This is a genomic window from Pseudomonas baetica, assembly GCF_051216495.1.
GTDB classification, from domain to species: domain Bacteria; phylum Pseudomonadota; class Gammaproteobacteria; order Pseudomonadales; family Pseudomonadaceae; genus Aquipseudomonas; species Aquipseudomonas baetica_B.
Genome location: NZ_JBPKAM010000006.1, coordinates 57,468 through 106,006, shown reverse-complemented (window position 1 = coordinate 106,006; position 48,539 = coordinate 57,468). Strand labels below are relative to the sequence as shown.

The following is a 48,539-nucleotide window of genomic DNA, read 5'->3' as shown; positions in this document are numbered from 1 at the left end:
ATGGCAAACAGCCAAAAAACAGGGAAAACAGGACACCCCTTTCTCCCCCCCCCCCCCCCCCCCACAGTTTGATATGCCGTGATCCGGGAATCAGGACTCCTGCAACAACTCAGCCGGCAAGGCGCCGGCGGTTTTGATGGTTTTGGTAACGATGTAGGTGAAGTAGCGCTCGATGCCCAGGTCATCGAGCAGGAGTTGGTCGATGAAACGCTGGTAGTGGTCGATGTCCGGTGCCTGGATCATCGCCATGTAATCGACGCCACCGCCGGTGGCGTAACAGAAGGCCACTTGTGGCGCGTCATTCATCCGCTGTTCGAAGCGCCGCATATCCTGGGCGGTGTGCCGGGCCAGGGTGATTTCCACCAGCACCTGCTGGCTCTTGAACACTGCCCCCCAATCGATCTGCGCCCGGTAGCCCTTGATCAAGCCGAGGCTTTCGAGTTTGCGAACGCGCTCCCATGCCGGGGTCACCGACAGATTGATCGCCTCGGCCAGGCTCGACTTGGTGATACGCCCGTCTTCAGCGAGGATCCGCAGGATTTTCAGGTCATAGCGATCGAGTTTATGCATGGGCCGAGAAGCTCCTGAAATAGGGGAAAACCTGTGGGAGCGAGCCTGCTCGCGAAAGCGGTGCATCTGGCTCCATCGATGTTGACTGATACACCCTCTTCGCGAGCAGGCTCGCTCCCACAGGAGAGCTTTGTGTTACTGCAAAACGTCGGCGATCACCGCAAGGGTATCGCCGCACCGCACTAATCCCGGAAAGTGCCGCGCCGCCAGCAGGCCGCCGCGCGCCGCGCGATACTCCACCGGGGCGACACCGCTGCGGGTCGTATCGTAGACCCGGGCGATCACTTCGCCCTTGTCCACGGTGTCGCCCAGATCGCGGCACATTTCCAGCAAACCGTCATGCTCACTGGCAATGAAGCAATCACCGTCGGGCATGTCTAGCATGACCGACGGCGCTGTCTGTACCTCACCCTGGAGAATCCCGGCATGCACCAGCAGGTTGCGCACGCCCCGCTCGGCAATCGCCACACTGCGCGCGGTGGACGAGCCGCCACCGCCCAACTCAGTGGTGACGAATACCTTGCCCTGGGACTCGGCAGCGGTGTCATACATCGCCCCGGCATCCAGCTCCAGCATGCGCATACTGTACGGCGCATTGAACGCGCGCATGCCAGCTTCGCAACGCGCCTGCTGCTGCTTGTCCGGCAGCACATGGCAAGCCGCGAACGGCAGAAAGTCCAGGGTGCGCCCGCCGGAATGGATATCCAGCACGATGTCGGCCAGTGGCAGCAAGGTGCGGGTGAAATAGTCGGCGATCTTCTCTGTCACCGTGCCGTCGGGTTTTCCAGGAAAACTACGGTTGAGGTTGCCCTTGTCGATGGGCGACGTGCGCCGACCGGCATGGAACGCAGGCGTGTTCATGAACGGCACGATGATGACCCGCCCGCTAACCTCGGCGGCCGTCAGGCCCTGGGCCAGTTTGCTCAGGGCCACCGGTCCCTCGTATTCGTCACCGTGGTTACCGCCGGTGAGGAGCGCGGTCGGGCCTTCTCCCCGCGCAATGACCGTGACAGGAATCATCACCGCGCCCCAGGCGGAATCGTCCCGGGAATACGGCAGCTTGAGAAAACCGTGCTGCACGCCTTCACGATTTAAATCCACCGTGGCGCTGATCGGGTTAGCAGGCAGATCGCTCATGGTTCAATCCTTCACGAACAGTTGGCGTGGCACGTTGCACAGCGTTTCCACGCCGTTGTCGGTGATCAAAATGCTTTCGGTGATTTCCAGCCCCCAATCGTCCATCCACAGGCCCGGCATGAAGTGGAACGTCATGCCCGGTTGCAACACACTGGTGTCGCCGGGACGCAGGCTCATGGTGCGCTCGCCCCAGTCCGGCGGATAACTGATCCCGATCGGGTAGCCGCAACGACTGTCCTTGTGAATGCCGAACTTCTCCAGCACCTTGAAAAACGCCACGGCAATATCACCGGTGGTGTTGCCAGGCCTGGCCGCTTCCAGTCCGGCCTCGATGCCTTCGACCACGGCTTTTTCGCCATCGAGAAAATGCTGTGGCGGTTTGCCCAGATAGACTGTGCGCGACAACGGGCAGTGATAGCGCTTGTAGCAACCGGCGATCTCGAAGAAGGTGCCGGCGCCCTTTTCGAACGGCGTATCGTCCCAGGTCAGGTGTGGCGCGCTGGCATCGGCACCGGTGGGCAGCAACGGCACGATGGCCGGATAATCGCCGCCATGGCCGTCGGCCCCCAGAATGCCGCTGCTGTAGATCTCGGCCACCAGCTCGTTTTTGCGCATGCCCGGTTCGATCCGTTCGAGAATCCGCCCGTGCATGTTTTCCACGATACGTGCGGCGATGCGCATGTAGGCGATTTCCTGCGGTGACTTGACCGCCCGCTGCCAGTTCACCAGCCCGACCGCGTCGATCAGCCGGGCCTTTGGCAGGTTTTTCTGCAGCGACAAATAGGCGGCGGCGCTGAAGTAATAGTTATCCATCTCCACGCCGATGGTCAGTGCGTCCCAGCCCCTGGCACCGATCACTTCCCGCGACAGGTAATCCATGGGATGACGTTCCCGGGACTGCACGTAGATGTCCGGGTAGCCAACGATGTTCTCCTGCTGCATGAACACCGTGCGCTTGGCACCGTTGGCGTCCTGGCCGCGACCGAACCAGATTGGTTCGCCATCCAGGGCTAGCAGCACGCATTGGTGAACGTAAAACGACCAACCGTCGTAACCGGTCAGCCAGGCCATGTTCGACGGATCGGTGACCAGCAGCAACTCGATGCCCTGGGCCTGCATGGCCACTCGCACCTTGGCCAGGCGCTGGGCGTATTCCTCTCGCGTAAACGGAAGATTGACGACTATCTGAGACATGCACATGCCCTCTCTGAGATGAAGCCGGATAAATGACGCGCGGATGAAAAAAATCGGTTAGCTGGCGAACTGAAAACCCTTGCCGGCCGAACGCGCACGCTCGAACGCGAGATTGGCCATGGCTGTGTCCTGGGCACCGGTCCCTGTGAGGTCGCACAGGGTGACCTGCGTAGCGTCCGTGCGACCGGGTCGCTGACCGGCCAATACCTGGCCCAGTTCGGCGAAATTCGACTCGTCGCGAACGACGCCGGCCACGAGGGCGTGATGCAACTCGCCGAGGATACGGGTCTGGCTCAGGCGATCCGCCACGTAGCGGTCGACCTGCGCCAGCGCCTGTGGGGAAATTTCGTTCTTGTGCTCGGCGTCCGAGCCCATGGCGGTGATGTGCAGGCCGGGGTGCAAATGGCGCACATCGATCAGGGGCTCACGACTGGGCGTGCAAGTGATGGCGATATCGACTTCGGCCATGGCCTCATCGATGCTGTCGCAGGGTTTGACGGCAAGACCGCTATCGCGCGCCAGTTCCACACTAAAGGCTTGAGCCTTGGCCGAGTCCCGTGCCCAGACCCGCACGCTGTCGATCGGCCGCACCAGGCGCAGGGCCTGCAACTGCAGTGCTGCCTGCTCACCGGCGCCGATCAGCGCCACGCTGCGGCTGTCGGATCGTGACAATGCCCGTGCCGCCACGGCCCCGGCGGCCGCCGTACGCACCGCCGTCAGGTAGCCATTATCCAAGAGCAAGGCATCGAGCAGACCGGTGCGCGCCGACAGCAGCATCATCATGCCGTTGAGGCTGGGCAGACCGAGTTTAGGATTGTCGAAAAAACCCGGGCTGACCTTGATCGCAAAGCGCGCAAGGCCTGGCAGGTAGGCGGTCTTCACGTCCACTTCGCCGTTGTGCTCAGGAATGTCCAGGCGCAGGATCGGCGGCATCGCCACGGCAGCGGTGGCCAGCAATACGAAGGCTTGCTGGATGGCTTCGATGCTGGGCAAATCCAGCGCCACACAGGCGCGCAGATCAGCTTCGCTCAACAAGGTGATTTCACTCATTAACGCGGCGCTCCTTTGGGTCGTTATTGTCGGGTTTCACGCATCAAGGCCGGTCAGCACACGCAGATGCTGATCGATGTCGACGTTGCGCCCGCTGACCACCACCACAATCGGGCCACGAGGCTCGATCAAGCCATCGAGCAGCGCGGCGATCCCCACGGCGGCCGCGCCTTCCAGGACCTGGCGTTCTTCGCGGTAGGCATGACGGATGGCGTTGGCGATGGAGGCTTCGCTGAGCAGGTGCAAGTGATCGCAGGTGTCGCGGGTCATGCTGAAGGTGTAACGGTTATCCAGGCCGATACCACCGCCGAGGGAGTCGGCAAGGGTCGACAGCTCTTCGACTTCCACTGGGTGGCCCGCGGCGAGGCTGGCGTGCATTGCCGCGCCACGCTGCATGCTGATGCCGTGCGTGACGATGCGCGGGTTGACCGTTTTCAGCGCCAGTGCCACACCGGCAAACAGACCGCCACCGGACAACGGCACCAGCACCTGGGCGACGTCCGGCTGTTGTTCAAGGATCTCCAATCCCAGCGTGCCCTGCCCGGCAATGATTGCCGGGTGATCGAACGGCGGAAGCAGGACCGCGCCCTGCTCAACGGCAATCCGCTCGGCTTCGCGCTGGGCGTCATCCTGGGATTGGCCAACGATGCACACTTGAGCGCCAAGGTCGCGAATCGCCTGCACCTTGTTTCCCGGGACCAACTGCGACAGACAGATCGTCGCCTTCACGCCTTGTCGGGAAGCGGCATACGCCAGCGCCCGCCCATGATTGCCAGTGGACGCTGCGACGACACCCAAGGCCTTTTGTTCGGCGGTGAGTTGCGCCACGGCATTGCTCGCACCGCGCAACTTGAAGCTGCCGGTGATCTGCTGGGATTCGAGCTTGAGGTAGACAGGCACGCCCAACAATCGGGACAGACTGGACGATTGTTCCATGGGCGTGCGCCGCACCAGCCGTTCGATACGCTGGCGGGCGAGGTAGACATCGTTGAGCTGAAGCACTGTCATGACCGCATCCCGATGAGGTATTGGGCGCAGTCTAAGAGGACAGGATTGTCACTCTGAATGTACTAGGGCAATTTAGTCGACAATTTTTTCGACGTCTTTTTCTCCGCTCAAAAGTCGTGGATTTGCGGGTACTGGCTGAAGATTTCGCGCATGCCGATCAAGGCCTCGCGCATTTCATCATCGCTGCATTCGGCCCCGACACACACACGCACCGCCCGTGGCTTGGGCGTACCGCGGACAGTGAACGGGTCGGGGGATGTCACCGCGATGTGTTTGTGGCGCAACGTGCGCACCAGGCCGTCAACTTCCCAATGGGCCGGAATGCCGATCCAGGCGTTGAGCGAATGAGGATGCTGCGCCAGCACGTACTCCTCCAGATACTCAGTGACCATCGCCTGTCGCCCGGCTAACAATTGGCGTTGCAAACCCACCAACGCATCGGCGCGCCCGTCACGAATCCAGCGTGCGGCAATTTCCGAAACCATGGGCGTGGCCATCCAGCTGTTGACCCGCAAAATGCTTTCGGTACGCAGCGCCAGACGCTTGGGTACCACCAGATACCCCACTCGCAAACCGGTGAGCACCGACTTGGTCATGCTGGTGCAATAGAACGAAAGCTCCGGCAGGTAATGGCTGATCGGCGGTGCGCGGTGCTCGTCGAGCAGGGGACCGTACACGTCGTCTTCGATGATGTGTACGCCAAAACGCCGGGCGATTTCGGCAATCTCCCGCCGTCGGCTGTCCGGCATTAGGCTGGTGGTCGGGTTGTTCAGGTTCGGTGTGCAGACCAGCGCCGTGATGCGCTCGTTGCTGCACATGTCTTCAAAATGTTCCGGGTCAATGCCATAGCGATCCATCTCCAGCCCCTTGAGGGTAAAACCCAGGACCTGGGAGTTGCCGATAACGCCGTGGTCGGTGAGCCCCTCACAAAGCACCACATCATCGGGGCCGGCCAGTGATGCCAGGGCGAGGAAGATGCCGTGGGCAGCTCCATTGGTAATCAGGATATCGTCGCGCTCGACTTTCAACCCCTGGCGCCTGATCCAGTGCATCGCTGCTTCACGGTGAGTTTCGAAACCGGCAATCGGGCGGAAGGCGTGAATCCACGGTTGATCCTCTTCGATGCTCAACTCGCGGCAGGTGTCCCGCCAGAACTGGTCGTGCTCGCGGGTGTGCAGGATCCGCGTGATGGAAAAATCCACCAGCGCCCGTTCAGGGCTATCGAGAATGTAAGTGGCTACGCGGTCACTCATGCGCCGCGAGACAAAACTGCCGCGCCCCACTTCGCAACGCACCAGCCCCTGGCGCTCCAGCTCCTTATAAGCATTGGTGACGGTTTGCACACTGATACCCATGGCATCGGCGACATTGCGTTGCGGTGGCAGGCGCTGGTCGTTGGCCAACACACCCTGCTCGATGTCGTCGGCGATTGCCTGGACGAGGATCTTGTATTTCGATTCGCCGCTGCGGGCGATTTCCAGTGCTGCTTTCCACTTGTCCATCGGCGTCGAACCCGCGTGTTTGCCAGTGCCGACAGCATCCCGCGAGAACTGGCGCAAATCAATTGTCCTAGTGCAATGCAATGTAGTGCAGGGCTTTTGTATGCTCGGTCCAAGGTCGATGTACAGGCGACAGAACTCGCCGCCAACAACAACCAATCGATCTGTACTTGAACTGTATCTGCACGCCTGGGTTCAACAGGTATCAGCGCTCGTACGCTTTGCTCTTGTCACACTGCCTCCTAACACAGAGCCGTCAACGACGGGTCCACAAGAAACAGGAGATTTTATCGATGAGCAATTCCCTTCTCCGCAGTTCACATGCTTTACGTCATCTGTTCGTGGCTTGCGCGATATTCGGCCTGACCGCCGGCGCCCACGCCGCCACGACGCTGGAAACCATCACGAAAAACAGCAATATCCGTATCGGTTACGCCAACGAAACCCCGTTTGCCTTTACCGAAACCGACGGTCGCGTGACCGGTGAATCGCCGGAAATCGCCAAAGTCATTTTCGCCAAAATGGGCATCAAGCAAGTCGACGGCATTTTGACCGAGTGGGGCTCGTTGATCCCGGGCTTGCGCGCCGGGCGTTTTGATGTCATCGCCGCCGGCATGTACATCACCCCCGAACGCTGCAAGCAGGTGATCTTCACCGATCCACAGTACCAACTGCCCGACGCCCTCCTCACCGCCAAAGGCAACCCGAAAAATCTTCACAGCTATGAAGACATCGCCAAAAACCCGGATGTGAAACTGGCGATCATGGCCGGTACGGTCAACCTGAAATACGCACGGGATTCGGGCGTGAAAGATGCGCAGATCCTTCAGGTGCCGGACACCACCGCCCAGTTGCAAGCCGTGCGCGCCGGTCGCGCCGATGCCGCCGTGGGCACTCAGCTGACCATGAAAGGCCTGGCCGCCAAGGGCGGCGAGAAGGTCGAAGCGGTCACCGAATTCAAGGACGACCCGTCGCATACCGGCTACGGTGCCCTTGCCTTCCGCCCGGAAGATAAGGATTTGCGCGATGCGGTCAACGCCGAACTGAAAAAGTGGCTGGGCTCCGAAGAGCACCTCAAGACGGTCGCCCCGTTCGGCTTCGACAAATCCAACGTGACAAGCAAAACGGCTGCCGAGCTCTGCGCTCAATAGTCGAAGCAGGCATGGCGCTTTGGCGCGATGCCTATTTCCCTGCTTAAACCGGATGTTGAACCGTGCAGGTGTGAACAATGGGTGAATTACTTCCGCTATTGATACAAGGCGCCTGGGTCACGCTCCAGGTGACCTTCTTCGGCTCGCTGCTGGCGATTGTCGCGGCGATACTCGCAGCCCTCGGGCGCATGTCGCACTGGCGGCTGCTGAGCTGGTTCTCGGTCGCCTACATCGAAGTGTTTCGCGGCACCTCGTTGCTGGTGCAACTGTTCTGGCTGTTTTTCGTACTACCGCTGCCGCCGTTCAATCTGGAACTGAGCCCCTATGCCGTAGCGATTGTCGGGCTCGGACTGCACATCGGCGCGTACGGCGCTGAAGTGATGCGCGGTGCGATCAGCTCCGTGGCCAAGGGTCAGTACGAAGCGGCGACGGCACTCAACTTCAGCGGCTACAAGCGTTTTCGCCGGATCATCCTGCCCCAGGCGCTGTTGGCAGCCATTCCACCTGGCACGAATCTGCTGATCGAGCTGTTGAAAAATACCTCGCTGGTATCGCTGATTACCTTGTCCGACTTGAGTTTTCGAGCCCGGCAACTGGATCAGGCTACGTTCCAAACCCTGGAAATTTTCAGCCTGGCGCTGGTGATGTATTTCATCCTGGCCCAGACGATCAACCTCGGCATGCGAAGCATTGAGCGTCGCCTGGCGCGCGGCCGGATGCGTGGAGGCCTGTCATGACCCTGTTCGACTGGACATATGCCTGGCAGATCCTCCCCGATCTGCTGCGCGCCTCGCTCAACACCGTGGGCATTACCCTGATCGGTTTTCTGATCGCCATCGTGCTGGGACTATTTCTCGCCATTGGCCGTCGCAGCCGCCATTACTGGCTGTCGTGGCCGATCGCCGGAACGATCGAGTTCATCCGCAGCACGCCGCTGCTGATCCAGGTGTACTTCCTCTACTACGTACTGCCCAACTACGGGGTGAGCATGACCGCCATGCAAGTGGGGATCGTCGGGATCGGCGTGCACTACGCCTGCTACATCGCCGAGGTCTACCGCGGCGGGCTGGACGCTGTGCCACGGGCGCAGTGGGAAGCCGTCACCGCGCTGAACATCGCGCCGTACAGTGCCTACCGCAACATCATCCTGCCCCAGGCCCTGCGGCCGATCCTGCCACCGCTGGGCAACTATCTGGTGGCAATGCTCAAGGACACGCCGGTGCTGTCGGCCATTACCGTGGTGGAAATCATGCAACAGGCCAAGAACATCGGCTCCGAGAATTTCCGCTACCTGGAGCCGATCACCATGGTCGGTCTGTTTTTCCTCGCCCTGAGCATCGCCCTGGCTTATCTGGTACGGCGCCTCGAATTGCGCCTGGAGCTACGCTAATGACTTCTCCACTCTCGACTTCCAACGACCTTTCCCGGCGCGGCAACCTGACTCCGCTGCATCCGCAGGAGGCCACGGCCATGCATCAACCGAAAGCGCTCAAGCCGATCGTCAGTTTCCAGGACGTTACCAAAAGCTATGGCAATTTCACGGTGCTCGATCACTTGAATCTGGATGTCACGCCGGGCGAGAAAGTCGCGATCATCGGACCCAGCGGCTCGGGGAAATCCACGTTGTTGCGGGTGCTGATGACGCTCGAAGGCATCGATGACGGCGTGATCCGAATCGAAGACGATCTGCTGACCCATATGCCCAATCGCAACGGCGTGCTGGTGCCGGCCAATGACCGGCATATCCGTCGCGTGCGCGGCAAGATCGGCATGGTGTTCCAGAGTTTCAACCTGTTTCCGCACATGACCGCCTTGCAAAACGTCATTGAGGCGCCGGTGCAGGTGCTGGGCATGAAGCCCGCAGAAGCCCGCGAGCGTGCGGCAGAACTGCTGGAGCTGGTCGGACTGGGCAGCAAGCTGGGGCATTACCCTTCGCAGTTGTCCGGTGGTCAGCAGCAACGGGTGGCGATTGCCCGGGCCTTGGCGATGCGACCCAAAGTCATGCTGTTCGACGAAGTGACCTCGGCGCTCGACCCGGAACTATGCGGCGAAGTGCTTAATGTCATCCGCAAGCTCGGTGCCGAGCATAACCTGACGATGCTGATGGTGACGCACCAGATGGGCTTTGCCCGGGAGTTCGCCGATCGGGTGTGCTTCTTCTACAAGGGGCAGATCCACGAACAAGGTACCCCGGCGCAGATCTTCGAGCATCCACAACAGGAGCGTACCTGTGCGTTTCTCAGTGCGGTGAAAGAGGCCAATTAAAGGAGTGATGAATGCCTTGTGGCGAGGGGGTATTCCCCTCGCCACAAGGCCAGTACAGGCCAAACAAAAAAATGCCCGATCTTCAAATCGGGCATTTTTCATTGGGGCAGCCGTTATGGGTATTGCTGAACGTTGCCTTACTGCTGAACACCATACTCCTGGCCTGGAATCGCCTTAAGGTTGACCTCGACACGACGGTTCTGTGCGCGACCATTAACATCAGCGTTGCTGGCAACCGGGCTATCCGGACCAGCACCGCGAGCGCTCAGATTGGCACCGCTAACGCCTTGCGAGGTCAGGTAAGTTGCAACACTCTCGGCCCGACGCTGGGACAGGTCCATGTTGTGCTGACGGCTACCAGTGCTGTCGGTGTAGCCGACGATCTCGATCTGGTTCTGGTTGAACTCTTTCAGCGAACCCGCCAGGTTATTCAGCGGTTGGTAGAAGCTGGAAGCGATATTCGCCGAATCGGTGGCAAACGTGATGTTGCCCGGCATGATCAGCTTGATCTGGTCGCCCTGGCGCTGCACTTCAACACCAGTGTTGGCCATGCTGGCACGCAGCTTTTTCTCCTGCTGATCCGCGTAATAGCCGTAACCGGCGGCGGAAGCACCGACCACTGCAGCACCGATCAGCGCACCCTTGCCACGGTTATCGTGGTTGATGGCAGCGCCGGCCAGCGCACCGGCCAGCGCGCCGAGACCACCGTATTTCGCGGTCTTGCTCATGCCTTGCGAGCCGCCCTCAGCCTGTCCCTGACTTCCGTCATAAGGGTTAGGCGATGCACAACCGGACAACAGCGCCACGGCAGTAGCAACAATAATCAAACGACGGGTGGTGAACATGAAGAGCTCCTACTTTTTACATTCTGTGGTGCAACGCACGTAAGCATCGTACCTTTGCGGGTGTTGGATCGTTTCGGCTGGCGAAAATTCCACTTGTTACAAATCACGCACGAACAAAGGGATTTTCACGCATTTCATCCCCCAGGCGTGTGTCGGGACCATGCCCGGCCACCACCGTCGCCTCCTCATCGAGGGTATACAGGCGCTGTTTGATCGAACGCACGATAGTCGCTTGATCGCCTCCCCACAAATCCGTGCGCCCTACCCCGCGACGAAACAGGGTGTCACCGGCGATCAACAACCTGGCCTCTGAAAACCAGAAGCTCATGGAACCTGGCGTATGCCCCGGCGTGTGCAACGCCACACCGCAACCGCAAGCCAGCTCTTCATCGTCGGCCAGCCAGCGATCCGGCGACGGCACCGGCGTATAGGGAACACCGAACATCTGGCACTGCATCTCCAGATTATCCCAAAGGAATTGATCTTCTTTGTGCAGGTGCAAGGTGGCGCCGGTTTTTTCCTTCAACTGACCGGATGCCAGAAAGTGGTCGAGGTGCGCATGGGTGTGAATGATGCTGACCACCTTCAGGCCCAGAGCATCGAGACGTGCAAGGATCTGCTCATGATTGCCGCCCGGATCGACCACAATCGCCTTTTTGGTGATCGGATCGCCGATGATCGTGCAGTTGCACTGCAACGGGCCGACGGGGAAGGTTTCACGAATAAGGGCGGGTTTCTGGGACATCAGGGCCTGCTCGATAAAGGAGAACGAGCGATTTTCGCACAATTGAGTATCCCGTTATTTGCCCGGATATGTAACGTGAAGATTTCCTTAACCTAACACCCCTAATTCCTTCGCCCGTGCCACCGCCTGCGTACGCCTTTCGACCCCTAGCTTGCTGTTGATATGACTGGCGTGGGTTTTAACGGTGTGCAGGGAGATGAACAACTGATCACTTATTTCCTGATTCGAGCAGCCTTGGGCAATCAGGCGCAGGACGGCCAACTCACGTGAACTGAGTTGCTCGGTAGCGGGAACAGGCTCCAGCGCCAGCCGCGGCGATTGTACCGGGAGCTTTTCTGCAAGGTCCTGAGACACAGTCGTCTGCGCACCGCTTTGCAGCTGGCCGCGAAGCCAATCCGGATGCTCGGCCAACAACCCTTCAAACGGTTGCAGCACGCCGCCGGCAGCGGCATCCAGCGCCTGGCTCAGGGCCTTGCGAGCTTCGGGTTCGCGCCCGTTGCCCAACAACAACGAGACCTTTTGCGTCAGTGCCATCGCACTGAGCATCTGTCGACCGCTTTGCTGGCCGTGTTCGAGCAACGCATTCAAACGCCCCTCGGCCAGCATCGGTTGGTCCTGAATGACTTCCAGCATGGCTTGTTGCAATTCAATGTGCAGAGGGAGTTGCGGATGGAATTCCGGCGGAGCTGCCGGCTTTTCGCCGTTATAGGTCTGCCCCAGTCGTGCCAGCCAGGCTTCCGCCAGATCGATACGACCCTGAGCCAGCCAGAGCTCGCATTTGACCAAGGTGATCATCGCCAGATAGTAAATGGGCGGCACGTCCCAGATATGCATCAGACGTTCGGCTTCGGCCAGCTCGGCAAAGGCCTTGGCGAATTCCCCGCTGCTGCCTTCAAGCCGGGCGATCACGCAATGGCCGATCAATACGCTGATGTCGCGACACGCTCGCGCTTCGCTCAATCCAGCCTGCAAGCGCACCCGCGCCGCCTGCGGTTGCAGACGCAGCGCCAGCAGAAAACCTTCATACAACGTCAGTCGCGCACGTACGGCATAGAGCCGCTGCGGTGACAGCCCTTGCAGGCGTTGCAGTCCCTGCCGGACTTCATCCAGTGAGCGCAGGATTTCCCCTCGGGCTTGCAACACGCGAGCGCGGTCATAGTGAGCCAGTGCTTCGAACAGCGGGTTGCCGACTCGTTGTGCCAATTCCAGGGAGTCACGGTTCAATCCTCGCGCACGCCACAAATCACCATCGGCAATGGCCAGGTTGGACAAGGTCGACAGGCACATCAATCGCTGGCCGTATCGCTTGCACGGCAGACTTGCCAGCGCTTCGCTGCAATAACGCAGCGTAAGTTCGCGGTTACCGCGCCCGCGAGCAATGATCCCGCTCAAGGCCAGCCATTGCGCCAGCATCGATTTCTGCGCAGTGGCTGACGGGGCCGGCAGGAAACGGCTCAAATGACTGGCCAGTTCCTCGGCGGCATCGAGCTGACAGGCCAACCCCAGCGCCCAACTGTAGAGCACGATCAGCCGTGGTGTGCTGATCAGCAGGCTGTCGGGCAAGTCCATTTTCCAGCGCAGCAACATGCCGACATTCTGCTCGGCCAGCAATTGTTCTTCCGACAGGTTTTGCACCAGGTTTGCCGCGACGTCCAGGTGCCCGGCACGCAACGCCTGCTCCACCGCTTCATCGAGCAACCCCTGGGCATTGAACCAGCGACAGGCGCGCAGGTGCAGACTGGCGGCCGGGACCATCGACTGGGCGACAGGTCGCGAACGCAGCAAGTCGGAAAACAGATGGTGGTAGCGATACCAGTGACCATGCTCGTCCAGCGGCACCAGGAATACCTGGTGTGCCGCCAGAAAACGCAGGATTTCGGCACTGTCATGGGCGTCGCGAACGGCATCGCACAGTTCGCTGCAGAAGCGCTCTTGGGGTGCCGTGTCGTAGAGAAACGCCTGGACCTCGGCGGGCAGGCAATCGATCACTTCTTCAAGCAGGTAATCGCGGATCAGGCCTTCCCCGCCGTGGAGCGCCTGGGGCAAAGCTCCATCGCTGCCCGCCTCCGACGCTGCCAACAGCCAGAAGCGCAGCCCCGCCACCCAACCTTCACTGCGCTGGATCAGATTTTCCAGCGCCTCGCCGCGCAAAGAGCTGCTGTGCCGATCGAGCAGGCTCAAGGCCTCATCGTGGGTCAGGCGCAGGTCCTGCTCGTGCAATTCCAGCAGTTGCCGCGACAGCCGCAGTCGTGCCAGATGCCAGTCGGGACGCTGCCGACTGGTGACCATCACCAACAAACCATCAGGAAGGTGATTGAGGAAGAATTGCAGGCAACGGTCGAGAACCGGCCCCTGGGCCAGATGATAGTCATCGAGCACCAACAGCAGTGGTGTTGCGGTCGACAGGTGCACGGCAAGCTCGTCGAGCAAGCCATCCAACCATTCTTCGAAGGCAAACGGTTGGTGGCGCTGACGCATCTTCAGCAGCCCGAGGGACTGCCTGCCCAGCTGCGGAAAATAGTCCTGAAGGCCTTCGAGCAAACGTTCGAGGAATCGACCCGGATCGCTGTCCCGCGGACTCAATCCCAGCCACAGGCTTTGCCAATGCGCCGGCAACGACTGGCAGAACTCCACCGCCAACGAACTCTTACCGAACCCCGCCGGTGCACTGACCAACAGCAACCTGCCACCAAGCCCCGCACTCAAGCGCTCGCACAGTCGCGGGCGCAGCACATGGCCGTCAGGCAATGGCGGTCGGAAAAAGCGCCCATCCAGCGCGGCGACGGCGACGCTTGCAGGACCTGGTGGTGGGGACAGATCAGTCATGGCCGGCTCTTGTTTGAAATACGGGTGGCGGCGTTGCAGATGTCCGCAGACTAGCGGTAAACGAGAAGGGAATGAAGGTAATTGCTACAAATGGCTACAAAAAGTCTACGAACCATCGCTTAGGCAAAAATTACTCGTACTACCTGTGGGAGCGAGCCTGCTCGCGAAGAAACCGAGAGCTGCGCGGGGAATCAGGCTTCACGCGTTATCGTTGACGACCTTCGCGAGCAGGCTCGCTCCCACAGAGAGGCAGTTTCAAAAAAAACGCCCCGAACCAGTCGGGGCGTTTTTTCGAGGATGCGGCCTCGGCTTGCAGCGCTTAGCGAATACCATCCTGACGCAAGGCGTTCGGGGTGAAGTCCGCGGTGGTGGCGGTGAAGCCGAAGTCATACGCCGACTTCTCTTCGTTCTTCATGCCCAGTGCCAGGTAGCGGCCCGATTGCAGGTCGTACAGGGTTTCCAGGGTGTACCACGGCACCTGGACGTTGTAGTAGTTCTGGGAGTGAGCTTCCGCTACACGCCAGAGCTGATTACGGCCGTCGTAGTGGTCGATCACCGCTGCTTGCCAGGTGTCTTCATCGATGTAGAAGTCACGCTTGGCATAGATGTGGCGCTGGCCTTCCTTCAGGGTTGCTACCACATGCCACACTCGACGCAGCTCGTAGCGAGCCAGGTCCTGGTTGATGTGGCCGGCCTTGATGATGTCGGCGTACTTGAGCTTCGGATCGTCGAGCTTGTAGCTGTCGGAGGCGATGTACATCTCTTTCTTGCCTTCGAGTTTCCAGTCGTAGCGATCCGGCGCACCGTTGTACATGTCGAGGTTGTCGGAAGTACGCAGACCATCGGCGGCCGTACCTGGACCGTCATAGGACACTTGCGGCGCACGACGCACGCGACGCTGACCGGCGTTGTAAACCCACGCCGAGCGCGGTTCCGCTACCTGGTCGAGAGTTTCGTGCACCAGCAATACACCACCGGCCAGACGGGCCGGCGCGGTCACCTTCTGCTTGAAATAGAACAGAATGTTGCCCGGGTTGGCCGGATCGTAGTCCTTCATCTTGTCGCGGAACACGAATTGATCCTGGAAATACACCAGGCTGAACGAGCCGTTCGCCTGTGGCGTGGCCTGGGTCACCAGGCGGGTCACGCTGCCACCGCGATAGCGGGTGATGTGGTTCCAGATAACCTCGACGCCACTTTTTGGAATCGGAAACGGTACGGCGGTCTCGAAGTTTTTCAGCCCGTTGCCACCGGAGACCAGCTCGGTGTTGGTGGCGTTTTTCTTGATGGCGGCGAACACGTCATCCGGCACGGTAGCACCGCGATGGGACGGGTAAACCGGCATCTTGAAGGTTTCCGGGTAGCGCTTGAACATCGCGTACTGCCCTGGGGCGAGCTTGTCCTTGTACTGGTCGACGTTCTGCGCCGTGATGGTGAACAGCGGCTTTTCACTGGCGTACGGGTCGGACAGGAAGCCCTTGCTGTCAACCGTACCGGCGTTTTTCGGCATCGGTTTCCAGGCCGGGATCGAACCGTCGGCGTTACCCGCTGCCTCGGCACCCATCGGGGTCAGGCTCTTGCCCAGTTTATCCGCTTCGGCGGCCGGGACCGCTGCCATCACGCTGGTCGCCAGCAGGGAAAGCCCCAGGACACCGGCGTGGAACAGACTTTTTGTAATTTTCATGTGTGTACTCGTCCTGAAAATACAGTGCTTAGAAGTTCACGCCGAAGCTGAGCGCAACGAAGTCGCGGTCATCCACGGTGGTGTACTTGCCGTCGAAGAAGTTGGTGTATGCCAGGCTCGCGGTGTAGGTGTTCTGGTATTCGGCATCGACACCCAGGCTGACCGCTTTACGGCCTTCCTCAAAGTTGCCGCCAGGGCCAGGCGAGTAACCTTCCACATCGTGGGACCAGGCCACGTTAGGCTTGAGGTTCACACCGGCGAATACGTCGTTGTATTCCCAGATCGCACGGCCGCGATAGCCCCACGAAGTCGCCGTGGTGAAGCCTTCGTCGTTGCAATTGCGGCTGAGGTTGTTGGTTGGCGTACCCGGACCGGCGCCGTTGATGGTGCTTTGGTTGAGTGCGATACAGGTGTTCTGGCCACCGGTAGCCGGCAACTCGCCAGGACCGTAGACCGGGTCACGACCGTAACGGACGTCGGATGTGCTTTCGAGACCACCGACGTGGGTCACGCCCACTTCGCCCACCAGGGTCAGACGGCTGGCGCCCATGACCTGGTCGAAGAAGTGCGTCAGGGTGGTCTGGAACTGGGTGATTTCCTTGCGGCGATAACCGTGCAGGTCCGAGCCTGGTGGGGCGGAGAGCAACGAAGCGTTGGTCAGTGCACCGCCCAAAGGACGTACGCCGGCGAACAGAATATCGGTGGTGTTAAGTTGAACCGGTGCGTTCGGACGGTAACTGATCTCACCGCTCCACGCCGTACCTGTCGGCAGGGTGGTGGAGAAGCTCAAGCCATAGAGGCGGATATCTTCCGGATACTCGATGAAGTAGCTCGAGTTACCGGCGACGATCAATGGCGCCAATGCGCGCAATTGTGCCGGCAGGGCGGCGACCCGGCCGAAGGTCGCTGCAGAAGCTCCCGTGGCGCTGAAGATCGGTGCGCGGCTGTGGTAGTTCATGAAGTAGGCACCGAACTCGGTGTCCAGCGGATCGAACATGTACTTGAGGGACGCGCCCCACTGGCCGCCGTCCCGCGCATCGCGGTCCGGACCACGGCGCACCAGCACGCCTTCGTTGTTGGCGTCCACACCCAACGCAGTCAGCGTCGGCAGTGCGGCGGCAGGGATCGTCGAGCGGCTGTTCAGCACCCGCAGGTTGTTGTCGCAACCATCGGCAACAATGTCAGGCTGGGAGAAAAAGGTGCCGCAGTTGTCGACAACGGTCTGGTCCCATTCGATCTGATAGAAAGCGTCGGCCGACAGATTGTCGGTGAGACTCTGGGACACGTAGAACATGTTGACCGGGATCAGGCCTTCCTTGATCTCGGCGCCTGGGCGACGGAACGCGGAAACGTCGATCGGGTTGATCGAGTTGATGCCGCTACCGATGAAAGTACTTTCACCCCAGCTAACGACTTGTTTGCCCAGGCGGACGGAACCCGGCTGATCGGCAATGGAATAGTTGTGATAGACGAAGGCATCGAGGATCTGACCGCCGGCGGATTTGGCGCCTTCCTTGCGGTTATCGTCGCTGATGTCCTTGAACGGACGGCTTTCGTCCTTGAGTTCGAAGTCGTACCAGTATTTGCCACGGACGAACATGCCGGTGTCGCCGTATTTCAACTCGAGGTCATGAATGCCCTTGAAGATCTTCGAGAATGTTTCACCGCTCTTGAAGTTCAGGTGACCGTCATCGGAAGTCTGGGACAGGCCACGGCCGCCGTTGTTGACACCGATGAGGTTCTTGTTGGCGCTTTCGGTAGACCAACTGGCACCGATCGACAGGGATGAGTCGAACTGACCTTCGATTTCACCAACGTTGAAACTGACGCCGAATGCAGGCCCGGCGAGCGTGGAGGCAAGACTGACGGCCAGAGGCAGTTTCGCCCGGCGCCAGAACTGGTTTACTGATGTCATCGACGCTACTCCATGTGCATTTTATTGTTATGGCAGTGAGCACTTTTAAAAACGCTTGGATAACAGGGAGCCAAGGCTTCCCAAAGTCATTCCAAAGTTGCATCGCCCCGGTTTGTGCGTTTGCCCCGTTCTTAAAAATCCTTGAGCGGACTATAGCCAGCAGGTAGTAGTGCTTGATCCCTCTAAAGTGTGATTTGCACCTGCCAGGCACTCTGGAACAGTCCTTTGCCAGGCCGACGCCCGTCGGCCCGGCAAGCATGGCTGAAAATTCTGATTTGACAAGCCAAGCGCTTGCTTGGTGGGGCTGGCGTGCCTTTTCGGGCACGCCAAAGGGAGGTTAAAGCGTCGAAAGGAAAGTGCTGTTTGTAGCTTGCCACTCGGTGATGTCGAGACGAATTTTCTTCTTGTCGAGTTTGCCGACACTGGTCTTGGGAATTTCAGTAACAAGGGCGATCTGGCTCGGGATCGCCCACTTGCTCAGGTGCCCCAACTCCACGAATGGCTTGAGGTGTTCCTTGAGCTCTTTGGCCCCGATCTGATGGCCTTCACGCAACACCAGCAAAGCAAACGGACGCTCGCCCCACTGTGGATCGGCGATCCCCACCACTGCTACTTCGCGTACCGCCGCATGGCGACTGATCAGGTCTTCGAGGTCCAGGGAGGAGATCCACTCGCCACCGGTCTTGATCACGTCCTTGATCCGGTCGCGAATGTCGATCACGCCCATGCTGTCGAGCGTTGCCACGTCACCGGTGTGCAACCAGCCGCCGGCCCAGAGCTCGGCGCCTTTCTGCGGTTCGTTGAAATAGCCTTCGGTCAACCATGGCGCACGTAGAACCAGTTCGCCCTGGGTCTCGCCATCCGCAGGGAGAAAGTTGCCTTCGGTGTCGACGATGGCCGCTTCCACCAGCGGCCCCGGCACACCGGCCTTGATCCGGTAGGTGGTGCGTTCATCTTCGGTGCCGGCCATCAGCTCATCGTTGAGGTGCGCACACGACACCAGCGGTCCGGTTTCCGACATGCCATAAGCCGCGGTCAACTGAATGCCTTTGGCCTTGGCCGCTTCGTACAGTGTGCGATTGAGCGCACTGCCACCGATCACGATTTTCCAGCCGCCGAAGTCCGTGCCTTGCGCCGCCTTGGCGTTGAGGACCATTTGCAGGATGGTCGGTACGCAGTGTGAAAAAGAGACCTTCTCCTTGCGCCACAACTGCACCAGAAGCTCCGGATCGTAGCGGCCGGGATAAACCTGCTTGAGCCCGAGCATGGTCGCCACGTATGGCAACCCCCAGGCATGCACGTGGAACATCGGGGTAATCGGCATATAGACGTCGTTGGTGCCCAGCAGGCGCACGCTGTCGATCGCGCCCATGATGGTCGACACACCCATGGTGTGCAGGACCAATTGCCGATGGGTGAAATACACGCCCTTGGGGTTACCGGTGGTACCCGTGGTGTAGAAGGTGGTCGCGACCGAATTTTCGTCGAAATCCTGGAAGTCATACTGCGGGCTCGCGGCTGCCAGCAGTTGCTCGTACTCGCCGACAAGATTCGGCAGGTCGGCGGTCTTTTCCGGCAGGTCGGTCAGCAGCAGGGTTTTCTCGACGGTGGTCAGGTGCCCGGCAATCGCGTTGTACAACCCCACGAACTCGCTGTTGACCAGCACGAAGCGGTCCACGGCGTGATTCATGGTGTAGAGGATCTGTTCCGGCGACAGGCGCACGTTGATGGTGTGGATCACCGCGCCGATCATTGGAATGGCAAACATGCATTCCAGGTAGCGATGACTGTCCCAATCCATGACCGCGACGGTATCACCGGGTTTGACCCCGGCCGCCGTCAGCACGTTGGCCAGCCGAGCGACCCGCTCGATCAGGGTCGGATAGCTATAGCGCAACTGGTCGCGATAAACGATCTCGCGGGTTTTCTCATAACGCGTACCGGACATCAAAAGCCGTTTGATCAGCAGCGGATACTGGTAAGCGCCTTCGGCTGGGGGGATAACGCGTGTCTGCAACATAAGAATCCCTTTTCTGACTGCACGGTCGTGACTGAAAGTAAGTGCACTTTAGTGCGCCTTTTCGCCAGCCAAATCAGCCAAAGGAATGATTTGCTAAGCCGCAAGGATGCTAGCGTTGCGCCATCAATTCGTGCCTTACCTCAAGCCCGGCTCCCACTGAAAACGTTACATTTTTGTTGACGCAATGCTTGTTCTCTGGCAAATGACGGGCGAGCATGCACGTTCGTACCATTATTGATACGAAATGCCGACCGATGCATGAGTCAATTGCTGCCAAGCCTGCTACACGGATTTCCAGGTGGGAGCTTTACCATCAAACCTACGTTGTCAAAACGGTATTGGTATAACAATGAGCACTGAAGCGACCAACCCCCTGGTTTGCGCCACGACACCCCCCCCCTTGGTTTCTATCGTGGCGCCTTGCTACAACGCGGAAAAGTATCTGGAACAAGCTATCCATAGCATCTTCGGACAGGACTATCCGAACTTTGAAGTGATCATTGTCGACGACGGATCCAGCGACAACAGCGTCGCAATGCTCAAGCAACTACAGAAAACCTATGACTTCCAGTTGTACACGCAGCCGAACCAAGGTGTGAGCGCGGCGCTCAATCACGGCTTGCGCTACGCCAAGGGTGAATACGTCTCGACGCCCGATCTGGACGACATCATGTTGCCGGATTCCCTGCGCATTCGAACCGATTACCTGAATAAACATCCGAACGTCGGTTGTGTAGGTGCGCTGATCACCTACATGGACAGCGATGGCAACACCCTCAAGCAGCAACGGCGCGACCATACCCGCACCTACAACTTCGATCAAATTCTCAGCCATGCCGTCGTGATCGGTGCCCCTGTGGCGCTCTATCGCATGAGTGCAATGCGCAGCGCCGGTTTCTATGCCCCTCAGCTGCGAGTCCAGGACTTCCAGATGACCTTGCGGATCGCCCGCTCGGGTTATGAGATCCATGAATTGCCGGTCTGCGTAACCCGTTACCGCCGACATGCCAACAATCTATCGAAAAAATACAAGGTACTGCTGCAGGCAGACCTTGAGGCGATCGAACCCTACCTGAGTCATCCCGCTTACCAGAACGCCCGTACCCATCTGGTTAACAAGGCCCTCAAATACGCGGTGGTCGAAGACAAGAAAGAGGCTTGGAAGCTGTTGCGCTCCATTCCTTTGCGACACATGAATCGAACCAGCTTCAAGCGTTTGAAGCGACTGGTGCTGCATCGTTAAACACTCGCTATCAGCTACGAACCTTCCTGCTTCCAGGCCTTTCCAATGAAATTTCTCGAAAAACTCAAAGAACGAAAAACCAGAAAACACTTGAAACGCCTGGAAAAACTGCAAAGGGCACCGGAGAAAATCCGCTTGCGCTACCCGCGACATGAAGTCGGCGTGGGCACCTACGGCATCCCGGAAGTCATGGATTTCGGCGACGATACGATTCTGAAAGTCGGCTCATACACCTCGATTGCCGAAGGCGTGAAGATTCTGTTGGGTGGCGGCCATCGCACCGACTGGGTCAGCACCTACCCTTTTCCCTTGATGATTGACGAAGCCCAGGACATTCCCGGTAGCAACCCGACCAAGGGCGATGTCGTGATCGGCAGCGATTGCTGGATCTGCGCCAATGTCATGATCCTGTCCGGCGTGACCATTGGTCATGGCGCAGTGGTGGCGGCAGGCGCTGTAGTGACCCGTGACGTCGAACCCTACGCTATCGTGGGCGGCAACCCCTGCCGACAAATCCGCTGGCGATTTGAGGAAGACGTGCGCACTCAATTACTCGCATCCGCGTGGTGGGACTGGCCCATGGAGGACGTCAAAGCTGCGTCGCGGATGCTGAGCAGCAGCGATTTGGAAGGTTTTCTGGAATACGCCCGCCAACGCCAGTCGTCGACCGTCGACGCCTGCTAACCCCCAAGTTTTGGCCGCGGCGGGTCGTGTCGCGACCAGCGCTGAAAAGACTCAGCGCATCTCGGTAAACGCAAGCTTCACGCCGATGGCGATCAGTACCGCGCCCATGGTCCGGTCGAACCAGTGCCCCATGCGGGCGAAACCCGCGCGCACGCGCTGCTGGCTGAACAGCATGGCCACCAGGCAGAACCAGGTCGCCGTCGCCGCTGCGAGGTAAATCCCGTAACCGGCCTGCACCGCCAGCGGTGTATGAGGGTTGATCACCACGGTGAAGAGCGACAGGAAGAACAACGTGGCCTTCGGGTTGAGACCATTGGTCACGAAACCTGAAGTGAAGGCACCCCGCGCCGTGCGCTCGCCGGCCTCCTTGTGCAGATCATCTGCCACAGCCTTGGCCGGTTGCGCCCGCAGCGCCTTGTAACCGATGTACAGCAGATAAGCGGCAGCGGCCCATTTCAACGCGTTGAACAGCACGATCGACTGGGACACGATCAAACCAATACCCAATAGCGAATAGCCCACGTGCAGGAAAATCGCCGTGCCGACGCCTAACGCCGTCCAGGTGCCGGCGCGACGACCGTGGGTCACGCTTTCACGTACCACCACGGCAAAGTCCGGGCCGGGACTGGCCACGGCCAGCAGGTGAATCAGGGCAACGGTCAAGAACTCGGTCCAGTACATGAGGGCTCCTATGGGACTGGATGATCAAATGAGTTTTCAGAATAAACACCACGTGTGGCGAGGGAGCTTGCTCCCGTTCGGCTGCGAAGCAGCCGTAAACCAGTAGCCGCGGTTTACCTGTTAAAACTCGGTTGCCTGTATTGGGGCCGCTACGCAGCCCAGCGGGAGCAAGCTCCCTCGCCACAGGTTTTGTGAGCGTTTCAGCAGCACGTAACTATTTATTTCATCTGGTAGGCTGGGCAGATTACGCCTTCAGTTCATTGCACAAAAGGTACAGTTGATGACGAACATTCGCCGCGCCGTTTTCCTCGATCACCCGTCCCTGGACTTGGGCGATCTCGACCTCAGCCCGTTGCGCGGGTGCTTCAGCGAGTTGCAATTGTTCGCCCAGACGCTGCCTGATCAAGTGATCGAACACCTCAAGGGCGCCACGGTCGCCATCACCAACAAGATCGTGATCGATGCGGCAACCATCGCCGCCAGCCCCGAGTTGAAACTGATCCTGATCACCGCCACCGGCACCAATAACGTCGACCTCGTTGCAGCCCGCGCCCACGGAATTACCGTGTGCAATTGCCAGGGTTACGGCACGCCGTCCGTGGCGCAGCACACGATCATGTTGTTGCTCAACCTGGCAACACGCCTGGCGGATTATCAGAAAGCCGTCGGCGAAGGACGCTGGCAACAGGCCAAGCAGTTTTGCCTGCTGGACTACCCGATCGTCGAACTGGAAGGCAAAACCCTCGGCCTGCTCGGTCATGGCGAACTGGGCGGCGCGGTCGCGCGACTGGCCGAAGCCTTCGGCATGCGCGTACTACTGGGCCAGATTCCGGGACGCCCTGCCCGGCCAGACCGTTTGCCACTGGACGAGTTACTCCCGCAGATCGACGCGCTGACCCTGCACTGTCCGCTCAACGAGCACACCCGGCATTTCATCGGCGCCCGTGAATTGGCCTCGATGAAGCCCGGTGCGTTTGTGGTCAACACTGCCCGTGGCGGCCTGATCGATGAGCAAGCGCTGGCCGACGCTCTACGCAATGGTCATCTGGGCGGCGCCGCCACCGATGTGTTGAGTATGGAGCCCCCCGTCAACGGCAACCCGCTGCTGGCCCACGACGTCCCACGGTTGATCGTCACTCCCCACAACGCCTGGGGCAGTCGCGAAGCCCGGCAGCGAATCGTTGGGCAGGTGACTGAAAACGCCCTGGGATACTTCAGCGGTAAGGCGCTGCGGGTCGTCAGTTGATAAACTGCGGCACTTTTTTTCACAGGAGCAGTTATGGATCCGCGCAGTGAAGTACTGCTTCGTCAGGCTGAGTTATTCCAGGGTTCGGTGCTGCTGGCCGGCTTGCCCGCCGACGATCTGCTCGGCCGCCTACCCGCCGCGCGCGGCTGGTGCTGGCATGCCGGCGATCAAGCGGCGCTGGAGGCACGCTTTGCCGGCCGCTGCGATTTTGGCGTGAACGCACCTGAGTTCCCGTTCGAATCCGCCGTGGTGTTTCTGCCCAAATCCAGGGATCTGACCGATTACATCCTCAACGCCGTGGCTTCGCGCCTTGAAGGTCGCGAGGTGTATCTTGTCGGGGAAAAACGCAGTGGCATCGAAGGCGCGGCCAAGCAACTGAACCCGTTTGGCAAACCGCGAAAGCTCGACAGCGCGCGGCATTGCCAGCTCTGGCAAGTTACCGTGGCCAACGCGCCGCAAGCCAAATCACTGGAAAGTCTGGCCCAGGAATACGAGCTGCCGCTGGCCGAAGGTCCGTTAAAAGTCATCAGCCTGCCGGGCGTGTTCAGCCATGGTCGACTGGATCGCGGTACGGCCCTGTTGTTGGAGCATCTGGACAAACTGCCGAGTGGCCATCTGCTGGACTTCGGTTGTGGCGCTGGGGTATTGGGGGCTGCGGTAAAACGTCGCTACCCGGACAATCAGGTCACAATGCTGGATGTCGATGCCTTCGCCGCCGCCAGCAGCCGTATGACCCTGGCGGCCAATGGTCTGGAAGCCGAGGTGATGACCGGTGACGGTATCGATGCGGCCCCGATGGGTTTGAATGCAATCTTGAGCAACCCACCGTTCCATACCGGGGTTCACACCGATTACCAAGCCACGGAAAACTTGCTGCGAAAAGCGGCAAAACATCTGAAAAGCGGTGGCGAACTTCGCCTGGTCGCCAACAGCTTCCTGAAGTATCAGCCGTTGATCGAAGAGCACCTGGGCCCCTGCGCAATCAAGGCCGAAGGACAAGGCTTTCGTATCTATCGGGCCAAACGCGCGTAGAAATTTGTGCTTGCACGATGGGTTTTGCCTAGGCAGAATCCGCTCCGTCCTAGGGGAGTAGTCTCCCGCGAGCGCCATGCTCGCCCGGCATGCGTCAACATACTTGGTCCTCAGACCATGGCGCATGCGACCCAAGCGTCCGCATCAGACGGATCGCCGGGTTTGACAAGACCTATGACACGAACACCTTACCCGGGGCGGGGAGGCTGTACGTGTCATAGCCGTGTCGACCCGCCCCTTAGGAAAAACCCTGATGCTGGATTCATTACTCGTTCCTACCGCAATCGTTGCCTTGGCCGAAATCGGCGACAAGACGCAACTGCTCGCGCTCATCCTCGCGGCCCGCTTCCGCAAACCCTGGCCGATCATTGCCGGTATCGTTGCCGCAACCCTGGCCAACCACGCGGCAGCCGGTGCGGTAGGCGCCTGGGTTGGCAGCTTCTTCTCGGACACCTTGCTGCACTGGATCCTCGCGGCGAGCTTCGCAGCGACCGCCCTGTGGACCCTCGTGCCGGACAAGATGGATGACGACGAAGCCAGCACCGCCCGCAAGTTCGGGCCATTCCTGACCACGCTGATTGCATTCTTCCTGGCAGAAATCGGCGACAAGACCCAGATCGCAACCGTGATGCTGGCAGCGCAGTATCCGGAATTGTGGTTGGTGATCATTGGCACCACCGCCGGGATGTTGATTGCCAACGTACCGGTGGTTCTGGCGGGTAACTTTGCCGCGGATAAATTGCCACTGACGCTGATTCGTCGACTGGCAGCGTCGGCGTTCTTCATCCTGGCGATCGTTGCGGTGTACAAGGCGATGCAGAGCAGTGGGTGGGTTTGACGTGGTAGGTCGCTAGTCCGCGTTATGGTTCTTCGCGAGCAGGCTCGCTCCCACATTTGACCGAGTGCCAATGTGGGAGCGGGCTTGCTCGCGAAAGTGTTGGCAGACTCTCAATACGACTGTTTTTTGGCCTGTTCGTACAGCGGCATCACCTTCGGAATCGCCGCCTGCAACGAAGCGGTCCGGCTGCTGGAAGACGGGTGCGTGCTGAGGAACTCCGGCGGCGCACCTTCGCTGGCCTTGCTCATTTTGTCCCACAAGGTGATCGCGGCGTTCGGGTTGTAGCCTGCACGGGCGGCCAGTTCGAGACCGATCAGATCGGCTTCGTTTTCATTGGCACGGCTGTTGGGCAACGTCATGCCGTAGTTGGCCACGGCGTCCGCCACCGCCAGGCTACCCTGGCCCAGACCGAGCAAGGCACCGGCGCCCTGCTTGGCCATTTCGATTCCGTAAGCCTTGGACATCGCTTCGCGACCGTGCTCGCGCAAGGCGTGGGCGATTTCATGGCCCATGACGGCGGCCAGTTCATCGTCGGTGAGCTTCAGGCTGTCGATCAGCCCGGTGTACACAAAGATTTTGCCGCCTGGACCGCAGTTGGCATTGAGTTCGTCGCTCTTGATCAGATTGACTTCCCACTTCCACTGGGCCGCATCCGGACGGAAATTCGGCGCCTGCGCAATGAGCCGGTCGGCAATGACCTGAACGCGCTTGGCATCGCTACTGGTCTTGTCCAGTACACCCTTGCTGCTCGCCTCGCCCACGGTCTTCGTATAAGACTGGGCATACATCTGATCGACCTCGTCCGAGGACAACATGCTGAACATGTACTGTTTGCGCTCAACACCCACAGCGCCAGCGCTAGTGGTATTAACCGATTGGCAGCCGGTGAGCAGCAAACTCGCGCTCAGCCCACACACAACCAATATCTTGTTCATCAAAAAACTCCCTGAAAACATCTTCGTATCCTAGGCCTGGAAGTGTATCGGCGCCAGATACAACAAACCTGAGACGCAGATTTCGGACAAAGCTCTCATCGCCGTAGGAAAAAATTCACAAACCGGGACGAACCACAGCCAATAGCGGCCCGCGATGATTCAATTACGACATCAAGCACGCAAAAACAGCCATTTCCCCAGCCCCCGCTAATGCCCCTCGAACCCCTTGCCGATACACCTCCGCAGACGACCTTTTGCGTGCGGAGCCCCCATGAAATTCAAGTCAATCCAGTTTTCCGTGGCAGCCCTTGCCGGTGCCATCGTTCTCAGTGTCGTGGCAGCGCTGGTGGTATACGCGCTGTTTTCCGGCGCCCGGACGCAAGACATGGTCCAGGAGCGGACCCAGGCGCAATTCGAGCAAGTGATCGAGCAACGCCTGACCTCCCTGGCGCAAACCCAGGTCAGCCAGATTCAGCGCGAACTCGAAGCACCGTTGCTGATTGCCGGCGGCCTGGTGCGGGTTAACGCGCTGATCGGTACGCCAGGGGCCGATGGCCAACCAGCGCTGAGCCTCAGCCGCGAACAATTGATCGGTCTAATCAAGGAAAACGTGGCCAAGAACCCGAAAATCCTCGGCACCTACATCGGCTGGGAAAAAGACGCACTGGATCACAATGATGCGGCCTACATCGGCACCAACGTCGTCGGCATCGATGCCAGCAACGGGCGTTTCCTGCCTTGGTGGTTCCGCAACGAGGACGGCAGCCTCGGCCTGGACAAACTGGTGGACGTGGACGACCAGAAAACCTTGTCCACCGGCGTGCGCGCCAGCGAGTACTACCTGTGCTCGAAAGAAACCAAAAAATCCTGCGTGATCGATCCGGCGCCTTACAAGGTCGGCGACAAAATCGTCATGCTCGCCTCCTTTATTGAACCGATCATGCTCAACGGCGCCTTCCAGGGCATCGTCGGTGCCGACCTGTCGGTGAACTTCATCCAGGAAATGCTGCTGGGTGCCAACCAGAAGCTCTACAGCGGCGCCGGGGAAATGGCCCTGATCGGCGGCAATGGCCGGATCGTTGCCTACACCAAAGACCCGAGTAAATTCGGTGAGAAGGTCAGCGACATCCTCGATGCCCAGCAGATTGCCAACATGGCCAATCTCAAGCGTGGCGAAGTCACCTACAGCGTCGACAAGACCCAGGGCCGGATCGAGTTGTACCTGCCTTTCGGCATCGGCCAGACCGACGCCCGCTGGACCCTGATGCTGCAATTGCCATTGAACGCGGTGATGGCTGACTTGCAAAAACTTCAAGCCGACCTCAACACCCAACGCAATTCCGACACCTTCGGCATGGCCATGGTCGGCCTGCTGATTGCCGGTATCGGCTTGCTGGTAATCTGGCTGGTCGGCCACGGCATTGCCCGCCCACTGAAGCAAATGGTCGCCATGCTCGACGACATTGCGCAGGGCGAAGGCGACCTGACCCGTCGCCTGACCAGCGACCGCTCCGATGAGCTGGGCTCGATTGCCAAGGGCTTCAACACCTTCCTGGCCAAGCTGCAGGCAATGATCACCCAAGTGGTGACCTCGGTGCAGAGCGTCAGCGATTCATCGGAACACACCGCCGACATCGCCATTCGCACCAACACCGGCGTGCACAAGCAAATGGCCGAGATCGACCAGGTGGCCACCGCCGTACAGGAAATGACCGCTACAGCCCAGGACGTGGCCCGCAACGCGACCCAGGCCGCGCAAGCCGCAAGTCACGCCGACCTGGCCGCCAGCCAGGGCAAACAGATTGTCCACGACACCTCCAACTCCATTGGCGCCCTCGCGGTGGAAATCGGTCGTGCGGTGGGCGTGGTACAAACCCTGGCCAAGGACAGCGAAAACATTAATGCGATCCTCATAGCCATTCGCGGGATTGCCGAACAGACCAACCTGCTGGCGCTGAACGCGGCCATCGAAGCGGCCCGGGCCGGTGAGCAGGGTCGTGGTTTTGCCGTGGTGGCCGACGAAGTGCGCAACCTGGCGCAGAAGACCCAGAAGGCCACTGAAGAAATCCAGACCATGATTCAGCAGTTGCAGCAAGGCACGCGTGATGTGGTGCGGGTCATGGAGGACAGCCAGAACCGCACCGACGAAAGCGTGCAACACGCGGCCAAGGCGGCCGAGGCCCTGGAAACCATCACGCAAGCGGTGTCGGTGATCAACGACATGAACACCCAGATCGCCAGTGCCGCCGAGGAGCAAAGTGCGGTGGCGGACGACATCAACCGCAACGTGATCAACATCGGGCAAGTGGCCAATGAAGTGGCGGGCGGAGCGGATGAATCGAGCGCGGCCAGCGCGGGGTTGACCAAATTGGCCGAGCAGCAGCGGCGGTTGATCAATCAGTTCAAGGTCTGATCCGAAGGCCCTTTCGCGAGCAGGCTCGCTCCCACATTGGATCTGTGGTTTTCACAAATCCCTGTGGGAGCGAGCCTGCTCGCGAAGAGCGCGGCACAAATGCCCAAAATCTTAACCCGGCGTCAGACACTCCGGACCATTGAGCTTCGGATCATTGACCATGTTCGCCAGCACCCGTTCGCGTAACGCCGCGGGTTCACTGGCCAGCAAGGCCTGCAAGGCATGCAGCGGCGTTTTGGGATCGAGCCAGGCCTCCTGCCCCGCCGCATCGAGAATCAACGGACGCCGTTGACTGGCCGCCGGCTGGGTGATGACCGCGGTGCTCAGCCACACCTGTTCCTGCACCGGATACGCTTCCCAGATCGCCGCGAAAAACAGCGACGACCCTTCTCCCGGCGTCAGCCAATACGGGCGCTTGCGCGTGGTGCCGCGCCACTCGTAGAAACCGTTGGCCGGCAGCAGGCAACGGCGCAGGCGCAGGGCTTCACGAAACATCGGTTGTTCGGCCACGGTTTCGGCACGGGCATGGGCCGGGGTGCGGGACAGATCGGTCAGCCACGGCGGTGTCAGCCCCCAGCGCGCTCGGGCCAACCCGCGCTGGCCATCTTCGTCGGCGCGCAGGATCAACACCGAGTCATTGGGGGAAATGTTCCACTGGGCCTGCTGATCGGCGGGGAAGCCAGGCAGGGCCGCGAAGGCGGGGTTCCAGCGAAACAGGGCATAACGTCCACACATGGGGCAGCACGACTCTTGGTCAAACGATCCGCCAGCCTAACAGACCAGCGTGCCGGGAAAGCTCTCCGGTTCATCGCCGGAGAGCGGCAGCGCGGCATTGTACGCGCGGATCAGCTCGCGGGCGTAATCGGCCTGATCGTTATCCACCGCCAGCCCCAGCAGGCCGAAGATCGGCAATTCGCCGCTGGCACCGACCAGGTCGCGACCCACCAGATGCGCCTCGATGCCTTCACTGGCGAGCATGCCTTGCAGCAACTCGCCCTCCATCAGGTTTTCCGGTTCGTAGATTCGCTGCATACCTGCCCCTCAATCGTTTTCGCCATAGACATCGAGCAGCCATTCCTCGCCGTGCACCTGCAGGACAAACCTGATCGGCTTGCAACACACCTGACAGTCTTCAATATATTCCTGATCGCCACCGGACAGGTCCACGGTTGTCTCGACTTCTTCTCCACAATACGGACATTCATACACTGCAGATTCGAGCATCACGGTCTCCCGGGTGACTTGTGCGTATAATCGCCGGTCTATTTGCAGGGCTATTTTTGTCTGGCTACTTTTTCAGACCGTGCCCCGCTGTTTTTCGATCAGAACCTTTACTTACCCTAGCCGTTTCTAACAAGAGAGCATGATGGGCGAATTCGATGCCATCCGACCTTACGACGACAGCGAAGTCCCAGCGGTGCTGGCACGACTGCTCGGCGACAAGGCGTTTCTAGATATCCTCACCCACTTCCGCTTCCCGCGTTTTGCCGGCGCCTTGGGCTGGGCGCTCAAACCTCTTATAGCTCATCGACTGCGCCGCGAGTTTGCCGGCATCACGTCGGTGGCGACCTTGCAGGACAAAGTCGAGTACTACGTCGACCACACCATCGAACGCGCCACGGACGGGGTGACCTACACCGGTGTCGAGCAGTTTAAGTCCGGCAGCGCTTATCTGTTCATCGCCAACCACCGCGACATCGTGATGGACCCGGCCTTCGTCAACTACGCCGTATACCACGCCGGCCTGCCGACCCCGCGCATCGCCATTGGCGACAACTTGCTGCAAAAGCCCTTCGTCAGCGACCTTATGCGCCTGAACAAGAGCTTTATCGTGCACCGCTCCATCACCGGACGCCGCGAGAAAATGGCGGCCTATCAATTGCTCTCGGCCTACATCAACCATTCGATCCGCAACGATTGCGCCTCGATCTGGATCGCCCAGGCCGAAGGCCGCGCCAAGGACGGTGACGACCGTACCGAATCGGCGATCCTCAAGATGTTCCACATGAGCCGCAAGGACGAGCCGTTCGGCGAAGTTATCCGATCGCTGAACCTGACCCCGGTGTCGATCAGCTACGAATACGACCCGTGCGACCAGGCCAAGGCCCGCGAACTCTACATCCGCGCCACCACCGGCACCTACACCAAGGCGCCAGGCGAGGATGACGTGAGCATTGCCAAGGGCATCACCGGCTACAAAGGCCGGGTGCATGTGAACTTTGCCGCGCCAATTACGGAGTTGTTTGAAGACACCAAGCAATTGGCGGTCGAAATGGACAAGCAGATCCTTGGCGGTTATCGCTTGTTCCCGGTGCACTACCTGGCTTATGCCCAGTGGAAAGACGCCGACCCGCAATTGCAGGTGCCAAAGGCTGCCGAGATGTTTGCGGCCGATGAACTGGCCAAGGCCCAGGCCGAATGGCAACAACGACTGGATGCCTGCCCCGAGGAACACCGCCCGTTCCTGGTGCTGCAATACGCGACGCCGGTGAGGAATCAGTATCGGGTGAAGGCGGGATTGCCGCTTTAACTCCGGATACGACAACGGCGCCCTGTGGCGAGGGGATTCATCCCCGTTGGACTGCGTAGCAGTCCTAAATTTTGAGAATGCGGTGTATCCGAAACATCGCCTTCACAGGTTTTGCGGCTGCTTCGCAGCCGAACGGGGATGAATCCCCTCGCCACAGAAGCTCCTTGCTACAGAGTTCAGACCCGCGTGCTGATCCAGGATACGAGCAGCGCCAGCCCGAGGCAGGCAAAGCCAAAGACGTAGAAAAACCGGTTCATGCGCACGGTCGCCCAATCCAGCGTGGGCTCTTCACTGGGACGGCTCTGGCGCTGCGCCTGGAGGCTGGCGATAGCGCGCCGTTCGCGACGACGGGTAGCGTGCAGCAACCAGCCGCCCGGGAAGGCAAAGAATAAAGCCAGCAAATTGATCAATTTGGCAGGATGGGCGGTTAACAGCGTCATCAAGTGCAGCGACATCACAAGCCTCAGTCAAAACAGGTGTGGCAGACGGGCGCGGATTCTACCGAAAGCCTCCTTACCTGCCCTCTCTTTCCGACAAATAACGAAGCAATTGATCAATGGCTGCCCTGAGTCACAGCTTCGTCATCTGAATAGGCCAGTCTATCGCCCCTCGAAACCGACAGGGATTGCGACATGCTCCACGCCGAAAACCAGGATCGCCTCTACTTCATCAATCACAGCGAAGAACAACAAACCCTCGTCGGCAGCCTCGCCTTCAACGTCCAGGACCGTCACTGGCTGGTGTATTGCGCACTGGGCGGTCATCAGCATGCGGATTTGCCGGAAACGGACTTGCTGACGGGCGTCAGCGTGCTGGACTTCTACTCTCAAGCCGCTTGATTACGCGATTCCCCTGTGGGAGCGAGCAGGCTCGCTCCCACAGGTATGAAAAAGCCCGGGACCATTGCTGGCACCGGGCTTTTTTTACACCGCGCGAATGGTTATTCGCCGAGAATCTGCCCCACGGTCGGATCCTTGAACAGGCGGGTCAGCGCATCGCTCAACACGTCGCTGACCAGCTTGGTGTTGGTTTCCTGGTTCGGTGCCATACCGAAGCGCTGGTCCAGGGACGAGCCGTAACGACCGCTGTAACGACGATTGGCATTCTGCACATCGGAGCGGAACGTCGCACCGATGGTCGCCTCGGTCACGTACATGCCTTCTTTAGGCGACTGATACTTCAGTTCGGCCAGGGTCACGGTCAGTTGTGGCGCGTTCATCGCATTGGCGGTCGGGGTGAACCCCAACAGGCGCACGGCAGCTTCGGCCTGAGCCTGCAACTTTGGCAGGATTTGCTGGCCCTGCACGGTAATCGCGCTGGTTTCCGGGTACAGACCACCACGGGTGCCCAGGGTCGGCGACGGACGACCGTCCACCACACGCACCACCACCGGCTGCCCGTGGCCTACCGGGGCCAGTTGCGCCGTCAGCTTGGGTTCCGGGTTCAGTTGTTGCGGGCTGTGGGCGCAGCCAACCAGCGTCAAACTGGTCACAGTAATCAAACCGAACAACAGGCGTTGCAACATGCTCTTCTCTCCAGAATCAGGCACAAACAGGCCGGCAGTATAGCGGTGCGCCACTGCGGCTAACCAGCCGCTCGCAGCGATTGCTGAATTCTCTGACATGCCCTGCAGGGCGGGGTTCGATGTCACACATCGTTCACCCTCTTTTCACCAACACGTCACGACGATCTGACAACGTGTGAGGTAATCACCCATGAGGTCATTTGCCATGCGCTTTCTCATCTCAATGTTCGCGCCACGTCCGCTGCATCGCTGTTTCGCCCTGCTCGACCGCAACGGCCATTGCCAGGCCTTCAAACAGTGCAGCCTTCAACCCATGGGCGATGGCTGGGTCGAAATCGAGGAAATCCGCTTGAACTGGTTGCACCGGCCTTTGCCCGCCAGCGCCCGGGTTACCCAGCCGCAACCCCGTTCACGTGCGCGCCAACTGCTGACGACCTGACCAGACGCCTAATAAAAGTCATTAAACACGACCAATTCCCCGCGTTTCTTCGCTACAATCTCCCCCCGATTATAAGGACGTCTCCTGATCGGGCCTCGCAGCATCGTCAATGCCTTGGTATTGACACCCCCGCACCGCCCACAGAGAGCCGCCCACACAGATCGAGTGAAGCTGGCGCGCTTGCTGTTATTCAAGCAAAACCTCCACTTTTCGCGAATCTGCAGAGCTGTCATTACGCTCGGTCACTGAGCTGTCTGCCCGATTTGCCCGCCATGCATTGCCTGGCGGCCAACCACCCGGGCACGGTGCCAGGCTGGGACAGCCCTTTTTGAGGTTCACGTCTTCAAAAGAGCGTGAAAAAAACGGGTTTTCACAACTTCACAAGAGTGTGGCGAGCAAATGAATAGTTTTGCGTCTGAACATGCACCATTAGCGTCTACAACAGCCCGAAGACACAGGACCGAGTACACCTCGAATACCGGAGCCTGAAGCCTGTCCGCTACGGATTTGGTTGCACAAACGGATGTATCGACCATAAGTCGAATTGCCAGCCGCCCGTTGAAATGAGTTCATGGGACTCTGATTAGACCCGGCAGGCAGCGTCCGTCGAAGTTGCAAAAAATTGCGAAGATTCGGACATGGCGATCCTGCCATGGGTACCTGGGGCAATACAGACACGCCCTGTCACTCCTGGCAGCCATGCCGTCAATTTGGTGCTGCAGATTTTGGAGACGCGTTAAATGGCGCATAACGAAGCAGTCGACGTAGTACTGGTAGGGGCCGGCATCATGAGCGCCACCCTCGCGGTACTGCTCAAAGAGCTCGACCCCGCGATCAAGCTGGAAGTCGTCGAGCTGATGGATTCCGGTGCGGCGGAGAGTTCCAACCCGTGGAACAACGCCGGTACCGGTCACGCCGGCCTGTGCGAACTGAACTACACGCCGCAGTCTGCCGATGGCAAAGTCGACATCAAGAAAGCCGTGCACATCAACACCCAGTTCGAGGTGTCGAAGCAGTTCTGGTCGTACCTGACCAAAAAAGGCACCTTCGGATCGTGCAAATCCTTCATCAGTCCGGTGCCGCACCTGAGTTTCGTGCAGGGCGACAAAGGCGTGTCGTTTCTCAAGGAACGCTTCAAGCTGCTGAGCAAGCATCACGCCTTCTCCGACATGGAATACACCGAAGACAAGGCAAAAATGGCGGAGTGGATGCCATTGATGATGCCGGGACGTGACGCTGGCGAAACTCTCGCCGCCACCCGCGTGATCAACGGTACAGACGTCAACTTCGGCGCCCTGACCAACCAGTTGCTCAAGCACCTGACCAGCGCACCCGATGCCCAGGTCAAGTACTGCAAGCGCGTCACTGGTCTCAAGCGCAGCAATGGCGGCTGGACCGTCAGCATCAAGGACGTCAACACCGGCAACACCCGTGAAGTCGACGCCAAATTCGTATTCCTGGGTGCTGGTGGCGCGGCATTGCCGCTGCTGCAAGCTTCGGGCATCGAAGAGAGCAAAGGCTTCGGCGGCTTCCCGATCAGTGGCCAGTGGCTGCGTTGCGACAACCCTGAAGTGGTCAAGCACCACCAGGCCAAGGTGTACAGCCAGGCAGCCGTCGGTTCGCCGCCAATGTCCGTTCCGCACCTGGATACCCGCGTCGTCGACGGCAAGAAGTCCCTGCTGTTCGGACCGTACGCCGGTTTCACCACCAAGTTCCTCAAGCATGGCTCCTTCATGGACCTGCCGATGTCGGTTCGTGCCGGCAACATTGGTCCAATGCTGGCCGTGGCGAAAAACAACATGGACCTGACCAAGTACCTGGTCAGCGAAGTGATGCAATCGATGGAGCAGCGTCTGGAGTCCTTGCGCCGCTTCTATCCGGAAGCGAAAGCCGAAGACTGGCGCCTGGAAGTGGCCGGCCAGCGGGTGCAGATCATCAAGAAAGACCCGAAAAAAGGCGGCGTCCTGCAGTTCGGTACCGAACTGGTCGCGGCCAAGGACGGCTCCCTTGCCGCCCTGCTCGGTGCTTCCCCAGGTGCTTCGGTGACTGTTTCGATCATGCTGGAACTGATCGAAAAATGCTTCCCGGGTAAAGCCAAAGGCGAATGGGCAGCCAAACTGGCGGAAATTTTCCCGGCCCGTGAGAAAGTCCTGGAAACCGATGCTGCGCTGTATCGCAAGATCAACGCGCAGAACAACGTTGCCCTGGAACTGGTTGAAGCCAGCAGCGAAACCGAAAGCTACGCTTGATTCGGCCCCAATAAAAACGCCCCGTTCTCCTTGAGAGCGGGGCGTTTTTTATGGCCGGTGAACCAATATTTTGGGTTCACCTCAATTTGTGGCGAGGGGATTTATCCCCGTTCGGCTGCGAAGCAGTCGCAAACCTTTTGAATGCGGTTTGCCTGACACACCGTACCAGCAGATTTTGGGGCCGCTTCGCAGCCCAACGGGGATAAATCCCCTCGCCACAGGTACTCGGTTCGCTTCGGATAGGATCAGCCGCGAGCCTTTTCGATCAGTTCGATGTAATCCGGCGCATTGCGCTGATCCTGAATCAGGGCAACGAAGTCATTGCCGTGCTCGTCCTTACCGTTGACGTCGTAACCCGCCTCAACGAAGAACGTCAGGAAACGCTCGAAATCGTCGATACGCAGGCCACGATAGGCCTTGATCAGCTTGTGCAACGAAGGCGAAGTGGCGTCGACCGGTTCGAAATCGAGGAACAACTTGATCTGCTCGTCGCCGATCTCGTCACCAATCACTTGTTTCTTATCTTTACGCATTGCCGACTCCAGCTCGCAGACATTTCACGGGGCGGGCAGTTTACCCCTGCGCAGGCCCGGCACTCAACGCGGACGAACACTGCCCGTGTGCAGATCGGCCCAGACATGGCCATTGGCGTAGCTAAGGAACTGGCAATACACCGTGTCATTGCGCAACAAGTCGATCACCACCCGATACTGAGCCAGCGGGTAATAAAGCGTCAGCGTCTTGTTCTGATCGTCGTAGACCGGCTTTTTCAGGCTTTTGTTTTCGCCATCGAAATTGACCAACACCTGATTGATCGTCGCGCCTTTGTTCAGGGATTTACCCTTGAGACGAATCAGCAGCGGCGAGGTGACCGGTATTGGCTGCTGATTGGACTGGCGCTGGCTGCCAACCACCACGGAATAGTCGGTGACCTGCATCAGTTGCTGCTGTTCGGGTTCGGCATCGCGCAGGGTCAGGTCGTCCGGAGGCAGAAATTGACCGTGCATTGGTGCCGGGGCGGCGGCCAAGGGCAGGCTAAGGGTCAGTAACAGGACGGTGCAGCTGCGGATCAACAGGCTCATGACAGGCTCCGGAATCGGGGCCAAGCACTCTAGCATGGGTGTATGAATGCGGATTGATGAACTTGAAACCATTGTGGGAGCGAGCCTGCTCGCTCCCACAGGAGTATGACGCGGGGTTTACATGCCTTTAACGGCAAAAATCCCGTTGGCGTTGCGCCAGTAGCCTTTGTAGTCCATGCCGTAACCGAAGATGTAACGGTCGATGCATGGCAAACCGACGAAATCGGCCTTGAGGTCCGGGCGGGCCTTGCGGTCGTGGTCCTTGTCGATCAGTACCGCTGTGTGCACTTTGCGCGCGCCGGCATGCTTGCAGAAGTCGATGATCGCGCCCAGGGTATGACCTTCATCGAGGATATCGTCGATGATCAGCACGTCACGGTCGATGAACGAGATTTCCGGCTTGGCTTTCCAGAACAGCTCACCACCGCTGGTTTCGTTGCGATAACGGGTGGCGTGCAGGTAGGACGATTCCAGCGGGAAGTTCAGATGAGTCAGCAGCTTGCCGGAGAAAATCAGCCCGCCGTTCATCACACAGAACACCACCGGGTTGCTGTCCGCCAGTTGATCGTTGATTTGCGCACCGACGCGGGCGATGGCCGCCTCGACTTCAGCTTCGGTGTACAGGCAGTCAGCCTCTCGCATGACTTGACGGATATGCTCGAGATTAGCGGACATGGCGCTCTCCAGGGAATTGAGGGGGAGGGTCGATTTCGGAAAAGCGGGCAAAGGTACGCATCAAGCGAGGCCAGATCAAGCGTTTGTGGACTAACGTACAGTAATGTCTATAGGACAACACCCTCGGATAGATTAATCTAGGCCGGTTTTTTTGCCCGCCGCTGGAGCCTTTCCCCATGCCCATCCTCGAGATCCGCCATCCGCTGATCCGTCACAAACTTGGCCTAATGCGCCGCGCAGACATCAGCACCAAGAATTTCCGTGAGCTCGCTCAGGAAGTCGGCGCCCTGCTGACCTATGAAGCCACCAAAGACCTGCCGCTGGAAACCTACGATATCCCGGGTTGGTGCGGCACCGTGTCGGTGGAAAAAATCGCCGGCAAGAAAATTACCGTGGTGCCGATCCTGCGCGCTGGCATCGGCATGCTCGAAGGCGTGCTGAGCCTGATCCCGGGCGCCAAGGTCAGCGCCGTGGGCGTGGCCCGCAACGAGGAAACCCTCGAAGCCCATACTTACCTTGAGAAACTGGTGCCGGAGATCGACGAACGCCTGGCGATGATCATCGACCCGATGCTCGCTACCGGCGGTTCGATGGTCGCCACCATCGATCTGTTGAAGAAAGCTGGCTGCAAGGACATCCGCGCCATGGTGCTGGTCGCCGCGCCGGAAGGCATTGCCGTGGTCGAGAAGGCGCACCCGGACGTGACCATCTACACCGCTTCCATCGATGAAAAACTCAACGAGCACGGTTACATCATCCCGGGCCTGGGCGATGCCGGTGACAAGATCTTCGGCACCAAGCAGAAGGACGCGTAACCATGCAGGATGAGTTCAACGATCCGCTCTGGCGTACGGTGCTGTCCGGCGCGCAGATGCTGTTCGTGGCTTTCGGCGCCTTGGTGCTGATGCCACTGATCACGGGGCTCGACCCGAACGTGGCATTATTTACCGCAGGTCTGGGCACGATTCTGTTCCAGGTTGTCACCGGGCGTCAGGTGCCGGTGTTCCTGGCGTCGAGTTTCGCCTTCATCACCCCGATCATCCTCGCCAAGGGTCAGTTTGGCCTGGCCGCGACCATGGGCGGCGTAATGGCAGCCGGTTTCGTCTACACCTTCCTCGGCCTGGCCGTGAAGATCAAAGGCACCGGTTTCATCGACCGCCTGCTGCCGCCCGTGGTGATTGGTCCGGTGATCATCTCCATCGGCCTGGCCATGGCGCCGATCGCCGCCAACATGGCCATGGGCAAGGCCGGCGACGGTTCCGAGCTGATTCATTATCAGACGGCCATGATGATCTCGATGCCAGCGCTGCTGACCACCCTGATCGTCGCGGTGTTCGGCAAAGGCATTTTCCGCCTGGTGCCGATCATCTCCGGCGTGTTCGTGGGCTTCGGCATGTCTTTCTACTTCGGTGTCGTCGATACGGCGAAGATTGCCGCAGCACCGTGGTTCGCGTTGCCGCACTTCACCGCGCCGGAGTTCAACTGGCAGGCGATTCTGTTCATCGTTCCGGTGGCCCTGGCACCGGCCATCGAACATATCGGCGGCGTGATTGCCGTGGGCAGCGTGACCGGTCGCGACTATCTGAAGAAACCCGGCCTGCACCGCACCCTGCTGGGCGATGGTATCGCCACTACAGCCGCTGGCCTGTTCGGCGGCCCACCCAACACCACCTATGCCGAAGTGACCGGCGCGGTGATGCTGACCAAGAACTACAACCCGAAAATCATGACCTGGGCGGCTATCTTCGCCATCAGCCTGGCGTTCATCGGTAAGTTCGGCGCGTTGTTGCAAAGCATTCCGGTACCGGTAATGGGCGGGATTCTCTGCCTGTTGTTCGGCTCGATCGCGGCGGTAGGCATGAACACGCTGATTCGCCACAAGATCGACCTGGGCGAAGCGCGTAATTTGGTGATCGTTTCCGTGACCCTGGTGTTCGGCATTGGTGGCGTGCTGGTTGGCACCGGCACCGGCCCTGACGACTTCGGCCTCAAAGGCATCGCGTTGTGCGCAGTGGTGGCGATTGCGCTGAACCTGATTTTGCCGGGCAATGACAGCTGGAAGCACAAGAAGGCGGATGAGCCGCTGTTGTAGGGCTTAAAGATCTTTGTTGTGAATGAAATAGTTTTCGCGAGCAGGCTCGCTCCCACAGTTGGAATGCATTTCTCTGTGGGAGCGAGCCTGCTCGCGAAGCTTTTTAAAGAGCCAACGGCGCCCTTTCGCACAATGTGCTCAACGCCCGCGCCCACTGCGGGTCATCATTGAGGCACGGCACCAGCACCAACTCCTCGCCCCCCGCCTCGCGGAACTGCTCCAGCCCACGGTCTCCGATTTCTTCCAGCGTCTCGATGCAATCGGCAACGAAGGCCGGGCACATCACCAGCACCTTCTTCACGCCGCTTTTGGCCAGTTCATCGAGGCGCGCTTCGGTGTAGGGTTCGATCCATTTGGCACGGCCAAGACGCGACTGGAATGACACCGACCACTTGCCGTCCGGCAAGCCCATGCGCTTGGCAAACTCCTTGGCGGTACGCAGGCACTGGCCGCGATAACAGGTAGCGACCACTTCCGGCGATGCGCCGGCACAGCAATCGCCGCCGCCTTCAAAACTGTGCCCCGGATTGAGCTTCTTCAAGTGACGTTCCGGCAGACCATGGAAACTCAGCAACAGATGGTCGTAATCCTGCTGCAAGTGCGGTTTGGCAGTGGCCACCAAGGCATCGAGGTATTCCGGCTGATCGTAGAACGGCTGAAGCACCGATAGCTGTACGTCGAGTTTCTTCTCGCGCAGCACGCGTTTGGCTTCTTCGATCACCGTCGTCGTCGTGCTGTCGGCGAATTGTGGATAGAGCGGGGCCAGGGTGATCCGCTTATGGCCCTGGGCTGTCAGGCGCAGCAGCGCCGATTCAATGGATGGCTCGCCATAACGCATCGCCAACTCAACCGGCCCATGGTGCCATTGGGCAGTCATGGCCTGTTGCAGGCGTCGACTGAGCACCACCAGTGGCGAGCCCTCCTCCCACCAGATCGAGGCATAGGCATGGGCCGACTGCTCGGGTCGCTTGATCAGGATCAACGACACCAGCAGGCGTCGCACCGGCCATGGCAGGTCGATCACATACGGGTCCATCAGAAACTGATTGAGGTAGCTGCGCACATCCGCCACCGAGGTGGAGGCAGGAGAGCCCAGGTTGACCAAAAGCAACGCGTGACCGGTCATGCAACGTCCTATTTCAGAGGCGGCTGGACAGATCGTCCAGGGCCGCACGCAAATCGGTGAACTGGAAAGTGAAACCCGCTTTGAGCAAGCGCGCCGGCGTCGCCCGCTGGCCACCCAGCAGCAGCAACGACAACTCGCCCAGGCCGACCTTCAACACCAGAGCCGGCATCGGCATGAACGCCGGGCGGTGCAATACGCTACCCAGGTTTTTGGCAAACTCGCGATTGCGCACCGGCTTCGGTGCGCAGGCATTATAGGGACCGCTGGCTTCATTGCGATGCAGAAGAAAATCAATCAGCGCGATTTGATCGTTGATGTGGATCCACGGCATCCACTGCCGGCCATTGCCAATCGGCCCTCCCAGCCCCAGCTTGAACGGCAGCAACAGCCGCGACAAAAAGCCGCCCTCGGCGGACAACACCAGCCCCGTGCGAATGAGTACCACGCGAATCCCCAGGTTTTCTGCACGTTGGGCTGTTTCCTCCCAGGCAATGCACAATTGACTGGCAAAATCATCGATAACCGGCGGTGAGTCCTCGGTCAGTTCACGCTCGCCACCATCACCGTACCAACCGACCGCGGAACCGGAAATCAACACGCCTGGCTTTTGCTCACGACTTTCCAGCCAGGTCAGCAAGGTTTCAGTCAGGGTGATGCGGCTGCTCCAGAGCAGCGCTTTGCGTTTGGTCGTCCATGGCCGATCCGCGATCGGTGCCCCGGCAAGATTGACGATCGCATCGACAGGCTCCAGCCCTACGTCTTCGAGCCTGGCGATACCACGCACCTGAACACCACAGACTTTGGCGACTTTTGAAGGCGTTCGACTCCAGACCGTCAGGCGATGCCCCTGACTCAACCAGTGATGGCAGAGCTGACGTCCTATCAAACCAGTACCGCCGGTCAGCAATATGTGCATGACTTCTTCCTCGCGTGGCGTTTTACCCTGATCACTAGTCTATTTTTATAAGCAAGGGATCTTTGATATCGGGCAGGCTCTGTGTTTAACAATAGGCCAAGCTGTCAGAACGAGAACGCTGAAAGTTATACCTAAAAACAATATTGTACAGGTTTAAACCCCGGCGTAGTCTGTACAGAAAGGTTAACGAGGCCCTTATGACTGTACCTATCGCAATCATCGGCACCGGCATTGCCGGACTCTCAGCCGCGCAAGCCCTGACAGACGCAGGGCATGTCGTGCAGCTTTTCGATAAAAGTCGTGGCAGTGGCGGACGCATGTCGAGCAAACGCAGCGATGCGGGTGCCCTGGACTTGGGCGCGCAGTATTTCACTGCCCGTGACCGTCGCTTCGTTACCGAGGTCCAGCGCTGGCAGGCCAAGGGCTGGGTCGCCGAATGGGCGCCGCAGCTGTATACCTACCATGGCGGTCAACTCAACCTGTCGCCGGACGAACAAACACGCTGGGTCGGTACGCCTCGCATGAGCGCAATCACCCGCGCCCTGATCGGCGATCTCGAAGTGCATTTCGCCTGCCGGATTACCGAGGTCTATCGGGGTGAAGAGCATTGGCACCTGCAGGATGCCGAAGGCTTCACCCATGGCCCGTTCAGTCACGTGGTGATTGCTACGCCAGCCCCTCAGGCAACGGCGTTGCTGGCGTCTGCGCCAAAGCTCGCCGGCGCTGTCGCGGGTGTGAAAATGGACCCTACCTGGGCCGTCGCACTGGCCTTCGAAACACCCTTGGACACTCCCATGGAAGGCTGCTTCGTGCAGGACAGCCCCCTCGAATGGCTGGCGCGCAACCGCAGCAAACCCGGCCGCGACAATACACTCGACACCTGGGTACTGCACGCCACCAGTGCCTGGAGCCGGCAGCACATCGACCTGTCAAAAGAAGCCGTGATCGAACAGTTGCACGGCGCCTTCGCCGAGTTGCTGCACGATTCGATGCCTGCGCCCACCTTCAGCCTCGCCCACCGCTGGCTCTATGCCCGCCCCAACAGCAGTCACGAGTGGGGCACTTTGGCCGACGCCGACCTGGGCTTGTATGTCTGCGGCGACTGGTGTCTGTCCGGGCGAGTCGAAGGAGCCTGGCTCAGCGGCCAGGAAGCCGCCCGCCGACTGCATGCACACCTGCAGTAAAGCGCATCGATCCGGGTAAATTGCTGCTGTCGGAAGGTACAGCAGCCCACCTGCAAGAAATAGGGTTGATGGAGTCTGTACAAAAAATTTGACTTGTACACCTTTGAATCTATGATGAAGTTAGATTGTACAAATCTAAAAACTTGTACAAGTTTAGATTTCGAGGTGCTCCGATGCTCCCGTCCGCCGCCAAGCCGAAAATTGCCATCAGCGCCTGCCTGATGGGCGCCGAGGTGCGCTATAACGGTGGGCACAAGGCATCACGACTGTGCAGCCAAATCCTCACCGACCACTTCGATTTCGTGTCGGTCTGCCCGGAAGTGGCCATCGGCCTGGGCATTCCTCGCGAACCGATCCGCCTGGTGGGTGATCCGGATCAGCCCGAAGCTGTCGGCACGGTTGATCGTGAGCTCAATGTCACTCGAGCATTAGCCGACTATGGCCAACAGATGGCGGTGAATCTGGGTGACATTTGTGGCTACATTTTCATGCAGAAATCCCCGTCCTGCGGCCTGGAGCGGGTCAAGGTCTACCGCGCCAACGGCACACGGCTGGACGATGGTGGCCGTGGCATCTATGCCCAGGCGTTCTGCGCACTGCATCCGGATTTACCGGTGGAAGAAGACGGCCGACTCAACGACCCGGTGCTGCGAGAAAACTTCCTCACCCGCGTATTCGCCTACAGTGCCTGGCAACAGCTACTAAAAGAAGGCCTGAGCCGTCGCGCCCTCACTGACTTCCATTCGCGCTACAAATACCTGTTGATGGCCCATAACCCGGTGCAATACAAAGCACTGGGCGCGTTGCTGGGCAACATGGGCCGCAGCACCCCACAGGAACTTGGCCCGTACTATTTCAGCGAGCTGATGACCGCCCTGAAAAAATGCGCCACTCGCCGCACCCATACCAATGTCCTGCAGCACCTTAGCGGCTACCTTAAACAGGCGATCAGCGCCGAAGACAAACAGGAAGTGCAGCAGGTCATTGGCCAGTATCGCCACGGCATCGTGCCACTGGTGGTGCCACTGACGCTGCTCAAGCATCACTTTCGCCAACACCCGGACCCTTACATTGCCCAGCAGGTTTACCTGCAACCGCATCCGGAAAACCTCAGCCTGCGAAATACCATTTAATGAAAGCCTCATTCGACAGTAGCGCCAGCGATGGCCACGGCGAGGCCTTCAAGAAGGCCCTCGACGAAGGCTGGCTACCGATTCGCGAAGTGGCCCGGCAGACCGGCGTCAACGCCATCACCCTCCGCGCCTGGGAACGGCGATATGGCTTGATCGTGCCGCGGCGTACACCCAAGGGGCATCGGCTGTTCTCGGCCGAGCACGTGCAACGTATCCTGACGATCCTCACATGGCTCAATCGCGGGGTCGCCGTCAGCCAGGTCAAGCCACTGCTCGACACTGCGCAAACCTTTACCGAATCCGCGGAAAACGATTGGCAACTGTTACGCCAGGCATTGCTGCAAGCGGTCTCGCGGCTGGCCGAACGTACGCTGGACGACACCGTCAATCAGGCCATGGCGTTGTACCCGCCGCGAACTTTGTGCGAACAACTGTTGATGCCATTGCTGGCCGATCTGGAACAACGCTGGCAGGGCCAGTTCGGCGCACAGATGGAGCGCGTGTTTTTTTATTCCTGGCTGCGCAGCAAATTTGGCGCACGCATCTACCATAACAACCGTCAGCTACACACCACGCCACTGTTGTTGATCAATCACTCGGACTTGCCACTGGAACCTCATTTGTGGCTCACCGCATGGCTGATCAGCAGCGCCGATTGCCCGGTGGAGGTGTTTGACTGGCCGTTACCGGCCGGTGAGCTGGCTCTGGCGGTTGAACACCTGCAACCGCGAGGCGTTCTGCTGTATTCCAGCAAAGCCTTAAACCTTATGCAGCTGACGAAACTTTTGAATGGCGTCAGTTGCCCAAAAATGATCGCCGGACCAACGGTGTGCATTCACCCTGCCGAGTTGTCCGAGAAAACTGTCGTGATGGCTGACTTGTACCTGGCCGCAGATCCTTTGTTGGCACACCAGGCACTCGTTCAGCGTGGGCTCATTTAATGTGGTTACCGGCATGCAATTGATCTGGCTGCGCAGCGACTTGCGCGTAAACGACAACACCGCCCTCTCGGCCGCCGCTGCGGCAGGCGTGTGCGTGGCGGTGTATCTGCTAAGCCCGGAGCAATGGCTGGACCACGACGATGCACCGTGCAAAGTGGACTTCTGGTTACGCAACCTTGATGAATTGAGCCAGGCGTTGGGCGAGCTGAACATTCCCTTGCTGATTCGCTACGCATCGCACTGGGAGGCAGCACCCGGGGTATTGCTTGAGCTGTGCCGGCATCTGCAGATCGATGCCGTGCATTTCAACGAGGAATACGGTGTTCATGAGAGCCGGCGCGACGCCTCGGTGATGGAGGCATTGCAAGCCGAAGGCATTGCCGTTAACAGTTACCTTGATCAACTGCTGTTCAAACCCGGCACCCTACTGACCAAATCCGGTACGTACTTCCAGGTTTTCAGCCAGTTCCGCAAGGTCTGTTACGAACGCCTGCACCGCTCGTTGCCCCATCTGGTCAGTGCCCCGATGGCCCAAGCGCCCCTGAACATTTCCAGCGACAAGGTTCCGCCCCATATCAACGGGTTCGCACCACCGACCGACCGCTTGCGTGCCTTGTGGCCCGCCGGTGAGGCTGAAGCGCGACGTCGCCTCGACACTTTCACTGACGACCGGATCGACTACTACCAGAGCGAACGGGACTTCCCGGCGAAGCCCGGCACCAGCCAACTGTCAGCCTACCTCGCTGCCGGAGTGATTTCCCCACGCCAATGCCTGCACGCCGCCCTGCAAAACAATCAGGGCGAATTCGAAAGCGGCAAGATCGGTACCATTACCTGGATCAATGAACTGCTGTGGCGCGAATTCTACAAACACATACTGGTCGGCTACCCAAGGGTTTCCCGGCACCGTGCGTTCCGCCCGGAAACCGAGGCCCTCGCTTGGCGCCATGCGCCGTCAGAGCTGACAGCCTGGCAGCAAGCCCGCACCGGCGTGCCAATCATCGACGCGGCGATGCGCCAACTGCTGGAAACCGGCTGGATGCACAACCGCCTTCGCATGGTAGTGGCAATGTTTCTGACCAAAAATCTATTGATCGACTGGCGCGAAGGCGAGCGCTTTTTCATGCGCCATTTGATCGATGGCGACCTGGCGGCCAACAACGGTGGCTGGCAATGGAGTTCATCCACCGGCACCGACTCGGCGCCCTACTTCCGGATTTTCAATCCATTGAGCCAGTCGGAAAAATTCGACGCCGAAGGCCTGTTCATCAAGCACTGGTTGCCGGAGTTGGCGGGGCTCAACAAAAAAGAAGTGCACAACCCGGCGAATCTGGGCGGCTTGTTCGGTGTGGCGGATTATCCCCCCCCGATTGTCGACCTGCACGCATCGCGCGCACGGGCACTCGCCGCGTTCAAGAACCTGCCATCAAGACAAAACGCCGGAGGCGACCATGAATAGTTGCTTGCGGTATACGCACCGAAAGTCAAAACCATTGATCCAGCGCAATGAATTTTTTTGCCACTGGGATAACTTTAATATCGGATTACTGTGTAATGAGCGTTTATCGGTATTGGAGCGGATGATTGACTGCCTAAAAGGGAGAATGGGATGAGTCTTGCGCGTCCACGACGATTTTGGATAACCGGCGCCGGCAGCGGCATTGGTGCAGCCCTGGCAGAAGAAATATTGAAAACCGGCGCTCACCTTGCGGTGAGTTCTCGCTCGGTGGCGCCGTTGAAAGTCTTGTCCCAACGTTATCCAGGCCAAGTCCTGGTCGCACCCGGCGACCTGACCAACAGTCAGGCCGTGCGAGAAATCGGAGAACAGATCACCGAACTCTGGGGCTCGCTGGACACGTTGATTATCAACGCTGGAACCAGCGAATACGTCGATGCCAAGCAGTTTGACACCACCATCGTCGAACACGTGCTGCGTACCAATCTGCTTGCCAGCAGTTATTGCATCGAAGCCGCCCTGCCGCTGCTACGGAGCGGCATCGCGCCGCATCTGGTGGGCTTGGCCAGTTCAGTGACCTACCTGCCGTTGCCCCGGGCAGAAGCCAACGGTGCTTTGAAAGCCGGGATGCGACAGCTGTTTGAATCCCGGCGCATTGCGTTGGCGCCAGAAGGCATCGAAGTCACTGTCGTCGGCCCCGATTTCACTGGCTCTGCGCTGACGATGAAAAATGATGCGCCGATGCCATTGAGCTGGCCCGCGGATAAGGCCGCCCGACACATTTTCGCCAAACTCAAGGATCGTCCAGTGGAAATCGCGTTTGCGGGGCTGTTCATGGCGGCGCTCTGGCCGCTCTCGGATATGCCTGATCCCGTGAAGCTGGAAATCGGCAAGCGCATCGTACGCAGTAGTCCGCCAATCATGGACTAGCCATGAACATGGCCAGAACGGTAAGACCCAAGCCTGGCGGATGGCACGGAGCGTCCGTCAGTGCTTTCCCACACCATCGAGCGCCTGCCTTACACTGCGCGCCATGAAAACCATTCCCCACCTGCAAATCACCGAGACGGTTGTCACGTGCTCGACCTGTGCTGCCTGCTGCTGCCAGCTCGAAGTCATGCTGATCACCGACACAGGCGTGCCCGAGCGGTATATCGATACAGATGATTGGGGTGGAGAAGTCATGCTGCGCCTGGATGACGGCTGGTGCGCCGCGCTGGATCGCGACACGATGATGTGCACCATCTACGAAAAACGCCCATTGATCTGCCGGGAGTTCGAGACGGGCGCACCGGAGTGCATCGATGAGCGCCAGGGGATTTTGACGGCGTATCGCTGACCCCAAGTCAACCGGATACCTGCGTGGGAGCGAGCCTGCTCGCGAAGAGAGAGTGCCAGTCAACATCAATGCTGTCTGTCATTCCGTATTCGCGAGCAGGCTCGCTCCCACATGAATATCGGGGACCTTCGGATCCCCTTTTTTCCCACATTAAGAGCTTCGCTTGGTTACAACGGCATCGTGTAGTGCAATGCGTAACTTTCTACACCATCGTTCGGGCTGGTAATCCCCGCGTTGGAGTAGTGTGTGGCCCGCACCCCCACTTCATGCCCGCCCGCAAAGCGCAGACCGAAACCGAAACGGTCCTCGAACTGAAACGCACTGCCCAGGTTGTTGTTTTCGACTTCGGTGTCAGCGAACAACGCCAACCCCACCCCCAGTTCAACGTACGGTTTGACGTTCTGGCCAGCAAACTCGTAAACAAGCACGGGGGAAAATGACAGGCTGTGATTGCTGGAGGTTTTGTCGCCGTCCCAATAGGTGTAAGCACCACTCCAATAACCGGTCAATCGCCCCACGTCACTCTGCAACCAGCTCTTGTCCCAATCGAATTGCATGCCCAAGCGGTAAGTCATGGTCGACTCGCCGGTCTGTCCGACCGCGAATTCCACACCTGCCGCCTGCGCGGTAAAACTGTGCCCCATCAATGCGGCCGCAATCGCGGCCAAGCAAAATAGTCGCTTCATAGAAACATCCTTTTCCGCACGATTTCGTTTGGTTTTTTTATCGTTTGACGCACAACGCTATAGAAGTCGACGGTTTATCAGAAGTTCATCCTTTTATTGATTCCCCCCGGACTTGCTTACCCTTGAAAGCTTCGCACAACACCAGCGGTATTCCATAGCGTCGGCAATATATTTCTGAAATGGTC

Annotated in this window: 48 protein-coding genes, 1 pseudogene and 1 riboswitch (1 of these 50 only partly in view); of the genes and pseudogenes, 23 read left to right on the top strand and 26 right to left on the bottom strand. The window is 59.2% G+C overall.

Annotated elements, in window-relative coordinates; translation table 11 throughout:
* Positions 1–90: 90 nt before the first annotated feature.
* From ACSFE6_RS04665 to ACSFE6_RS04640, 6 genes are all read right to left on the bottom strand, one after another.
* Positions 91–570 carry an Lrp/AsnC family transcriptional regulator gene (locus ACSFE6_RS04665; protein WP_435426484.1) on the bottom strand — a complete coding sequence of 160 codons (480 nt, stop codon included), beginning with the start codon at positions 568–570 and terminating at the stop codon, positions 91–93.
* 135 nt (positions 571–705) lie between these two features.
* A complete protein-coding gene (gene doeB, locus ACSFE6_RS04660; RefSeq protein ID WP_435426483.1) occupies positions 706–1,707 on the bottom strand; it encodes a N(2)-acetyl-L-2,4-diaminobutanoate deacetylase DoeB in 1,002 nt (333 codons plus the stop codon).
* Positions 1,708–1,710: 3 nt separating this feature from the next.
* Positions 1,711–2,901 (bottom strand): ectoine hydrolase DoeA, encoded by a 1,191-nt coding sequence (gene doeA / locus ACSFE6_RS04655; protein ID WP_435426482.1) that lies wholly within the window; start codon positions 2,899–2,901, stop codon positions 1,711–1,713.
* A 57-nt stretch (positions 2,902–2,958) separates the two neighbouring features.
* Positions 2,959–3,951 (bottom strand): ectoine utilization protein EutC, encoded by a 993-nt coding sequence (eutC, locus tag ACSFE6_RS04650; RefSeq protein WP_435426481.1) that lies wholly within the window; start codon positions 3,949–3,951, stop codon positions 2,959–2,961.
* A gap of 36 nt (positions 3,952–3,987) precedes the next feature.
* Positions 3,988–4,959, bottom strand: a complete 972-nt coding sequence (gene eutB / locus ACSFE6_RS04645; protein ID WP_435426480.1) for a hydroxyectoine utilization dehydratase EutB — start codon at positions 4,957–4,959, stop codon at positions 3,988–3,990.
* Between the two features lie 107 nt (positions 4,960–5,066).
* Positions 5,067–6,461: a PLP-dependent aminotransferase family protein gene (locus ACSFE6_RS04640; RefSeq protein ID WP_435426487.1), complete on the bottom strand. Its 1,395-nt coding sequence runs from the start codon at positions 6,459–6,461 to the stop codon at positions 5,067–5,069.
* A 290-nt stretch (positions 6,462–6,751) separates the two neighbouring features.
* On the opposite strand from ACSFE6_RS04640, the gene ehuB reads away from it, so the two are divergent.
* The 4 genes from ehuB to ehuA all read left to right on the top strand — a co-directional run bounded on the left by ehuB (position 6,752) and on the right by ehuA (position 9,874).
* Positions 6,752–7,609 carry an ectoine/hydroxyectoine ABC transporter substrate-binding protein EhuB gene (ehuB, locus tag ACSFE6_RS04635; protein WP_435426479.1) on the top strand — a complete coding sequence of 286 codons (858 nt, stop codon included), beginning with the start codon at positions 6,752–6,754 and terminating at the stop codon, positions 7,607–7,609.
* A 77-nt stretch (positions 7,610–7,686) separates the two neighbouring features.
* On the top strand, positions 7,687–8,346 hold the full coding sequence (gene ehuC, locus ACSFE6_RS04630) for an ectoine/hydroxyectoine ABC transporter permease subunit EhuC (RefSeq protein WP_435426478.1): 660 nt from the start codon (positions 7,687–7,689) through the stop codon (positions 8,344–8,346).
* Positions 8,343–8,999 (top strand): ectoine/hydroxyectoine ABC transporter permease subunit EhuD, encoded by a 657-nt coding sequence (gene ehuD, locus ACSFE6_RS04625; RefSeq protein WP_435426477.1) that lies wholly within the window; start codon positions 8,343–8,345, stop codon positions 8,997–8,999. The genes ehuC and ehuD overlap by 4 nt, the downstream gene beginning before the upstream one ends.
* Positions 8,999–9,874, top strand: a complete 876-nt coding sequence (gene ehuA, locus ACSFE6_RS04620) for an ectoine/hydroxyectoine ABC transporter ATP-binding protein EhuA (protein ID WP_435426476.1) — start codon at positions 8,999–9,001, stop codon at positions 9,872–9,874. Before ehuD ends, ehuA begins: the two co-directional genes overlap by 1 nt.
* A 137-nt stretch (positions 9,875–10,011) precedes the next feature.
* Here the strand turns inward: ehuA and ACSFE6_RS04615 are convergent, their stop codons facing one another.
* The 6 genes from ACSFE6_RS04615 to ACSFE6_RS04590 form a co-directional block, all read right to left on the bottom strand.
* Complete coding sequence (locus tag ACSFE6_RS04615; RefSeq protein WP_435426475.1) at positions 10,012–10,719, bottom strand: OmpA family protein; 708 nt, start codon at positions 10,717–10,719, stop codon at positions 10,012–10,014.
* Positions 10,720–10,822: 103 nt separating this feature from the next.
* Positions 10,823–11,464 (bottom strand): MBL fold metallo-hydrolase, encoded by a 642-nt coding sequence (locus ACSFE6_RS04610; RefSeq protein ID WP_435426474.1) that lies wholly within the window; start codon positions 11,462–11,464, stop codon positions 10,823–10,825.
* Between the two features lie 87 nt (positions 11,465–11,551).
* Entirely contained in the window at positions 11,552–14,290 is a 2,739-nt protein-coding gene (locus tag ACSFE6_RS04605) for a LuxR C-terminal-related transcriptional regulator (protein ID WP_435426473.1), read from the bottom strand.
* 319 nt (positions 14,291–14,609) lie between these two features.
* Positions 14,610–15,974: a DUF1329 domain-containing protein gene (locus ACSFE6_RS04600; protein ID WP_435426472.1), complete on the bottom strand. Its 1,365-nt coding sequence runs from the start codon at positions 15,972–15,974 to the stop codon at positions 14,610–14,612.
* Between the two features lie 28 nt (positions 15,975–16,002).
* Positions 16,003–17,889, bottom strand: a complete 1,887-nt coding sequence (locus ACSFE6_RS04595) for a DUF1302 domain-containing protein (RefSeq protein WP_435426471.1) — start codon at positions 17,887–17,889, stop codon at positions 16,003–16,005.
* A gap of 337 nt (positions 17,890–18,226) precedes the next feature.
* Positions 18,227–19,909 carry a fatty acid--CoA ligase gene (locus tag ACSFE6_RS04590; RefSeq protein ID WP_435426470.1) on the bottom strand — a complete coding sequence of 561 codons (1,683 nt, stop codon included), beginning with the start codon at positions 19,907–19,909 and terminating at the stop codon, positions 18,227–18,229.
* A 349-nt stretch (positions 19,910–20,258) separates the two neighbouring features.
* Between ACSFE6_RS04590 and ACSFE6_RS04585 the strand changes: the two genes are divergently transcribed.
* Positions 20,259–21,152, top strand: coding sequence for a glycosyltransferase family 2 protein (locus tag ACSFE6_RS04585; RefSeq protein ID WP_435426469.1), 894 nt, complete (start codon positions 20,259–20,261; stop codon positions 21,150–21,152).
* Between the two features lie 45 nt (positions 21,153–21,197).
* Complete coding sequence (locus tag ACSFE6_RS04580) at positions 21,198–21,836, top strand: CatB-related O-acetyltransferase (protein ID WP_435426468.1); 639 nt, start codon at positions 21,198–21,200, stop codon at positions 21,834–21,836.
* 51 nt (positions 21,837–21,887) lie between these two features.
* On the opposite strand, the gene ACSFE6_RS04575 is transcribed toward ACSFE6_RS04580, so the two are convergent.
* Positions 21,888–22,517, bottom strand: coding sequence for a LysE family translocator (locus ACSFE6_RS04575; RefSeq protein WP_435426467.1), 630 nt, complete (start codon positions 22,515–22,517; stop codon positions 21,888–21,890).
* 280 nt (positions 22,518–22,797) lie between these two features.
* Between ACSFE6_RS04575 and ACSFE6_RS04570 the strand changes: the two genes are divergently transcribed.
* The 3 genes from ACSFE6_RS04570 to ACSFE6_RS04560 all read left to right on the top strand — a co-directional run bounded on the left by ACSFE6_RS04570 (position 22,798) and on the right by ACSFE6_RS04560 (position 25,633).
* A complete protein-coding gene (locus tag ACSFE6_RS04570; RefSeq protein WP_435426466.1) occupies positions 22,798–23,763 on the top strand; it encodes a 2-hydroxyacid dehydrogenase in 966 nt (321 codons plus the stop codon).
* A 33-nt stretch (positions 23,764–23,796) separates the two neighbouring features.
* Positions 23,797–24,795: a methyltransferase gene (locus ACSFE6_RS04565; RefSeq protein ID WP_435426465.1), complete on the top strand. Its 999-nt coding sequence runs from the start codon at positions 23,797–23,799 to the stop codon at positions 24,793–24,795.
* A gap of 39 nt (positions 24,796–24,834) precedes the next feature.
* Positions 24,835–24,959, top strand: a riboswitch (yybP-ykoY riboswitch).
* A gap of 89 nt (positions 24,960–25,048) precedes the next feature.
* Positions 25,049–25,633 carry a TMEM165/GDT1 family protein gene (locus ACSFE6_RS04560; RefSeq protein WP_057398025.1) on the top strand — a complete coding sequence of 195 codons (585 nt, stop codon included), beginning with the start codon at positions 25,049–25,051 and terminating at the stop codon, positions 25,631–25,633.
* A gap of 110 nt (positions 25,634–25,743) precedes the next feature.
* Here ACSFE6_RS04560 and ACSFE6_RS04555 read toward each other — a convergent pair whose 3' ends face one another.
* Complete coding sequence (locus ACSFE6_RS04555) at positions 25,744–26,568, bottom strand: M48 family metallopeptidase (RefSeq protein ID WP_435426464.1); 825 nt, start codon at positions 26,566–26,568, stop codon at positions 25,744–25,746.
* Between the two features lie 271 nt (positions 26,569–26,839).
* On the opposite strand from ACSFE6_RS04555, the pseudogene ACSFE6_RS04550 reads away from it, so the two are divergent.
* Positions 26,840–28,126, top strand: a pseudogene (locus ACSFE6_RS04550) (HAMP domain-containing protein); the annotation flags it as partial.
* Positions 28,127–28,138: 12 nt separating this feature from the next.
* Entirely contained in the window at positions 28,139–28,981 is an 843-nt protein-coding gene (locus ACSFE6_RS04545) for a methyl-accepting chemotaxis protein (protein ID WP_435426486.1), read from the top strand.
* Positions 28,982–29,092: 111 nt separating this feature from the next.
* Here ACSFE6_RS04545 and ACSFE6_RS04540 read toward each other — a convergent pair whose 3' ends face one another.
* Genes ACSFE6_RS04540 through ACSFE6_RS04530 form a run of 3 tightly spaced genes read right to left on the bottom strand, consistent with a single transcriptional unit; the run spans position 29,093 to position 30,205 of the window.
* Positions 29,093–29,716 (bottom strand): SOS response-associated peptidase, encoded by a 624-nt coding sequence (locus ACSFE6_RS04540; protein ID WP_435426463.1) that lies wholly within the window; start codon positions 29,714–29,716, stop codon positions 29,093–29,095.
* Between the two features lie 36 nt (positions 29,717–29,752).
* On the bottom strand, positions 29,753–30,013 hold the full coding sequence (locus ACSFE6_RS04535; RefSeq protein WP_175390274.1) for a putative signal transducing protein: 261 nt from the start codon (positions 30,011–30,013) through the stop codon (positions 29,753–29,755).
* A 9-nt stretch (positions 30,014–30,022) separates the two neighbouring features.
* Positions 30,023–30,205: a CPXCG motif-containing cysteine-rich protein gene (locus ACSFE6_RS04530; protein WP_435426462.1), complete on the bottom strand. Its 183-nt coding sequence runs from the start codon at positions 30,203–30,205 to the stop codon at positions 30,023–30,025.
* Positions 30,206–30,344: 139 nt separating this feature from the next.
* On the opposite strand from ACSFE6_RS04530, the gene ACSFE6_RS04525 reads away from it, so the two are divergent.
* A complete protein-coding gene (locus ACSFE6_RS04525; RefSeq protein WP_435426461.1) occupies positions 30,345–31,511 on the top strand; it encodes a 1-acyl-sn-glycerol-3-phosphate acyltransferase in 1,167 nt (388 codons plus the stop codon).
* A gap of 176 nt (positions 31,512–31,687) precedes the next feature.
* Here the strand turns inward: ACSFE6_RS04525 and ACSFE6_RS04520 are convergent, their stop codons facing one another.
* A complete protein-coding gene (locus ACSFE6_RS04520; protein WP_435426460.1) occupies positions 31,688–31,966 on the bottom strand; it encodes a hypothetical protein in 279 nt (92 codons plus the stop codon).
* A 177-nt stretch (positions 31,967–32,143) separates the two neighbouring features.
* On the opposite strand from ACSFE6_RS04520, the gene ACSFE6_RS04515 reads away from it, so the two are divergent.
* Positions 32,144–32,350, top strand: a complete 207-nt coding sequence (locus ACSFE6_RS04515) for a hypothetical protein (RefSeq protein ID WP_435426459.1) — start codon at positions 32,144–32,146, stop codon at positions 32,348–32,350.
* A 101-nt stretch (positions 32,351–32,451) separates the two neighbouring features.
* Here ACSFE6_RS04515 and ACSFE6_RS04510 read toward each other — a convergent pair whose 3' ends face one another.
* On the bottom strand, positions 32,452–33,036 hold the full coding sequence (locus tag ACSFE6_RS04510; RefSeq protein ID WP_435426458.1) for a YajG family lipoprotein: 585 nt from the start codon (positions 33,034–33,036) through the stop codon (positions 32,452–32,454).
* Positions 33,037–33,241: 205 nt separating this feature from the next.
* Here ACSFE6_RS04510 and ACSFE6_RS04505 point away from each other — a divergent pair, with 205 nt between their 5' ends.
* Both ACSFE6_RS04505 and mqo read left to right on the top strand, forming a co-directional pair.
* Complete coding sequence (locus ACSFE6_RS04505) at positions 33,242–33,475, top strand: hypothetical protein (RefSeq protein WP_435426457.1); 234 nt, start codon at positions 33,242–33,244, stop codon at positions 33,473–33,475.
* 740 nt (positions 33,476–34,215) lie between these two features.
* Complete coding sequence (gene mqo, locus ACSFE6_RS04500) at positions 34,216–35,724, top strand: malate dehydrogenase (quinone) (RefSeq protein WP_435426456.1); 1,509 nt, start codon at positions 34,216–34,218, stop codon at positions 35,722–35,724.
* Between the two features lie 245 nt (positions 35,725–35,969).
* Here mqo and ACSFE6_RS04495 read toward each other — a convergent pair whose 3' ends face one another.
* The 3 genes from ACSFE6_RS04495 to ACSFE6_RS04485 all read right to left on the bottom strand — a co-directional run bounded on the left by ACSFE6_RS04495 (position 35,970) and on the right by ACSFE6_RS04485 (position 37,481).
* The gene (locus ACSFE6_RS04495) at positions 35,970–36,257 is read right to left on the bottom strand and encodes a PA4642 family protein (RefSeq protein WP_180205349.1); all 288 of its coding nucleotides are present in this window, start codon (positions 36,255–36,257) and stop codon (positions 35,970–35,972) included.
* A gap of 63 nt (positions 36,258–36,320) precedes the next feature.
* Entirely contained in the window at positions 36,321–36,806 is a 486-nt protein-coding gene (locus ACSFE6_RS04490; protein ID WP_435426455.1) for a hypothetical protein, read from the bottom strand.
* Between the two features lie 117 nt (positions 36,807–36,923).
* Positions 36,924–37,481 (bottom strand): hypoxanthine-guanine phosphoribosyltransferase, encoded by a 558-nt coding sequence (locus tag ACSFE6_RS04485; protein WP_435426454.1) that lies wholly within the window; start codon positions 37,479–37,481, stop codon positions 36,924–36,926.
* A 176-nt stretch (positions 37,482–37,657) separates the two neighbouring features.
* Here ACSFE6_RS04485 and upp point away from each other — a divergent pair, with 176 nt between their 5' ends.
* Together upp and ACSFE6_RS04475 are read left to right on the top strand one after the other, a co-directional pair.
* Positions 37,658–38,296, top strand: a complete 639-nt coding sequence (gene upp / locus ACSFE6_RS04480; protein WP_435426453.1) for a uracil phosphoribosyltransferase — start codon at positions 37,658–37,660, stop codon at positions 38,294–38,296.
* A 2-nt stretch (positions 38,297–38,298) separates the two neighbouring features.
* Positions 38,299–39,573 carry a uracil-xanthine permease family protein gene (locus tag ACSFE6_RS04475; RefSeq protein ID WP_435426452.1) on the top strand — a complete coding sequence of 425 codons (1,275 nt, stop codon included), beginning with the start codon at positions 38,299–38,301 and terminating at the stop codon, positions 39,571–39,573.
* A 103-nt stretch (positions 39,574–39,676) separates the two neighbouring features.
* Here ACSFE6_RS04475 and hemH read toward each other — a convergent pair whose 3' ends face one another.
* Positions 39,677–40,699, bottom strand: a complete 1,023-nt coding sequence (gene hemH, locus ACSFE6_RS04470; RefSeq protein WP_435426451.1) for a ferrochelatase — start codon at positions 40,697–40,699, stop codon at positions 39,677–39,679.
* A gap of 13 nt (positions 40,700–40,712) precedes the next feature.
* Entirely contained in the window at positions 40,713–41,615 is a 903-nt protein-coding gene (locus tag ACSFE6_RS04465; RefSeq protein WP_435426450.1) for a TIGR01777 family oxidoreductase, read from the bottom strand.
* Positions 41,616–41,812: 197 nt separating this feature from the next.
* On the opposite strand from ACSFE6_RS04465, the gene ACSFE6_RS04460 reads away from it, so the two are divergent.
* The 6 genes from ACSFE6_RS04460 (at position 41,813) to ACSFE6_RS04435 (ending at position 47,668) form a co-directional block, all read left to right on the top strand.
* Positions 41,813–42,799: an NAD(P)/FAD-dependent oxidoreductase gene (locus ACSFE6_RS04460; protein WP_435426449.1), complete on the top strand. Its 987-nt coding sequence runs from the start codon at positions 41,813–41,815 to the stop codon at positions 42,797–42,799.
* Between the two features lie 173 nt (positions 42,800–42,972).
* Positions 42,973–43,932, top strand: coding sequence for a YbgA family protein (locus ACSFE6_RS04455; RefSeq protein WP_435426448.1), 960 nt, complete (start codon positions 42,973–42,975; stop codon positions 43,930–43,932).
* Positions 43,932–44,873 (top strand): MerR family transcriptional regulator, encoded by a 942-nt coding sequence (locus tag ACSFE6_RS04450; protein WP_435426447.1) that lies wholly within the window; start codon positions 43,932–43,934, stop codon positions 44,871–44,873. Before ACSFE6_RS04455 ends, ACSFE6_RS04450 begins: the two co-directional genes overlap by 1 nt.
* A gap of 13 nt (positions 44,874–44,886) precedes the next feature.
* Positions 44,887–46,332, top strand: a complete 1,446-nt coding sequence (gene phrB, locus ACSFE6_RS04445) for a deoxyribodipyrimidine photo-lyase (RefSeq protein ID WP_435426446.1) — start codon at positions 44,887–44,889, stop codon at positions 46,330–46,332.
* A 150-nt stretch (positions 46,333–46,482) separates the two neighbouring features.
* A complete protein-coding gene (locus ACSFE6_RS04440; RefSeq protein ID WP_435426445.1) occupies positions 46,483–47,259 on the top strand; it encodes an SDR family NAD(P)-dependent oxidoreductase in 777 nt (258 codons plus the stop codon).
* 103 nt (positions 47,260–47,362) lie between these two features.
* Positions 47,363–47,668, top strand: a complete 306-nt coding sequence (locus ACSFE6_RS04435; protein WP_435426444.1) for a YkgJ family cysteine cluster protein — start codon at positions 47,363–47,365, stop codon at positions 47,666–47,668.
* 167 nt (positions 47,669–47,835) lie between these two features.
* Here the strand turns inward: ACSFE6_RS04435 and ACSFE6_RS04430 are convergent, their stop codons facing one another.
* Together ACSFE6_RS04430 and murI are read right to left on the bottom strand one after the other, a co-directional pair.
* A complete protein-coding gene (locus tag ACSFE6_RS04430; RefSeq protein ID WP_435426443.1) occupies positions 47,836–48,354 on the bottom strand; it encodes an acyloxyacyl hydrolase in 519 nt (172 codons plus the stop codon).
* Between the two features lie 116 nt (positions 48,355–48,470).
* Positions 48,471–48,539, bottom strand: the end of a protein-coding gene (murI, locus tag ACSFE6_RS04425) for a glutamate racemase (RefSeq protein ID WP_435426442.1). The gene runs 723 nt beyond the window's last position; only the last 69 of its 792 coding nucleotides appear in the window; its start codon lies beyond the right edge, outside the window; its stop codon occupies positions 48,471–48,473.

Bases quoted from the DNA above. Each gene is read 5' to 3' on its own strand.
- ACSFE6_RS04665 (WP_435426484.1), bottom strand. From the start codon at position 570: ATGCATAAACTCGATCGCTATGACCTGAAAATCCTGCGGATCCTCGCT.
- doeB (WP_435426483.1), bottom strand. From the start codon at position 1,707: ATGAGCGATCTGCCTGCTAACCCGATCAGCGCCACGGTGGATTTAAAT.
- doeA (WP_435426482.1), bottom strand. From the start codon at position 2,901: ATGTCTCAGATAGTCGTCAATCTTCCGTTTACGCGAGAGGAATACGCC.
- eutC (WP_435426481.1), bottom strand. From the start codon at position 3,951: ATGAGTGAAATCACCTTGTTGAGCGAAGCTGATCTGCGCGCCTGTGTG.
- eutB (WP_435426480.1), bottom strand. From the start codon at position 4,959: ATGACAGTGCTTCAGCTCAACGATGTCTACCTCGCCCGCCAGCGTATC.
- ACSFE6_RS04640 (WP_435426487.1), bottom strand. From the start codon at position 6,461: ATGGACAAGTGGAAAGCAGCACTGGAAATCGCCCGCAGCGGCGAATCG.
- ehuB (WP_435426479.1), top strand. From the start codon at position 6,752: ATGAGCAATTCCCTTCTCCGCAGTTCACATGCTTTACGTCATCTGTTC.
- ehuC (WP_435426478.1), top strand. From the start codon at position 7,687: ATGGGTGAATTACTTCCGCTATTGATACAAGGCGCCTGGGTCACGCTC.
- ehuD (WP_435426477.1), top strand. From the start codon at position 8,343: ATGACCCTGTTCGACTGGACATATGCCTGGCAGATCCTCCCCGATCTG.
- ehuA (WP_435426476.1), top strand. From the start codon at position 8,999: ATGACTTCTCCACTCTCGACTTCCAACGACCTTTCCCGGCGCGGCAAC.
- ACSFE6_RS04615 (WP_435426475.1), bottom strand. From the start codon at position 10,719: ATGTTCACCACCCGTCGTTTGATTATTGTTGCTACTGCCGTGGCGCTG.
- ACSFE6_RS04610 (WP_435426474.1), bottom strand. From the start codon at position 11,464: ATGTCCCAGAAACCCGCCCTTATTCGTGAAACCTTCCCCGTCGGCCCG.
- ACSFE6_RS04605 (WP_435426473.1), bottom strand. From the start codon at position 14,290: ATGACTGATCTGTCCCCACCACCAGGTCCTGCAAGCGTCGCCGTCGCC.
- ACSFE6_RS04600 (WP_435426472.1), bottom strand. From the start codon at position 15,974: ATGAAAATTACAAAAAGTCTGTTCCACGCCGGTGTCCTGGGGCTTTCC.
- ACSFE6_RS04595 (WP_435426471.1), bottom strand. From the start codon at position 17,889: ATGACATCAGTAAACCAGTTCTGGCGCCGGGCGAAACTGCCTCTGGCC.
- ACSFE6_RS04590 (WP_435426470.1), bottom strand. From the start codon at position 19,909: ATGTTGCAGACACGCGTTATCCCCCCAGCCGAAGGCGCTTACCAGTAT.
- ACSFE6_RS04585 (WP_435426469.1), top strand. From the start codon at position 20,259: ATGAGCACTGAAGCGACCAACCCCCTGGTTTGCGCCACGACACCCCCC.
- ACSFE6_RS04580 (WP_435426468.1), top strand. From the start codon at position 21,198: ATGAAATTTCTCGAAAAACTCAAAGAACGAAAAACCAGAAAACACTTG.
- ACSFE6_RS04575 (WP_435426467.1), bottom strand. From the start codon at position 22,517: ATGTACTGGACCGAGTTCTTGACCGTTGCCCTGATTCACCTGCTGGCC.
- ACSFE6_RS04570 (WP_435426466.1), top strand. From the start codon at position 22,798: ATGACGAACATTCGCCGCGCCGTTTTCCTCGATCACCCGTCCCTGGAC.
- ACSFE6_RS04565 (WP_435426465.1), top strand. From the start codon at position 23,797: ATGGATCCGCGCAGTGAAGTACTGCTTCGTCAGGCTGAGTTATTCCAG.
- ACSFE6_RS04560 (WP_057398025.1), top strand. From the start codon at position 25,049: ATGCTGGATTCATTACTCGTTCCTACCGCAATCGTTGCCTTGGCCGAA.
- ACSFE6_RS04555 (WP_435426464.1), bottom strand. From the start codon at position 26,568: ATGAACAAGATATTGGTTGTGTGTGGGCTGAGCGCGAGTTTGCTGCTC.
- ACSFE6_RS04545 (WP_435426486.1), top strand. From the start codon at position 28,139: ATGATCACCCAAGTGGTGACCTCGGTGCAGAGCGTCAGCGATTCATCG.
- ACSFE6_RS04540 (WP_435426463.1), bottom strand. From the start codon at position 29,716: ATGTGTGGACGTTATGCCCTGTTTCGCTGGAACCCCGCCTTCGCGGCC.
- ACSFE6_RS04535 (WP_175390274.1), bottom strand. From the start codon at position 30,013: ATGCAGCGAATCTACGAACCGGAAAACCTGATGGAGGGCGAGTTGCTG.
- ACSFE6_RS04530 (WP_435426462.1), bottom strand. From the start codon at position 30,205: ATGCTCGAATCTGCAGTGTATGAATGTCCGTATTGTGGAGAAGAAGTC.
- ACSFE6_RS04525 (WP_435426461.1), top strand. From the start codon at position 30,345: ATGATGGGCGAATTCGATGCCATCCGACCTTACGACGACAGCGAAGTC.
- ACSFE6_RS04520 (WP_435426460.1), bottom strand. From the start codon at position 31,966: ATGTCGCTGCACTTGATGACGCTGTTAACCGCCCATCCTGCCAAATTG.
- ACSFE6_RS04515 (WP_435426459.1), top strand. From the start codon at position 32,144: ATGCTCCACGCCGAAAACCAGGATCGCCTCTACTTCATCAATCACAGC.
- ACSFE6_RS04510 (WP_435426458.1), bottom strand. From the start codon at position 33,036: ATGTTGCAACGCCTGTTGTTCGGTTTGATTACTGTGACCAGTTTGACG.
- ACSFE6_RS04505 (WP_435426457.1), top strand. From the start codon at position 33,242: ATGCGCTTTCTCATCTCAATGTTCGCGCCACGTCCGCTGCATCGCTGT.
- mqo (WP_435426456.1), top strand. From the start codon at position 34,216: ATGGCGCATAACGAAGCAGTCGACGTAGTACTGGTAGGGGCCGGCATC.
- ACSFE6_RS04495 (WP_180205349.1), bottom strand. From the start codon at position 36,257: ATGCGTAAAGATAAGAAACAAGTGATTGGTGACGAGATCGGCGACGAG.
- ACSFE6_RS04490 (WP_435426455.1), bottom strand. From the start codon at position 36,806: ATGAGCCTGTTGATCCGCAGCTGCACCGTCCTGTTACTGACCCTTAGC.
- ACSFE6_RS04485 (WP_435426454.1), bottom strand. From the start codon at position 37,481: ATGTCCGCTAATCTCGAGCATATCCGTCAAGTCATGCGAGAGGCTGAC.
- upp (WP_435426453.1), top strand. From the start codon at position 37,658: ATGCCCATCCTCGAGATCCGCCATCCGCTGATCCGTCACAAACTTGGC.
- ACSFE6_RS04475 (WP_435426452.1), top strand. From the start codon at position 38,299: ATGCAGGATGAGTTCAACGATCCGCTCTGGCGTACGGTGCTGTCCGGC.
- hemH (WP_435426451.1), bottom strand. From the start codon at position 40,699: ATGACCGGTCACGCGTTGCTTTTGGTCAACCTGGGCTCTCCTGCCTCC.
- ACSFE6_RS04465 (WP_435426450.1), bottom strand. From the start codon at position 41,615: ATGCACATATTGCTGACCGGCGGTACTGGTTTGATAGGACGTCAGCTC.
- ACSFE6_RS04460 (WP_435426449.1), top strand. From the start codon at position 41,813: ATGACTGTACCTATCGCAATCATCGGCACCGGCATTGCCGGACTCTCA.
- ACSFE6_RS04455 (WP_435426448.1), top strand. From the start codon at position 42,973: ATGCTCCCGTCCGCCGCCAAGCCGAAAATTGCCATCAGCGCCTGCCTG.
- ACSFE6_RS04450 (WP_435426447.1), top strand. From the start codon at position 43,932: ATGAAAGCCTCATTCGACAGTAGCGCCAGCGATGGCCACGGCGAGGCC.
- phrB (WP_435426446.1), top strand. From the start codon at position 44,887: ATGCAATTGATCTGGCTGCGCAGCGACTTGCGCGTAAACGACAACACC.
- ACSFE6_RS04440 (WP_435426445.1), top strand. From the start codon at position 46,483: ATGAGTCTTGCGCGTCCACGACGATTTTGGATAACCGGCGCCGGCAGC.
- ACSFE6_RS04435 (WP_435426444.1), top strand. From the start codon at position 47,363: ATGAAAACCATTCCCCACCTGCAAATCACCGAGACGGTTGTCACGTGC.
- ACSFE6_RS04430 (WP_435426443.1), bottom strand. From the start codon at position 48,354: ATGAAGCGACTATTTTGCTTGGCCGCGATTGCGGCCGCATTGATGGGG.